51 protein-coding genes and 2 pseudogenes (1 of these 53 running past the window's edge) are annotated in these 56,615 nt (G+C 59.6%); 23 read left to right on the top strand and 30 right to left on the bottom strand.

Annotated elements, in window-relative coordinates; all coding sequences use genetic code 11:
• The 5 genes in view from mutL to OKC27_RS14410 are tightly spaced (at most 23 nt apart) and all read right to left on the bottom strand, a layout consistent with a single transcriptional unit that may run on beyond the window.
• On the bottom strand, positions 1-170 hold the 5' portion of the coding sequence (mutL, locus tag OKC27_RS14430; protein WP_182939708.1) for a DNA mismatch repair endonuclease MutL. The gene continues 1,690 nt to the left of window position 1, outside the view; 170 of the gene's 1,860 nt are visible here — the first part of the coding sequence; it begins with the start codon at positions 168-170; the stop codon falls past the left edge of the window.
• Between the two features lie 3 nt (positions 171-173).
• The gene (locus tag OKC27_RS14425; RefSeq protein ID WP_042059932.1) at positions 174-353 is read right to left on the bottom strand and encodes a hypothetical protein; all 180 of its coding nucleotides are present in this window, start codon (positions 351-353) and stop codon (positions 174-176) included.
• Positions 354-369: 16 nt separating this feature from the next.
• The gene (locus OKC27_RS14420; RefSeq protein ID WP_232093610.1) at positions 370-2,061 is read right to left on the bottom strand and encodes an N-acetylmuramoyl-L-alanine amidase; all 1,692 of its coding nucleotides are present in this window, start codon (positions 2,059-2,061) and stop codon (positions 370-372) included.
• A 23-nt stretch (positions 2,062-2,084) separates the two neighbouring features.
• On the bottom strand, positions 2,085-2,558 hold the full coding sequence (tsaE, locus tag OKC27_RS14415; RefSeq protein WP_182938907.1) for a tRNA (adenosine(37)-N6)-threonylcarbamoyltransferase complex ATPase subunit type 1 TsaE: 474 nt from the start codon (positions 2,556-2,558) through the stop codon (positions 2,085-2,087).
• Between the two features lie 10 nt (positions 2,559-2,568).
• On the bottom strand, positions 2,569-4,080 hold the full coding sequence (locus tag OKC27_RS14410) for an NAD(P)H-hydrate dehydratase (protein WP_182938906.1): 1,512 nt from the start codon (positions 4,078-4,080) through the stop codon (positions 2,569-2,571).
• A gap of 60 nt (positions 4,081-4,140) precedes the next feature.
• Between OKC27_RS14410 and queG the strand changes: the two genes are divergently transcribed.
• Complete coding sequence (gene queG / locus OKC27_RS14405) at positions 4,141-5,295, top strand: tRNA epoxyqueuosine(34) reductase QueG (protein WP_182938905.1); 1,155 nt, start codon at positions 4,141-4,143, stop codon at positions 5,293-5,295.
• Between the two features lie 111 nt (positions 5,296-5,406).
• Positions 5,407-6,147, top strand: coding sequence for a polyphosphate--glucose phosphotransferase (gene ppgK / locus OKC27_RS14400; RefSeq protein WP_042059923.1), 741 nt, complete (start codon positions 5,407-5,409; stop codon positions 6,145-6,147).
• 105 nt (positions 6,148-6,252) lie between these two features.
• Here ppgK and OKC27_RS14395 read toward each other — a convergent pair whose 3' ends face one another.
• Positions 6,253-6,708 carry a hypothetical protein gene (locus tag OKC27_RS14395; protein ID WP_058053064.1) on the bottom strand — a complete coding sequence of 152 codons (456 nt, stop codon included), beginning with the start codon at positions 6,706-6,708 and terminating at the stop codon, positions 6,253-6,255.
• Positions 6,709-7,212: 504 nt separating this feature from the next.
• On the opposite strand from OKC27_RS14395, the gene metN reads away from it, so the two are divergent.
• The 4 genes from metN to rfaH all read left to right on the top strand — a co-directional run bounded on the left by metN (position 7,213) and on the right by rfaH (position 10,313).
• Positions 7,213-8,256, top strand: coding sequence for a methionine ABC transporter ATP-binding protein MetN (metN, locus tag OKC27_RS14390; protein ID WP_058053063.1), 1,044 nt, complete (start codon positions 7,213-7,215; stop codon positions 8,254-8,256).
• Complete coding sequence (locus OKC27_RS14385) at positions 8,237-8,890, top strand: methionine ABC transporter permease (protein WP_042031786.1); 654 nt, start codon at positions 8,237-8,239, stop codon at positions 8,888-8,890. Before metN ends, OKC27_RS14385 begins: the two co-directional genes overlap by 20 nt.
• A 25-nt stretch (positions 8,891-8,915) precedes the next feature.
• A complete protein-coding gene (metQ, locus tag OKC27_RS14380) occupies positions 8,916-9,716 on the top strand; it encodes a methionine ABC transporter substrate-binding lipoprotein MetQ (protein ID WP_075113702.1) in 801 nt (266 codons plus the stop codon).
• Between the two features lie 96 nt (positions 9,717-9,812).
• Positions 9,813-10,313 (top strand): transcription/translation regulatory transformer protein RfaH, encoded by a 501-nt coding sequence (gene rfaH / locus OKC27_RS14375; protein ID WP_042059913.1) that lies wholly within the window; start codon positions 9,813-9,815, stop codon positions 10,311-10,313.
• A 53-nt stretch (positions 10,314-10,366) separates the two neighbouring features.
• Here the strand turns inward: rfaH and OKC27_RS14370 are convergent, their stop codons facing one another.
• From OKC27_RS14370 to arcB, 6 genes are all read right to left on the bottom strand, one after another.
• On the bottom strand, positions 10,367-12,343 hold the full coding sequence (locus OKC27_RS14370; protein WP_270806422.1) for a HAMP domain-containing methyl-accepting chemotaxis protein: 1,977 nt from the start codon (positions 12,341-12,343) through the stop codon (positions 10,367-10,369).
• A gap of 38 nt (positions 12,344-12,381) precedes the next feature.
• Positions 12,382-13,593, bottom strand: coding sequence for an EAL domain-containing response regulator (locus OKC27_RS14365; protein ID WP_111808608.1), 1,212 nt, complete (start codon positions 13,591-13,593; stop codon positions 12,382-12,384).
• Positions 13,574-17,842, bottom strand: a complete 4,269-nt coding sequence (locus tag OKC27_RS14360) for an ATP-binding protein (protein WP_270806421.1) — start codon at positions 17,840-17,842, stop codon at positions 13,574-13,576. The genes OKC27_RS14365 and OKC27_RS14360 overlap by 20 nt, the downstream gene beginning before the upstream one ends.
• A 160-nt stretch (positions 17,843-18,002) precedes the next feature.
• Positions 18,003-18,206, bottom strand: coding sequence for a hypothetical protein (locus OKC27_RS14355; protein WP_075113699.1), 204 nt, complete (start codon positions 18,204-18,206; stop codon positions 18,003-18,005).
• A gap of 318 nt (positions 18,207-18,524) precedes the next feature.
• A complete protein-coding gene (gene dgt / locus OKC27_RS14350; protein WP_270806420.1) occupies positions 18,525-19,889 on the bottom strand; it encodes a dGTPase in 1,365 nt (454 codons plus the stop codon).
• 51 nt (positions 19,890-19,940) lie between these two features.
• Entirely contained in the window at positions 19,941-22,253 is a 2,313-nt protein-coding gene (gene arcB, locus OKC27_RS14345) for an aerobic respiration two-component sensor histidine kinase ArcB (RefSeq protein WP_058053057.1), read from the bottom strand.
• A gap of 165 nt (positions 22,254-22,418) precedes the next feature.
• Between arcB and OKC27_RS14340 the strand changes: the two genes are divergently transcribed.
• Complete coding sequence (locus OKC27_RS14340; RefSeq protein WP_270806419.1) at positions 22,419-23,417, top strand: DUF2860 family protein; 999 nt, start codon at positions 22,419-22,421, stop codon at positions 23,415-23,417.
• A gap of 65 nt (positions 23,418-23,482) precedes the next feature.
• Here the strand turns inward: OKC27_RS14340 and OKC27_RS14335 are convergent, their stop codons facing one another.
• From OKC27_RS14335 to OKC27_RS14320, 4 genes are all read right to left on the bottom strand, one after another.
• Positions 23,483-24,181, bottom strand: a complete 699-nt coding sequence (locus tag OKC27_RS14335) for a DUF3334 family protein (RefSeq protein WP_042656806.1) — start codon at positions 24,179-24,181, stop codon at positions 23,483-23,485.
• 89 nt (positions 24,182-24,270) lie between these two features.
• Positions 24,271-24,717, bottom strand: coding sequence for an HIT domain-containing protein (locus OKC27_RS14330; RefSeq protein ID WP_270806418.1), 447 nt, complete (start codon positions 24,715-24,717; stop codon positions 24,271-24,273).
• A 73-nt stretch (positions 24,718-24,790) separates the two neighbouring features.
• Positions 24,791-25,432, bottom strand: a complete 642-nt coding sequence (locus tag OKC27_RS14325; protein ID WP_270806417.1) for a DUF2057 domain-containing protein — start codon at positions 25,430-25,432, stop codon at positions 24,791-24,793.
• A 71-nt stretch (positions 25,433-25,503) separates the two neighbouring features.
• Positions 25,504-26,403, bottom strand: coding sequence for a LysR family transcriptional regulator (locus OKC27_RS14320; RefSeq protein ID WP_270806416.1), 900 nt, complete (start codon positions 26,401-26,403; stop codon positions 25,504-25,506).
• Positions 26,404-26,500: 97 nt separating this feature from the next.
• Between OKC27_RS14320 and OKC27_RS14315 the strand changes: the two genes are divergently transcribed.
• Positions 26,501-27,103: a short chain dehydrogenase gene (locus OKC27_RS14315; RefSeq protein WP_100646724.1), complete on the top strand. Its 603-nt coding sequence runs from the start codon at positions 26,501-26,503 to the stop codon at positions 27,101-27,103.
• 129 nt (positions 27,104-27,232) lie between these two features.
• Here OKC27_RS14315 and OKC27_RS14310 read toward each other — a convergent pair whose 3' ends face one another.
• The 3 genes from OKC27_RS14310 to dapA form a co-directional block, all read right to left on the bottom strand.
• Positions 27,233-28,336 carry a phosphoribosylaminoimidazolesuccinocarboxamide synthase gene (locus tag OKC27_RS14310; RefSeq protein WP_162626928.1) on the bottom strand — a complete coding sequence of 368 codons (1,104 nt, stop codon included), beginning with the start codon at positions 28,334-28,336 and terminating at the stop codon, positions 27,233-27,235.
• Positions 28,337-28,505: 169 nt separating this feature from the next.
• Positions 28,506-29,633 carry an outer membrane protein assembly factor BamC gene (gene bamC / locus OKC27_RS14305; protein WP_042059891.1) on the bottom strand — a complete coding sequence of 376 codons (1,128 nt, stop codon included), beginning with the start codon at positions 29,631-29,633 and terminating at the stop codon, positions 28,506-28,508.
• A complete protein-coding gene (gene dapA / locus OKC27_RS14300) occupies positions 29,626-30,513 on the bottom strand; it encodes a 4-hydroxy-tetrahydrodipicolinate synthase (protein WP_058053052.1) in 888 nt (295 codons plus the stop codon). The genes bamC and dapA overlap by 8 nt, the downstream gene beginning before the upstream one ends.
• Positions 30,514-30,718: 205 nt before the next feature.
• Between dapA and OKC27_RS14295 the strand changes: the two genes are divergently transcribed.
• The 3 genes from OKC27_RS14295 (at position 30,719) to OKC27_RS14285 (ending at position 32,395) form a co-directional block, all read left to right on the top strand.
• Entirely contained in the window at positions 30,719-31,252 is a 534-nt protein-coding gene (locus tag OKC27_RS14295) for a glycine cleavage system protein R (protein ID WP_005341119.1), read from the top strand.
• Positions 31,253-31,276: 24 nt separating this feature from the next.
• The gene (bcp, locus tag OKC27_RS14290) at positions 31,277-31,750 is read left to right on the top strand and encodes a thioredoxin-dependent thiol peroxidase (RefSeq protein ID WP_270806415.1); all 474 of its coding nucleotides are present in this window, start codon (positions 31,277-31,279) and stop codon (positions 31,748-31,750) included.
• Between the two features lie 144 nt (positions 31,751-31,894).
• On the top strand, positions 31,895-32,395 hold the full coding sequence (locus OKC27_RS14285; RefSeq protein WP_270806414.1) for a YfbU family protein: 501 nt from the start codon (positions 31,895-31,897) through the stop codon (positions 32,393-32,395).
• A 59-nt stretch (positions 32,396-32,454) separates the two neighbouring features.
• Here OKC27_RS14285 and yfbV read toward each other — a convergent pair whose 3' ends face one another.
• Positions 32,455-32,895, bottom strand: a complete 441-nt coding sequence (yfbV, locus tag OKC27_RS14280; protein ID WP_005339116.1) for a terminus macrodomain insulation protein YfbV — start codon at positions 32,893-32,895, stop codon at positions 32,455-32,457.
• A 304-nt stretch (positions 32,896-33,199) separates the two neighbouring features.
• On the opposite strand from yfbV, the gene OKC27_RS14275 reads away from it, so the two are divergent.
• The 5 genes from OKC27_RS14275 (at position 33,200) to OKC27_RS14255 (ending at position 39,958) form a co-directional block, all read left to right on the top strand.
• Complete coding sequence (locus OKC27_RS14275) at positions 33,200-34,402, top strand: acetate kinase (RefSeq protein WP_042059883.1); 1,203 nt, start codon at positions 33,200-33,202, stop codon at positions 34,400-34,402.
• A gap of 56 nt (positions 34,403-34,458) precedes the next feature.
• Positions 34,459-36,639, top strand: coding sequence for a phosphate acetyltransferase (pta, locus tag OKC27_RS14270; RefSeq protein ID WP_042059882.1), 2,181 nt, complete (start codon positions 34,459-34,461; stop codon positions 36,637-36,639).
• Between the two features lie 379 nt (positions 36,640-37,018).
• Positions 37,019-37,339, top strand: coding sequence for a ComEA family DNA-binding protein (locus tag OKC27_RS14265; protein WP_182938897.1), 321 nt, complete (start codon positions 37,019-37,021; stop codon positions 37,337-37,339).
• Positions 37,340-37,435: 96 nt separating this feature from the next.
• On the top strand, positions 37,436-38,347 hold the full coding sequence (galU, locus tag OKC27_RS14260) for a UTP--glucose-1-phosphate uridylyltransferase GalU (RefSeq protein ID WP_058053048.1): 912 nt from the start codon (positions 37,436-37,438) through the stop codon (positions 38,345-38,347).
• 213 nt (positions 38,348-38,560) lie between these two features.
• On the top strand, positions 38,561-39,958 hold the full coding sequence (locus OKC27_RS14255) for a peptide MFS transporter (RefSeq protein ID WP_058053047.1): 1,398 nt from the start codon (positions 38,561-38,563) through the stop codon (positions 39,956-39,958).
• A 74-nt stretch (positions 39,959-40,032) separates the two neighbouring features.
• Here OKC27_RS14255 and OKC27_RS14250 read toward each other — a convergent pair whose 3' ends face one another.
• Positions 40,033-41,004, bottom strand: coding sequence for a response regulator (locus tag OKC27_RS14250; protein ID WP_042059874.1), 972 nt, complete (start codon positions 41,002-41,004; stop codon positions 40,033-40,035).
• 298 nt (positions 41,005-41,302) lie between these two features.
• Between OKC27_RS14250 and OKC27_RS14245 the strand changes: the two genes are divergently transcribed.
• The 3 genes from OKC27_RS14245 (at position 41,303) to OKC27_RS14235 (ending at position 43,696) form a co-directional block, all read left to right on the top strand.
• Entirely contained in the window at positions 41,303-42,001 is a 699-nt protein-coding gene (locus tag OKC27_RS14245; RefSeq protein WP_042060132.1) for a DnaT-like ssDNA-binding domain-containing protein, read from the top strand.
• Between the two features lie 71 nt (positions 42,002-42,072).
• Complete coding sequence (locus OKC27_RS14240) at positions 42,073-42,927, top strand: DnaA ATPase domain-containing protein (protein WP_042059872.1); 855 nt, start codon at positions 42,073-42,075, stop codon at positions 42,925-42,927.
• A gap of 133 nt (positions 42,928-43,060) precedes the next feature.
• Positions 43,061-43,696, top strand: a complete 636-nt coding sequence (locus OKC27_RS14235) for an NAD(P)-dependent oxidoreductase (protein ID WP_182938894.1) — start codon at positions 43,061-43,063, stop codon at positions 43,694-43,696.
• 117 nt (positions 43,697-43,813) lie between these two features.
• Here the strand turns inward: OKC27_RS14235 and OKC27_RS14230 are convergent, their stop codons facing one another.
• The 4 genes from OKC27_RS14230 to OKC27_RS14215 all read right to left on the bottom strand — a co-directional run bounded on the left by OKC27_RS14230 (position 43,814) and on the right by OKC27_RS14215 (position 48,657).
• Positions 43,814-45,010, bottom strand: a complete 1,197-nt coding sequence (locus OKC27_RS14230; protein WP_182938893.1) for an ABC transporter permease — start codon at positions 45,008-45,010, stop codon at positions 43,814-43,816.
• Entirely contained in the window at positions 45,010-46,164 is a 1,155-nt protein-coding gene (locus OKC27_RS14225) for an ABC transporter permease (protein WP_182938892.1), read from the bottom strand. The genes OKC27_RS14230 and OKC27_RS14225 overlap by 1 nt, the downstream gene beginning before the upstream one ends.
• Positions 46,164-47,168 carry an HlyD family secretion protein gene (locus OKC27_RS14220; protein WP_082040709.1) on the bottom strand — a complete coding sequence of 335 codons (1,005 nt, stop codon included), beginning with the start codon at positions 47,166-47,168 and terminating at the stop codon, positions 46,164-46,166. Before OKC27_RS14220 ends, OKC27_RS14225 begins: the two co-directional genes overlap by 1 nt.
• A 73-nt stretch (positions 47,169-47,241) precedes the next feature.
• Positions 47,242-48,657 (bottom strand): TolC family protein, encoded by a 1,416-nt coding sequence (locus OKC27_RS14215; protein WP_182938891.1) that lies wholly within the window; start codon positions 48,655-48,657, stop codon positions 47,242-47,244.
• A gap of 292 nt (positions 48,658-48,949) precedes the next feature.
• Between OKC27_RS14215 and dusB the strand changes: the two genes are divergently transcribed.
• From dusB to OKC27_RS14200, 3 genes are all read left to right on the top strand, one after another.
• Positions 48,950-49,915, top strand: a complete 966-nt coding sequence (dusB, locus tag OKC27_RS14210; protein ID WP_033135778.1) for a tRNA dihydrouridine synthase DusB — start codon at positions 48,950-48,952, stop codon at positions 49,913-49,915.
• Positions 49,916-49,941: 26 nt separating this feature from the next.
• Positions 49,942-50,238, top strand: a complete 297-nt coding sequence (gene fis, locus OKC27_RS14205) for a DNA-binding transcriptional regulator Fis (RefSeq protein ID WP_005309538.1) — start codon at positions 49,942-49,944, stop codon at positions 50,236-50,238.
• A 569-nt stretch (positions 50,239-50,807) separates the two neighbouring features.
• Positions 50,808-52,232, top strand: a complete 1,425-nt coding sequence (locus OKC27_RS14200) for a hypothetical protein (protein ID WP_042649080.1) — start codon at positions 50,808-50,810, stop codon at positions 52,230-52,232.
• A 198-nt stretch (positions 52,233-52,430) separates the two neighbouring features.
• Here the strand turns inward: OKC27_RS14200 and OKC27_RS14195 are convergent, their stop codons facing one another.
• The 3 genes from OKC27_RS14195 to OKC27_RS14185 form a co-directional block, all read right to left on the bottom strand.
• Complete coding sequence (locus OKC27_RS14195) at positions 52,431-53,627, bottom strand: J domain-containing protein (RefSeq protein ID WP_042649079.1); 1,197 nt, start codon at positions 53,625-53,627, stop codon at positions 52,431-52,433.
• A gap of 158 nt (positions 53,628-53,785) precedes the next feature.
• Positions 53,786-54,436, bottom strand: a complete 651-nt coding sequence (locus OKC27_RS14190; RefSeq protein ID WP_042649078.1) for a hypothetical protein — start codon at positions 54,434-54,436, stop codon at positions 53,786-53,788.
• Entirely contained in the window at positions 54,420-55,751 is a 1,332-nt protein-coding gene (locus OKC27_RS14185; RefSeq protein ID WP_201973401.1) for an AAA family ATPase, read from the bottom strand. The genes OKC27_RS14190 and OKC27_RS14185 overlap by 17 nt, the downstream gene beginning before the upstream one ends.
• Before the next feature lie 287 nt (positions 55,752-56,038).
• Between OKC27_RS14185 and OKC27_RS14180 the strand changes: the two genes are divergently transcribed.
• Positions 56,039-56,254: a hypothetical protein gene (locus tag OKC27_RS14180; RefSeq protein WP_042649076.1), complete on the top strand. Its 216-nt coding sequence runs from the start codon at positions 56,039-56,041 to the stop codon at positions 56,252-56,254.
• Here OKC27_RS14180 and OKC27_RS14175 read toward each other — a convergent pair.
• Together OKC27_RS14175 and OKC27_RS14170 are read right to left on the bottom strand one after the other, a co-directional pair.
• Positions 56,255-56,449 (bottom strand): annotated as a pseudogene (locus OKC27_RS14175) (IS1595 family transposase); the annotation flags it as partial.
• Between the two features lie 81 nt (positions 56,450-56,530).
• A pseudogene (locus OKC27_RS14170) lies at positions 56,531-56,615 on the bottom strand (ATP-binding protein); the annotation flags it as partial.

Raw genomic sequence — 56,615 nt, 5'->3', positions numbered from 1 at the left:
CGGATACGGATCAGCTTGGCGCCCCCCTTGTCGATATCGATTTCGACCCGGTCGGCGCCCGCATCCAGACTGTTTTCCACCAACTCCTTGACCACGGAGGAGGGCCGCTCCACCACCTCTCCGGCGGCAATCTGGTTGGCCAGAATAGGTGGCAAAATACGGATCGGCATCATTTACTCCTGAATTTCTATCTTGCGGATGGTCAGTCCCTTAACGATCCAGGAGGACCGCTCCACCACATTACCACCGGCTGCGATCTGGTTGGCCAGAATCGGGGGCAATATACGGATCGGCATCACTTGCTCCTGAATTTCAATCTTGCTGATGGTATTCGCTAACAGCGGGAGCGGCATCGCCCGCTCCCGCGCATCAGTTTTGCGGAATGTAGAGCACCTGCCCCACCTGAATATCCCGCGACTTGAGCTTGTTGATCTCCACCAGCCGCGCCTGACTCACCCCATGCTTCTCGGCAAGGCGGGAGAGGCTCTCGCCCCGCTTGACCACATGGCGGATCATCTGCGACTTGTCGTCACTGCGAACGGGAGCGGCACTGCGGCTCTGCCCCTGTTGGGGGATATAGATGGTCTGACCAATCTGAATATCCCGGCTGCGCAGCTGGTTGATCTCCACCAAAGTGGACTGACTCACCCCATGCTTCTCGGCAAGGCGGGAGAGGCTCTCGCCCCGTTGGACCACATGGCGGAGCATCCGCGATTTGTCATAGTCGCCCACGCTGCTGACCGGCGCTCCGGTCTCTTGCGCTGCTGCCGAATAAGGCTTGATCACCCCGGCACCAGAGCCGGTCGCCGCACCGCCGTCGCGGGCAGTGGCGGGCATCTTGTTACTCACCACCGGCTGCAACTGTACCTGTCTGGGCTGGCTCACCGGCTGCTGGGCGACCGGCGCAGACCGAGTGGTCGCGGCAGGTCGGCTCGCCTGCCCCTTGCCAGTCAGCATGGCCCCCTTGGTCGGGTGGGCACGGTAGTAGTTGCGGATCCCCTCGAAGATGGCGCGGGCCAGCTGGTCCTGATAGCTGGCGGTGGCCAGCAGCTTCTCTTCCGCATGGTTGGAGATAAACCCGGTCTCCACCAGCACAGAGGGAATATCCGGCGCTTTCAGCACTGCCAGACTGGCGTGTTCCGGCGCCTTCTTGTGCAGTCGGGCAACCTTGCCCATGGAGCGCAGGATCTGGCGGCTGACGTCATATCCTTCGGCACGGGACTTGTCCATGGAGAGGTCGAGGAAGGTCTGCGCCAGATAGGGGTTGGGATCGGATTCCGCCAACACCTTGCCGACACCGCCCAGCAACTCGCCCTGCTTCTCCTGCTTCTCCAGCCAGCTGCCCATCTCGCGGTTGGCGCGGTTGGTCGACAAGACCCAGACCGAGGCACCACGGGGAGTGGAGTTATGGAAGCTGTCCGCATGCACAGATACCAGCAGATCGGCCTTGGCCTTGCGGGCAATCTCGGAGCGCTTGTTGAGGTCAACGAAGTAGTCGCCACGACGGGTCAGCACGGCGCGCATCCCCGGCTCGCGGTCGATCAGCGCCGCCAGCTTCTGGGAGACCGCCAGCGTGACCCGCTTCTCGTAGGTACGGCGCGGGCCGATGGAGCCCGGATCTTCCCCGCCATGGCCCGGGTCGATGGCAATCACCACCCCCTTGCCCTTGCCACCGACAGGCGTGGATTGCACCGCAGCCGCCGAGCGCTTCTCTTCATAAGGCAGGTCGATGACCAGACGGTGGCCATAAGGCCCGGCTGGCGCCAGCGGAAAGACCACCGGCTTGATGGCGGAGCTGAGATCCATCACCAGCCGCAGACCGCCCTTCTCCAGCGGCGTGCTCTGGCGGATCTTGCGCACCAGTTCGCTGTTGTTCTCGATCCGCGCCAGATTGGCGGCGTTGCTCGCCCCTTTCAGGTCGATCACCAGCCGATCCGGGCCGGTGAGGGTGAAATAGTTGAAGTTGGGGGCGCTGCTCATGTCGAGCACCACCCGGGTATTATCCGGTGATGGCCAGATTCGTACGCTCTTGAGCTGATTCGCCCAGGAGGGTAACGCCATCAAAGAGAGAGCAATAACAAGGATCAAGCGCACGTAGATGACAACCGTTCCAGAATGGCTTCGCCAATAGCAGTGCGGGCCTCTATCAGAACCTCGCGCTGCTCGCCTACATAAGTGAGGGTAATTTCCAGGTCGGGAGCCGGTAACCAGCCCTCGCCCTTCTCGGACCACTCCACCAGACAGAGAGTGTTGGCGGCAAAATAGTCCCGAATGCCCATGAATTCCAGCTCTTCCGGATCAGCCAGGCGATAGAGATCGAAATGGTAGACTTGCCAGCCATCGAGCTCGTAGGGCTCGACCAGGGTGTAAGTCGGGCTTTTTACCTTGCCCTGATGGCCAAGGCCCTGTACCCAGCCGCGGGTCAGGGTGGTTTTACCGGCGCCAAGCGTGCCATGCAAAAACACTGTGGTCGCCTGCTGGCAAGCCTGTGCCAGACGGCCACCCAGTGCCACGGTTGCTGCCTCGTTCGGCAGTGTCATCATCAACTGTTTTGCCATGTTCTTCTTTTTAACTTGTTATGGTGTCGGGATTAACCAGTCTGCGGATCAGCGGCAGCAGATCTGACGCCAGCATGCCCCGCTCGCCGTCGGCGGCGGCCTGATCTGCGGCCTCGCCGTGGATCACGGCGCCCAGCCAGCTTGCCATGGTGGCAGACCAGCCCTGGGCCAAAAGGGCGGCGATTATACCAGATAACAGATCACCCATGCCGCCACTTGCCATGCCGGGATTGCCTTCACAACAGAGAGCGACCCGCTCGCCGTCATAAATAAGTGTTCCCGCCCCTTTTAACAACACCACACCGCCATAGCGCCGCTGCAACGCCTGCACGGCGGCAAACCGGTCGGTTTCAATCTCGGCAATGGTGCATCCCAGCAGTCGCGCCGCTTCGCCGGGATGGGGCGTGAGCACCCAATTATCCTGATGGCGGGGAGATTGCGCCAGCCAATTCAATCCATCGGCGTCCAAAACCAGTGGCAGCCGATCGGTGAGATAACGGGCGATTTGCCCCCTTCCCCACTCATCCTGACCGAGGCCGGGGCCAATGACCTGCACCGACGCCCACCCCTCGTCATCTGTGGTGATAAGGCTCATCAGCTCGGGTTGATAGAGGCTAACCGGCGGATGCTCCGGATGTTGGCACACCCGCACCAGCCCGGCCCCCGCCCGCAGGCAGGCGCGGGCTGCCAGCACGATGGCCCCCTGCATGCCGCGATTGCCCCCCACCAGCAGCACCTTGCCATAAGAGCCCTTGTGGGAAGCGCGCTGGCGCGGGGTCAGTTGCGTGCTTAGCAGTGGATAATCGATGCGCCAGGCGGCGGGCGAAATAGCATCATCTGGCGTGACGCCAAGGGGATCACAGTCGAGCAGGCCGACGCAATCCACCCCGTCGCCGGTGAGCATCCCCTGCTTGATCCCGATAAAGGTGAGGGTGCGAGTGGCCTGCACCACGGCCCCCATGGCACGGCCGGTATCGCCGTTGAGGCCGGAGGGGAGATCCACCGCCAGCACGGGCACAGCCAAGCCATTGATTGTTGCGACGATCTTTGTCAGTAGCGGCGAGAGGGGGGTGTTGACGCCGGTGCCAAGCAGGGCATCGACCACCAGATCCGGGGCAGGCTGCTGGGCACCATCAAACTGCTCGGCCAGCCAGACCCGGCCACCGGCCGCCAGCCACTCATCGGCGGCCCGTCTGGCATCCCCCTTCAGCTGGTCGGGTGCTCTGGCGGCAATCACCACCACCTCGATGCCGATCTGGCGGGCAAGGCGGGCCAGCACATAGCCATCACCGCCGTTATTACCGGGGCCGACGAAAATCCACCAGCAACGACTCTCGGGCCAATGCAGGGTGGCATAGGTGCGCAGTGCAGCACCGGCTCGCTCCATCAGGGCATAGAGAGGTTGCCCCTCACGCGCGGCCCAGTTGCGCTCCAGTGTGCGGATCTGTTCAGTCTGCCACAGCCCCTGTGGTAAACTGCCCCCCTCTTTTGTGCCCAACGCGCCCCTGATGATCTCTACCATGACGGCTCCCGCCTCTTATCAATCGACCCACGCCAGCCAACTCCGGCCAGGCCAAGCCGCATGAGCGCACCTGACTTCCACCAGCTGGCCCACGATATCAAGCTCTGGGCACGGGAGCTAGGATTTGACCAGGCGGGCATCACCGACACCGATCTGCGTATCGAAGAGCCGCGATTGCAGGCCTGGCTGGATGCGGGCTATCACGGCAGCATGGATTACATGGCGCGCCACGGCATGATGCGCGCACGCCCCCACGAGCTGCTGCCGGGCACGGTGCGGGTGTTGTCAGTGCGGATGAACTACCTGCCATTCGAGGCGGGCTTTGCCGCCACCCTGCGCGATCCGACCCTCGGCTATATCAGTCGCTACGCCCTCGGCCGCGACTACCACAAGGTACTGCGCAACCGGCTCAAACAGCTGGGTGATCGCATCGAAGCGCGCTGTGCCGAGCTGTTTCAAGGCACTGAAGAGACCTTGGGTGAGTGGCGCCCCTTCGTTGACTCCGCCCCCATCCTCGAGCGGCCGCTGGCAGCCAAGGCGGGCCTCGGCTGGGTTGGCAAACACTCACTGCTGCTCAACGAATCGGCCGGCTCCTTCTTCTTTCTCGGTGAGCTGTTGCTCAACCTGCCGCTGCCGCTCGACCAGCCGGTAGCGAAGGAGCTGTGCGGCAAGTGCGTCGCCTGCATCAACATCTGTCCGACTGGCGCCATTGTCGCCCCCTATGTGGTGGATGGCCGCCGCTGCATCTCCTATCTCACCATCGAGAACGATGGCCCTATTCCGGAAGAGTTCAGGCCCTTGATGGGCAACCGCATCTACGGCTGTGACGACTGCCAGCTTATCTGCCCCTGGAATCGCTATGCCGATGCCAGCCCGGAACCCGACTTCAGCCCGCGTTCCAGCCTGCACCGCCCGCCCCTGCTGGCGCTGTGGCACTGGAGCGAGAGTGATTTTCTCAAGCAGACCGAAGGGAGCCCGATCCGCCGCATCGGTTACCAGCGCTGGCGCCGCAATCTGGCGGTCGCCCTCGGCAATGGCCCGGCAACCCCCGAGGTCATCGCCGCCCTGCAACTGGGGCTGACCAACGCCGAGCCCATGGTAGCCGAACATATCGAATGGGCGCTGGCCACTCTTACCCGGCGTCAGGATGAAGAGAACAAGAAAACCCGTTTGCTGATCCGCTGCATCGAAAAAGGTCTGCCGGATCACGCATAAGTGATCTGCCCCTTGCCGGATTGCTGTACTTTTTTCATGCTCTGCCGACCCGCAGTGACCAGAACACCGTAATCAGTATCAGCTGGTCGGCACACAACAAGGACAACACAGATGCATATGTTGGGAGTGGATATTGGAGGCTCTGGGATCAAGGGCTGTCTGGTGGATACCAAAACCGGCGAACTGATCGGCGAGCGCCATCGCATTGCCACGCCGCAACCGGCCACCCCGGCCGCCATCGCCCATACCCTCAAGGCGCTGGTCGAACACTTTGACTGGAAAGGGCCGGTGGGTTGCGGCTTTCCCGCCACCATTCACAACGGCATTGCCAAGAGTGCGGCCAATATCGACAAGAGCTGGATTGAGACCGATGCCGAGCATCTGTTTGCCGATGTCACCGGCAAGCCCTGCTATGTGCTGAATGATGCCGATGCCGCCGGTCTGGCCGAGATGCGCTTTGGCGCCGGTAAAGATCGCAAGGGGGTCATCATCCTCATCACGGTCGGCACCGGCATCGGCACCGCCATCTTCGTCAACGGCCACCTGCTGCCCAACACCGAGCTGGGTCACCTGATGCTGGAAGGGATGGTGGCCGAGCACTACTGCTCCGATGCGGTGCGCAAACGGGAAGATCTCTCCTGGAACCGCTGGGGCAAGCGCTTCAACAAGTATCTGGCGCGCCTCGAGTTTCTCTTCTCCCCCGACCTCTTCATTCTGGGGGGCGGCAGCGCCGCCAAGCTGGATAAATTTGTCGATCGCATCGAGACCCGGGCACCGCTCATTCCAGCGGCCAGCCTCAATCAGGCGGGCATTATCGGGGCCGCCCTCTACGCGGCCGAGCGGCAGGGCTGATCGACGCTCACCGCCAATCAGCAGAGAGCAAATGGAAAGGGCCCGGCACTGCTGCCGGGCCCTTTTGCTTGACCGCTATCTTGCGTGTTTGGCGCTTATCACCCGTTACATGTCATCGAGTCGGTGTACCCCGTGCACCAGTCGGGTCAGGCGGGTCTGCTCCAGCCCGGCCAGATTCTCGAGCAGGGTGGTGGTGGCCGGTGTCGGGCACTCCCGGGCCAGATGGCCCAGCTCGCCCACCAGCTGCTCTTCCCAGCGGCACACCTGAGTGACGATATCCTGGGTCTGGGCCGAGGCCGGCAGCTCGAAGCGGGTGATGGCGGGCACCATATCCTCGCTGAAACTCTGGTTCAACCAGGTCTCCCTCACCGCCTCTCCCAGCTGGGCGGCATATTCGTGCAGATGGGCACTGGCCGCATCCTCACGCCCTTGCAGATAGACCAGCAACATCCGGCTACGTTCGCTGTCCACCTGACTGGTCAATCGCCCGTAGCAGAGCCCGAGCTGGTGATGAACCTGTTCAAGATAGTGCAGCAACTCTTTGATCTGTTGGAATCTCATCGCACTGCCCTCCATGCTGTCGGTATCATCAGTATAAAAAACAAGCGCCACCGACCCAATCCCTATCCGAGCCCCCCTTGCGCTGCATCAAGGTTGATGCCGACAAAGGGGCGGACAGGTGATCCGGTCGCGAATAGGGAACGATTTGTGCAGCTATTTGTGCAACTATGGTGGCGTTTCAGGCTCGACACCTGACATGAGTGACATCGGGCTGACACACTAATAAAACCAGCGTTTACCCGATATAAACCATCTTTAATTCGGCCATATACCAAACTGGCGAAACAGGATCTGGATGCGAGACATATCCACCCAGATCGTTATCCACCAGACAGATATCCTTATCACTTTTTTAGACGTCTAGACGTAAAAACATGCGTTGACACGGCCATCCAGACATCTTAGCATCATCCTCCATGATGGCAGAGTAACCCAGTGGAACCTCTGCCCAATTTCCCCGCCTGTAGCGCCCTGTGCTGTAAGGCTGTTAGCACGGAAGAATCCATGATTAAGTTGAAAGGTCTCAACAAAGTCTACGGTACAGGCAGTGACGCCGTGCACGCCCTGCGTGATGTGAGTCTGCATGTACCCCAAGGCAAAATTTTCGGGGTGATCGGTGCCTCCGGTGCCGGCAAGAGTACCCTCATTCGTTGTGTCAACCTGCTGGAGCGCCCGACAGAGGGCCAGGTGATTGTCGATGGCCAGGATCTGGTAGCCCTGAGCGAACGGGATCTGACCCAGGCTCGCCGCCAGATCGGGATGATTTTCCAGCACTTCAACCTGCTCGCTTCCCGCACCGTGTTTGCCAACATCGCCTTTCCGCTGGAGCTGGCAGGCTGGAGCAAAGAGCAGATCCAGCAACGGGTTGCCGAGCTGCTGGCGCTGGTCGGGCTGGAAGCCCGTGCCCATGCCTATCCGTCCGAGCTTTCCGGCGGTCAGAAGCAGCGTGTTGCCATTGCCCGCGCACTGGCACCGGCCCCCAAGGTGCTGCTCTGTGACGAGGCCACCTCGGCCCTCGACCCGCAGACCACCCGCTCGATCCTGACCCTGCTCAAGGAGATCAACGTCAAGCTGGGGCTCACCATCCTGCTCATCACCCACGAGATGGATGTGGTGAAAGGGATCTGTGACGAAGTGGCCATCATCAGCGACGGCCGTCTAATCGAGCAGGGCGAAGTGGCCTGGTTCTTCAGCAACGCCAAGACCCAGCTGGCCCGTGACTTCATCCACTCCACCATCCATCTGGAGGTACCGCAGGAGTATCAGGATCGGATGAGCAGCGAGCGGGTGCCAGGCAGCTATCCGCTGGTGAAGCTCGGCTTTACCGGCAGTACGGTCGATACGCCGCTGATCTCCGAGGCGAGCCGCCGTTTCAATATCGACATCAGCATTCTGAGCGCAGACATCGAGTACGCCGGTGGCGTCAAATTCGGTTTCCTGCTGGCCGAGCTGTTCGGGGATGAAGCCCAGTGCGAGGCAACCCAGCAGTTCCTCATCGACAACCACATTCAGCTGGAGGTAATGGGTTATGTCCGAAGCCATGATTAATCTGCTCATCACGGCCCTGGGCGACACCCTGATCATGGTGTTTGCCTCCGCCCTGTTCGGCTGCCTGCTGGGCCTGCCGCTTGGCGTGGCACTGCACGTCACCAAGGCGGGCCAGATCCTGGCCAACCCCTTGCTCAACCGTACTCTGGGCATGGTGGTCAACGTGGGTCGCTCGGTGCCCTTTATCATCCTGCTGGTCGCCATCATTCCGCTGACCCGGCTGATTGTCGGCACCAGTATCGGCACCATCGCCGCCATCGTGCCGCTGACCGTGGGTTGCATCCCCTTCATCGCCCGTCTGGTGGAAGGAGCCCTGATGGAGGTGCCGGATGGCCTGCTGGAAGCGGCCAAGGCGATGGGCGCCAAGCCGCTGCAAATCATCACCAAGGTGCTGCTGCCCGAGGCTCTGCCCGGCATCCTCAACAGCGTCACCATTACCCTCGTCACGCTGGTGAACTACTCGGCCATGGCCGGGGCCATCGGTGGCGGCGGTCTGGGGGATGTGGGTATTCGTTATGGTTATCAGCGCTTTGACCCGACCGTCATGCTGGTGACCGTGGTTATCCTGGTAGTACTGGTTCAACTTATCCAGAGCGCGGGTGAGCGCCTGGTCCACAAATGTGATCATCGTTAATCGTCGATTTCTGACAGGAGGTTTTATGAAATTTGGCATCAAATCCGTTGCGGCTGCGCTGCTGGCTGGTCTGGTTCTGGCCGGTTGCGGTCAAAAAGAAGAGAGCAAGGTTCTGAAAGTGGGCGCCATTGCTGGCCCCGAGACCGAACTGGTTGAAGTGGCGGCCAAGGTCGCCAAAGAGAAATACGGTCTGACCGTCGAGATCGTCAACTTCTCCGACTACGTCACCCCGAACGTGGCGCTGAACGATGGCAGCATCGACGTCAACGCCTTCCAGCACAAACCCTATCTGGATGCGCAAGTGCGTGATCGCGACTTCAAGCTGGTGCCGGTTGGCAACACCTTCGTCTACCCGATCGCCGGTTACTCCAAGAAGATCAAGGCGCTGAGCGAACTGAAAGATGGCGCCCAGATCGCGGTACCGAACGATCCGACCAACCTGGGTCGCTCGCTGATCCTGCTGGCCAAACAGGGTCTGATCACCCTGAAGGATGGCGCCGGTCTGGAAGCCACCGTGCTGGATATCGCCAGCAACCCGCGCAACTTCAAGATTGTCGAACTGGAAGCTGCCCAGCTGCCCCGTTCACTGGAAGATGTGGATCTCTCCATCATCAACAACACCTTCGCCGGTCAGATTGGTCTGACCCCGACCGAAAACGGCCTGTTTGTTGAAGACAAGGAGTCCCCCTACGTCAACCTGATCGTCGCTCGCGACAACAACAAGGATGACGAGAAGGTCAAACAGTTTGTCCAGTCCTATCAGACCGACGAGGTCTACAAGAAAGGTCTCGAGCTGTTCAAAGGCGGCCTGGTAAAAGGTTGGTAATTGCTCACTTGGCAAAAAAGGCCACGCAATGCGTGGCCTTTTTTATTGGCGCCGCTATCATATCCGCGAGCACGGCAACACGAACATACTCATAACATGAAAAAATGGTATCTGGCCTACTGCAAGCCAAAAGAAGAGGCCCGCGCCCGCGCCCACCTCGATGCCCAGGGTATCGAATCCTATTACCCCATGGTGGAGATCGAGAAGCTGCGCCGGGGCAAGCGAGTTCCGGTACGGGAACCCATGTTCCCCAACTATCTGTTTATCTTCGTCGATCTGGAAGAGGTGACACCGGTCACCCTGAAATCGACCCGTGGCATCAGCCGGATCATCCACTTTGGCAGTGAATGGACCCCGATCAGCAGCAAGCTGGTCTATCAGCTGATGAGTCGTGATGACAGCGACGAGGCACGAGCCTGCTACGCCAACCTGCCCTGCTCGGGCGACAAGGTGCTGATTGAAGAGGGGCCACTGGCTGGCTTCGAAGCCATCTATATGGAACCGGATGGGGACAAACGGGCGATTTTGCTGGTCAGCCTGCTCAATCGCGAGACCACCAGCAGCTTCGACAACCACGCCTTCAGACGGCTGGACTAAACCAACAGTCCAAACGGCCGGATAAATCGCAGTGGCGGGATGATCCCGCCATTTCACGCGTCAAGATCAAAGCGGGCGATCACTGCCGTCAGCTTGCCGGTATCGCCAGCCAGTCTGGCTACGATCTCCTCCCCCTGCTGACTGCGTTGGCAGGATTGCCGACTGAGCGCGGCAATGTCATCGACCGTCCCTGCCACCTCGGCTGCCACCCGCGACTGCTGCTCGGTCGCCACCGAAATGGCTTCCAGCTGACCGGACAGCGACTGCACCAGCTGGTTCATGGCACTCAGGGTATCGGTCACCAGGCCGACTGCATCCCTCCCCTGCTCGACCAACCCGGTACCGCTGCTGACGGTACTCACCGTCTGGCGAGTCTGCTGGGAGATGGCCGCAATGGTCTGGCTGATCTCGGCGGTTGATTGATGGGTGCGGGTCGCCAGCTGGCGTACCTCGTCGGCCACCACCGCAAAACCGCGTCCCTGCTCGCCTGCTCGCGCCGCCTCGATCGCCGCATTGAGGGCCAGCAAGTTGGTCTGCTCCGCGATCGTGGCGATCACCTCGGTGATCTGCCCGACCTGTTCGCTCTGATGTGCCAGCAGCCCCATGGCCTCATTGGCCTGCCCAATCATGGCGGCAATCTGCTGCATGGCGTCGGTCATCCGCGCCAGCGCGGCCTGCCCCTGTCGGGTCTGCTGCTGCACCTGCTGGGCACCACCTGCCGCGGCGGTGATATTGCCAGCCACATCCCGGGCGCTGACCGACATCTGATCGATAGCGGCCGCCACCGCATCGACCCGCTGATCCTGCACCGTCAAATCCACTACGATGGCCCGCGTGGTGCTGCCCACCTCACCACAGGCTTCTTCTACCTGCCCCACCGCCCCCTGCAGTTCCCCCACCAACTGGCGCAGTTGGACAGACATCCGGTTGATGGAGCCAGTCAATTCTCCCAACTCATCCTGCCCCGTTATCGGCAAGGGCCGGGCTGCCAGTCGGCCATCGGCAACCTGCCCCGCCCGGGTCACCAGGCTGGCAATGTCACGGGTCAGACGGCGGCTAAAGAGCCATGCGACCAGCATGCCAAGCACGATGGCACTGCCGGTAGCCAGCAGCAGGGTCTGGTTGATGGCGCTCCCGGCACGGGTCATCTGCGCCGCGATCTGCGCCACCTCGGCGCGGGTTTTGCCCACCTGCTGGACCAGCTGCTCGCTGAGAGTGGACTGCATCGGCTCGATATCGGTGGCCATCAGGTAGTTGGCCTGATCCCAATCCGGCGCCTGGCGCTTCTCGATCACCTGCCCCACCAGCTCGGAGAAGGGAGTCGCCATCTCTTCAAACAGCTGCCAGAGGCTCTGCTGGGTGTCGGTAAAGAGCGCGGCTTGCTGCTTCACCTCTGCCACCCGCTGCTGGTGAAACTGGTAGTAATCCTGATATTTGCTGCGGTATTCGGGATCGCCTGAGATAAGAAAATCCCGCAGGGCGGAGAGGGCGTTGGCGAGGCTGTTGTAGGCATCCCCCACCTGCTTGAGCAGCATGCGGCGATCGCCGGAGAGTTGATCCTGCGCAGTGCCAACCTCCTCATTGGCAAAGGATTGCAACTGATCGAGTGCCGCCTCCGCCAGCGGCCCCGCCTCCTGCAGCATCAGGGTGTGGGCAGGCAGATTCTCTTCGCTCTGGGCGATGGCCCACACCTTCTCCTGATGGCTTTTGAAGGTCTCGAGAGACTGGGCGAGCGCCGGGCTGAATGTCTGATGGGCGATGGCCTGCCAGGCTGACTCCCACTCCTGCTTGAGGCGGGAGGCCTGAGCCGGATCCTTGCCGAGGATCAGGTAGCCACGCAAGGCAGAGACGGTGGCCACCAGCGCCTTCTGGCTCGCCTCATCCCGCTGCAGAGCGGGCAGCGCCTGCTCCAGCAGGGTGTATTGGGCCTGATTGATCTGGGTAAGCCGGTAATAGACCAGGGTGGAGGAGAGCAGCATCAGCAGGTTGATAAAACCGAAGCTGAGCAACAGCTTGCTTGAGATTTTCATGAACATCCTTGTTCAAACGGAGGAGCCAGCCAACAGAATCAGATAGATATCAGTGTAGGCAATCTATCTTGCCAAGTCCGGTGCCAACTTGCCAACTCACTGTGCGGCATCGGGCGGGCGGAGAAAAAGCCCTGGCAGAGGTCACAGCCGAGCCTGGCCAGCAGGTGCCAGGTCGCCGCGTCCTCCACCCCTTCTGCCACCGTTTTGAGCCCGAGCTTGCGGGCCAGCTCGATACTGGACTCGATAATGGCCAGGTGCGCCGGATCGGCATGGCAGCGATCGACGAAGGAGCGATCCAGCTTCAGCTCGGTAAAGGGCAGCAGCGCCAGCTGCTGCATCGAGGAGTAGCCGGTGCCAAAGTCATCGATGGAGAGGCCAAAACCGTGCATCCGCAGCCGGGTCAGCACCTCCAGCATGGCACCGATGTCACGAATGAAAGCACTCTCGGTCACCTCCAGGGTGATAAGGGCCGGATCCACGCTCCAGTGCCGACACTGGTCAATCAGGGTCTGGCACAGACTGCCGTCATTGAGGGAGCTGGCACACAGATTCATCGACAGATTGATCGACAATCCGGTTTCCCCCCACAGGTGGGCATCACTCAACGACTTGCCAATGATGATCTCGGTCAGGGGCGCAATCAGGTCGTGCTCTTCCGCCATCGGGATAAAGAGTCCCGGCGAGATGAGTCCATATTCGGGATGCTGCCAGCGAGCCAGCGCCTCCATCCCGGCCCACTGACCCGTGGCGAAGCTCACCTTCGGCTGATACCAGGGCAAGATCTGCTGCTGCTCGATGCCGCGTTTGAGCTGATCGAGATCGATCCTGTGCCCCTCCTCCTGACGGGAGGGCTCCCGGGCGGGAGACCATGACTGAATCAGCTGTGCGAGTTGCCCCGGCCGGGCGGGCTTGTCGAGCCGCCCCAGCACATGCAAGCCATAGGCGGCACTCATGCGCAGCACCGCCTCGACCACATCCCCCTCCAGCGCGCTGGAGAGGATGATGCCGCCGCGAAAGCCTGCCTGCGAGAGACGGCGCAGCAAACCCATGCCATCCATGCCGGGCATCCGCAGGTCACAGAGCAGGATATCGACTCTCTGCTGCTGGCAGAGCGCCAGCGCCTCCACCCCGTCCCGCGCCTCCAGCAGTTGCCGATAGCCCAGGCCACGGATCTGATGCAACAGCGCCTTGCGTTGAAAGGTGTGATCCTCAGCCACCATGATGACCACTTCATGCTCGCGCTTGTTCATTCAGCCATAATCCTGTCTCGTAGGTAACCCGGTTGATCAGCAGATCAACCTCCTGCCCCAGCACGGCAAACTCATCCAGCTGCTTGAGCCGTGCGGCACTCTCCAGCAGTTCGGCCTGTTCGGCCAGGGCACACTCCCCCACCATGCGGGCGGCCCCTTTTATGCGGTGAGCGATCTCCAGCAACGCGTCCCCGTTGCGGACCGCCAGCGCCGCCATCATCTCTTCGCGATCCAGCAGATTGGAGGCCAGATATTCGCTGGCCATGGCTCTGGCATCCTCTTCATCGCCAAACAGCGCCATCCAGCGGGCAGCCAGCGCCGACGCGCCGGTGAGCGGCTCCGGAGTCACGGCTGCGCAGGCTGGCAGCCACTGCACCAGCGTCTGGCGCAGCGCTTCCAGCATATAAGGCTTGATCAGCATGCCGTTCATGCCGGCGGCGACCATGCGGGCCGACGCCTCCTCCGAGGTATCGGCCGTCACCCCTATGATGGGGGCCTGATCGCCGTTGGCGCGCAGGGTGTTGGTCAGGGTATAGCCATCCATCACCGGCATATGGCAGTCGGTCAGCAACAGCGAGAAGGGCTCTGCCTGCCAGGCCTGCAGCGCCTGCTCGCCGTTCTCGACTACCACGCACTCGACCCCCAGGATCCCCAGCTGGCGCTCCAGCAGGGCCCGGTTGACCGGATGGTCATCCGCCACCAGTACCCGACCGTTCAACTTGTCGGCATGCGTAGCCATCACCGGATTGACGACCCCGCAGAGCAGCTCGCGGCCACTCTCCAGCAGCAGGTCCGGATAGAGAGGAGAGAGTCCCAGTCGCCACCAGCGCGCCGGGCCCAGTCGGGTTCGCAGCACCTCGTCAGGGGAGAAGACGATCCCCTTGAGCCCGGGCTGCTGCACCCGCTCCAACCAGTTGTGGCCGAGATCGCGCGCCAGCCAGCGCTCGTCGGCCAGCAGCAGGCCATTGACCCCCCGAGCCAGCCGGTTGGCATCGATAGGGTGCAATTTGGCCCCCAACCGCGTCATCGTCTGTTCCAGCAGGTGGTCGTCACCGAAATACCACCACTCGCTGCCTGTCAGCGCCGGGAGATCCCAGTGGGGGTTGCTCAGCGGAATGGTGAAGCAGAAACTGGCCCCCTCACCGGCCCGGCTATTGAGGCTCAGCGAGCCCCCCATCTTGCGCACCAGTTGATCGCAAATGGCCAATCCCAGCCCGGTGCCGCCATAACGACGATTGATATCGGAGTCGAGCTGCTCGAACGGGGTGAACAGCAGCGCCTGCTTCTCCTCGGCGATCCCGATGCCGGAGTCGGCTACCGTGATGGCGAGCTGCTGCTCCCGATACCTGACGCGAATGGCAATCACCCCGCGCTCGGTAAACTTGACCGCATTGTTCAGCAGGTTGGAGACCACCTGCGCCACCCGGATGGCATCGATATCCGCCCGATCCGGCACCTCGCTCTCCCAGCTGAACTCGACTTGCAACCCCTTGCCATGGGCCTGGGCGGCATGACCACGAACCGCATCGCAAATCACCGACTGCAACGGGCTCGACTGATAATCCAGATGAAGCTGGCCCGCCTCGATCTTGGAGAAATCGAGGATATCGTTGACCAGATAGAGCAGGTTGTTGGTCGAGGTGACCACGTTGCGCAGCAGATAGCGCTGATCATCGTCCACGTCGCTCATCCGCAGCAGCTCCAGCATGCCGTGCATCCCCGAAATCGGCGTGCGAAGCTCATGGCTCATGGTGGCCAGAAAGCGACTGCGGGCCTGCATGGCCTGTTCGGCGCTGGCGCGCGCCTCATGCAACTCATACTGCTGCTGTTTGAGGGCCGTGATGTCCTGCACCATGCCGTTGAGCAGCAGGGTATCCGGCCCTTGCTCCACGAAGCTGCCCCGCACCTGCAGATAGCGTTCGCCACCGTAGTGGGGCACCTTGACCTCCCAGTCGATCGGCGTCCGGGTCGGCGCATTGGCGGCAACCCGACTGAAGAACGCCTGCAACACCTCTTCACTGACGCCAAATGTCTTCCACTCGGATCTGGCGGACATCAGGGCCTGGGAAGGCACCCCCAGCGTCTCCCCCGCCCCTTGCGAGACATAGAGAAAACGTCCCTGATCCGAGCGATGCCACAGATACTGATAGACCACGCCGGGCATGCTGTCCGTCATGTCCCGCAGCATGGCTTCCACTTCGCGCACCTTGTCCTCGGCGGCTTTCAGGGCGCTGACATCGGTCAGCACGGTCAATACCCCCTGGATCTCGCCATCTGCCGCCCGGTAGGGCAACTTGACATAGACCACATGGAACTGGGATTCGTCAATCCGCCGGGTATAGCCAGCGCCCTCCAGCCTGACGCCGGTCGCCCAGACGCTCTGCTCTTCACGCAGCATCTGCTCCCGCTCCTCGGTATGCATATAACTCCAGCCATCCCCGCCGGATTCGGCGCCGATAAAGGCCTCCCGGTACGCCTTGTTGCAGAGGGTCAGGTTCTGTTGGCGATCTCGCAGTGCCACCATGCTCGGCAAGGAGTCGAGCAGCGTCTGGACAAACGCCAGCTGCTCGTTGAGCTGCTTTTGGGCCTGTTTTCGCTGATCATTTTGCCGCTGCAGCGTCTGGTTCCAGTGCCAGAAGATGGTAAAGAACACCAGCGCCCCCCCCGCGCAGACCAGAAACCACAGCACCACGGTGCGGGTATCCAGGCCGGTCTGCAGCCGCATCGTCAACCAACGGGATTCAAGCTTGTCAATTTCGTGCTGGGGGATGGCATAGAGGATCTTGGTCAGGATCTGCTGCAACATGGGGTCGGCGGGGGATACCCCCATGGCGCCGGGAAGACGCAAGTTTTGCCCGGAGTAGACCACCCGATAGCGATCTTCAAAGCCTCGCCCCAGGGCGGCCGGCAGGGTGGTCATGGTAAGCAGCACATAATCGGCCCGCCCCTCATCGAGCAGACGCAGCAGGCGGCTGTCATCCTTCACCTCCACCGGAATGGCCCCCAGCGAGGCCAACAGCTCCTCGTCAATGGACGCATCCACAATGCCGACCCGCGTGCCTCGCACCAATTCGATGTCGGAGAGATTTTTGCTCTCTCTCCCCCCCACGATGACGCGGTCAACGAACATGTAGTTGGGGGTGTAAATCCCCAGATGCTCGCGCTCTGCCGACGGGCTCATCACCGGAATAAAGTCAATCAGGTGGCTTTTGAGCAAATTCTGGGTCTCTCGCCAGGATTCGGTACGCACCAGCGAGAACTCCAGCCCGGAGTAGCGGCGCAGCAGGGCCACCATATCGGGTACGTAGCCCACCAGCTTGCCACGATAATTGAACTCGCTCATCGAGACCCAGTTAGGCGAGATGCCGTAGCGCAAGATCGGATGCGTGCGCAGCCACGCCTGCTCCTCGGGGGTAAATTTGACCGTGGTGATCTCCCCCGATGCCGTAGCCTGTCCCCCATTGATGGCTTCAAGGATCGGACGCATGTCCGTCACTGGCAGCTCGGGCATGACGCGGTTTATCAGACTGGTGAGCCCGGGGTTGTTGCGCAGAATATTGACGGACAGGGAGGAGACCGGCGCCCACTGCGGTTTGACAATCGAGAAACCGGCATTGGGGTTTTGTGCCCGCTCCGACAATAGCGATGGCATATCCGCCAGATAGGCATCCGCCAGCTGTTGCTTGAGCATGAAGGTGGCTTCGCTGCGCCGCTCCACCGCCTTGACCGGCACCAGACCGAGCGCCTCGAGCTGGCCACAGGAGTCGGTCCCGACCATGCAGACCCATTTAAGCTTGCGAGCCTCGTCAAGAGAGAGCCGGGTGAGCGTGCGATTCAGCAGCACCCCCTGCGGAATAAAAAACGGGAAGGGCACCGAGGCTATCTGGTTTTCCCACTGCTCTCCGGGCTGAAAATTGATGATGATATGCACCTTGCCCGCCTGCAACGAGCTCAGCGCCTCGTCATAGGAGGTGAACTCCTTGTAGTGCAGGGGCAAACCGAGCGCTCTGGCGATCAGTAGCGCCATCTCGGGCACCGGGCCGTTGAACCCCTGTACCGCATCCTTGTAGCTATAAGGGGGCGAGCCCATCATCGGCATACCGATGATCAGCTCGTGATGGGCCGCGCTCCACTGACGTTCGGCCTCTGTAAGCGCCAATGGATTAAGCCCCGCTTCAGATTCGCTCAACCCCAGCACACACCATAGCAGCAGGAATATAAACTGAAATAAACGGCGAATGCGGCTCATAACCTGAATCCAAAGAAAAGTCGGCCGCAAATAATAGAGATTTTCGCAAAATTCGCGAATGGATATTCGCGTTTTAACTTAACCACAGCTTAATAAAATGAAAATGGCAGACCGGGGTCTGCCATCAATGCCAAGAAAGGGGCCATACAGGCCCCTTACATCAGGTTATTCGATTCCCGAGTCGGAAGCCGGTTTGATACTCCCGCTCGCGAACGAGGGAGACCTGACCCTGATACCCTTCCAGCCCGATATCCCTGAGCAGGGCGGGTGACAGATTGACCTGCACGAGACGACGCTCGACCCGGGCAATCCTTCTCTGGACCAGGGATTCAACACTGCGCAATAAAACCAGTTCGATAGACATGACATTCTCCAGTAGAACAGGCGGTTCTCCCGGAGAAAGTGGATATCACCCTGCGGGACGAACCGCGGGTGATAAAAAGACAGGGGTTACCTGTTTACGCCACGCGGTAAAAGAGCACGAGATTTCACGCCGCACGCAGTGCCGCGAGAGAATGCAATATTGAGCATCAGATGTTGCATATTCGTCTCCTTACCGTGTAAAAGTTGAACAGGTTGCAGAAGTCTAAAAAATATCCGAATTTAAAACAAGCCTCCTGCGACTCCTTTTTAAACGTTTTCCTGGCATTTTATGCTGCCTGACCAGGGGCAACCCCGGGCATCAGATCCCGGAGAGCAGCCGGTACTCCTCCAGCACATAGGTATCTGTCATGCCGCTGACGTAATCGAGCAGCAACCGCACCCGGTAATACCACTCCTGCTCATGCTGGCAGGCAAAGCGTGAGTCCGGGGTGGCGATCGCCAGCCGGTAGGCCTTGAGGTGACGGGCCGAGAGGCGGTGATAGAGGCGGCGGGCGAAGAAGAGATCCTGACTCCCCTCCCCGGCCAGCAGGCGGGCAAATTGCCGCGCCGGCAGCGCCAACAGGCAGGCATAACTGGTCAGCACCCCGCGCAGCGCCGCATACCCTTCCAGCTCGAGCGCTTCCACCTCGGGGCGCATAAAGACCAGCTCGCGGGCCACCTGTTTGAGGATATCGAGCACCCGCGCCGCCGGCGCCTGACCGTGCAGCAGTGCCTGCGGATAGGAGCCCTGCAAAATGGCCTGATGTTCGCTGACATAGCTCTGCGCCGCCAGTGCCACCAGATCACGGGTCAATTGCTGGCGAAAATGGGGGAAAAAGCCCCGGCCAGAGGCCAATGCCTCATCCAGCAACGCCGCCAGATAGTCGCTTCCATCAGCACGGCGCAACGCCACCAGCAGCTCTGACAGTGTCAGGATCCGCCGATCCACCGCATCTTCCAGATCGGCGATGCAGTAGGAGATGTCGTCTGCCGCCTCCATGATGTAGACCAGCGGATGGCGACAGCCGGGGGCCAGCCCCAGACTCTGGCCGAGGGCGCGGTAGAGCGGCTGCTCGCTGAAGAAGATGCCGCGCTTGCTGCTCCAGCCATGATGCTGGCCGTAACTCACGCCGGGTTGCGGCTGCTGCGGGTATTTGCACAGCGCCGCCAGCTGCCCGAGCGTCAGGTTGAGTTCGTGCAGGCTATGCACCAGCCGCAGGCTCTGGGCGTTGCCATCAAACAGCTGCAGATCCTGACGCAATTCCGCCCACTGGGCCGAGGGGGGCTGCGCCAGCGCCTGCTGATAGAGGGGATCGAGCATCTCGCCGAGCCACTGGCTCATCACCTGCTCGCCAAAGTGGCCAAACGGCGGGTTGCCCACGTCATGGAGCAGGCAGGACATCTCCACCAGATTGATAAAGGCCCCCTCGCACACCACGCCTGCAGGCAAGGCGGCCAGAATGCGGCGACTGATCTGGCGACCGGTCTCCTGCACCTCCAGCGAATGGGTGAGGCGGCTGCGCACCGAGGCCTTCACATCGAGCGGAAAGACCTGGGTCTTCTGCTGCAAACGGCGCACCGGCGCGGCCTGCACGATGCGGGCGCGATCCTGCTCGGTCGCCTCCAGCAGATCTTCGTCACCCCTGGAGTGGATGCGCGCGGGGGTAATCAAACGGCTATACATCTTGCAGCTCCTTGCCAGCAACGTCCCTCAGACTCAAGACAACCACCCGCCTCAAGACAACAACCAGCGCCGCAGACGGGCGATATCGCCGGGATATTCGCGGCGCAGCGTCTCAATCCAGTCTTCCACGTTTTCCCACCAGGCGGGGTGATCCGGGCTCTGGATCAGCTGGGCCGTCTGCTGCAGACGGCGCAGGCCGATGGAACCTGCCGCCCCTTTTATCTTGTGGGCCTCCTCCACCACCCCCGCCTGATCCTTGGCAATCATGTTGGAGTCGAGCACCGCCATGTAGTCCGGCATCATCTTCTCGAACAGATCGACACTGGAGAGCAGCACCGGCTTGCCCACGGTATCGGCGTAATCGGTGAGGAAGGGCAAGTCCAGCAGCGCATCCTGATTGCCCGCATCCGCCTGCTCGTCCGCTTCATCCTCGGCCAGACCGGCAAACAGGTGGCCAATCACCTCCCGCACCGCTTTGGAGCCGAGCGGCTTGTTGATCACATCCTGCATGCCGTGATCCCGGTAGTACTGGCGATCGCCGGTGGAGTTGGCGGTGAGCGCCACCATGGGCGGCAGGCTGTCGCCATAACGCGCCAGCAGTTGTTCCGCCACATCGAAGCCGGTCATGTCCGGCAGCTGGATATCGAGCAAAATGAGGTCAAAATCATCCGGGTTGGCCATCGCCAGCGCCTGGGTGCCGTCCCGTGCCACCTGCACCTGATGACCCAGCTTGTTGAGCAACGCGCAAGCCACCGTCACGTTGAGCTCCACATCCTCCACCAGCAGGATATCGAGGGAGGGCATCTCCTCTTCCGGCTCGACCAGCACCGGCTCGGCGCAGGCCACTTCCAGTTCGGCGGTGAAGCAGGAGCCCTCGCCCGGATCACTGTCCACGTAGAGCTGGCCACCCATCGCCTGCACCAGCTGACGGGAGACCGCGAGGCCAATGCCGGTACCGGTGGCGTGCTTCTTGCCCTGCACCTGATAGTACATGGCGAAGATCTTCTCCTGCTGGGCGCGCGGGATGCCGACGCCGGTATCCTCCACCTCGAAGTGCAGCGCCAGCTTGCCCGGCTCGTCGGCAGGATGGGCGAGGCAGCGCACGGTGACGCCCCCCTCATCGGTAAACTTGACCGCGTTGCCCACCAGATTCCACAACACCTGACGCAGGCGGGTGCCATCGGCCATCACGAATTGCGGCATGTCGCCGTCGCGGTCGAAATGCAGGTAGAGCCCCTTCTGCTCCGCCTGAATGCGCGACAGGGTCTCCAGCTCGTCGAGGAAGGCAGGCAGGTCGATACGGGTTGGCGCAATTTCGAGGCGACGGCGATCCAGTTTGTCGAGATCGATGATGTCGTTGAAAATATTGCCCAGAGTCACCGCACTCAGGTGAATGGTCTTGAGCTGCTGATGCTGCTTGGGATCGAGGGGAGTATCCATCAGCATCCGGCTTAAGCCCACGATGCCGTTGAGCGGGGTGCGCAGTTCGTGGCTGATGGTGGAGATAAAGGTGGTCTTGTCGCGACTCGCCTTCTCCAGCTTGTCCTGATACTGCTTGCGCTCGGTGATGTCGCGGCCAAAGCCGAGCAGACCGAGCCGCTTGCCGAAGCGATCGAAGAAGGGCACCTTGCGCAGCTCGAAATAGGCCTTGCGGCCATCGGGATACTCCAGCCACTGCTCGTAAGTGAGCGGCTCGTTACTGGCGAAGACCTGCCGGTCAGTCTCGACGATCTTGTTGGCGATCTCCTGCTTGTAGACATCGAACGGGGTCAGGCCGATCAGCTCCGCCTCCACCTTGCCGGTCAGCTCCTCCATGGCGCGGTTGCAGCCGGAGAACTGCTCATCCTCGTTGCGGTAGTAGACCAGATCGGGAGAACAGTCGATAAAGGAGCGCAGCAGGGCGGTGCGCTCCCCCAGATGGAGCTGGGCTTTTTCGCGCTGGAACACCTCGTTCTCCAAATCCTCGATGGCCTGCAGACGCAGGCTCTCGGCCCGGTTGGTCTCGGCAATCTGGGCGTTGAGGCGACTGATGTTCTCCTGCAACTGGGTATTGAGCTCCAGATCCCGCTCGCGCATATCCTGCAGCTTGCGCACCATGCGCGTCAGCCGCTGGCGGGAGTCCTCCAGCTGATCCACCACGATGGAGAGAAAATAGACGGCCCAGGGGGTCACCAGCAGGCCGAAGAAGACCGAGCGAACGAAGTCGATCACATCGATATTGCCGCGCAGGAACAGGGTCACCCCCATCTGGATGGCGACCGCCAGCACGATAATGCCCGCCGCCAGAAACATGCTGAAACGCACCAGCCCCAGCTTGGTCATCAGATCGACGTAATATTGCGCCCAGGATTTAATCTGTTTCATCTTGTTGTTTTCCCCCGATATTCGCGGTACAGAATACCAGCACAACAGGGGGAACTCTTCTTTATCTCATCCCGTTGCGTCACGATTCTGTGAGCTGGCTGACGAATGTCGGCAACTTGAACCTCATCTTTTCATCCCGAACGATCAGATCAGGAGAACACTTCGATGCGTCACATCTCTCTGCTGGGCCTTGGCCTGCTTGTCGCCAACAGCGCCCATGCCGATTTGGGGAGCATTCCCAAAGAGTCCGGCTGGTCCGGTTTTCTGCTGGGCGGCATCAATGTCGTCAACTATGAATCCAACTTCTACAGCGGCGATGATGACCACAACACCCTCTCCGGTCTGGGCAGCCCGCAGAGCAGTTCGGCCGTCACGCCGCTGATCAATGCCGACATCCGCTACACCTTTGCCGACACCCGCACCCAGCTTTTTCTCGGCAACCTGATCCAGGATGCCATTCGCTTCGACTTCACCCAGCAACTGGGGCTGCGGCAGGAGCTGGGGGACAAGGGGATTGTCGGTGGCTCGCTGGTGTTCAGCGCCATGCCAACCGAGCAGTGGAGCGATCCGTTTGCCGTGGGGGTGGCCCGCAGCTCGACCGACATCAACTCGACCGGCGTGCGGGCAAGCTGGGACAATATCTGGGGCAGCAACTTCAACGGTAGCCTGACCACCCGCAACATCGACGTGGATGAAGAGCGCAGCGGCCAGCAATACGACGCCATCCACCATACCAACTACGCCTCGGCCCTCGATCGCAACGGCAAGATCCACGCCCTCGAACTCTCCTATCAGTGGCGCTTTAGCGGCGGCCACGTGATTGAGCCCGCGCTGATCTATCGCGATGCGGATCTCGACGGGCGCGCCCAGCGCTACAAGCAGAGCGGCATGCAGCTGACCTATGCCAAGCGGGGCGCCCAGTGGTCATTTGTCAGCAACCTCTACCTCGGCCAGAGCAACTACGACGAGGCCAACCCCCTCTTCGGCCAGTACGCCGATGCCGACGAGTTTGCGGCGAACGCCATCTTCTTCTGGCACAACCTGTTTGGCGTCAGCGCCCTCTCGGCGACCGCCAGCGCGGCGTATGGCAAATCCAGCTCGGATATCAGCTTCTACGATTCACAAGCCACCCGCTTCAGCACCGGCCTGCTCTACAACTTCTGACCCCTGGTACAGCGCAAAAACACAAGGCCACTCGAAAGTGGCCTTGATGTCGTCTGGCTTGCGTCTCAAATCCCGAGGGAGTCGAGCAGATCGTCGTGATCGTTGGCGACCGGCGCCGCAGCCTGAACCGGCTTGGCAGCATCCAGCTTGGTCTGGGCGATCAGCGCATCGGGATCCAGCTCCTCATGCTCCATCCCCTCATTGTGGATGCGGATGAACTCGGTTTTGTCCATCGCCAGCTCCAGATAGAAGATGTTGTTGCGGGCGGTGAAGAAGGTGACGCGGCGGGACTCCGGGCTGTCGAGATTGGTATCGACGCTCAGCATCACCTGCTTGTTGAGGGCCAGCATCTTCGGCTGGTTCTGGGTGATGTGGGTCTGCAGATCCCGGCCCACCTTGACGGTAAAGCTGCCGACGATCTGGTTCATCAGCTCGCCCATCACGTTGCTCACCTCGTCCGAGGTGTGGGAGATGGCGAGATCCTCCTTGGAGAGCCCCATGCTGAGCATGTAGCTCTCGTACAGCTCCATGGCGGCGGCGGCGGAGAAGTTGATCACCACCAGACCGGAAAAACCACCATCGAACAGCACGAAACAGCCGATATCCGGCTTGAGGCAGGTCTTGCTGATCCGCTGCACCATGCCGGAAAAACGCACCTGACTCATGGTCGCGGCACTCAAAACGTCCGTCACCGAGTTGCACAGGCTGAGCAGCACATCCTCTGTGGTCAATACGGCATCGTCATCGGATCTTGTCACTATCATGGGACCTTCCTGAACATCGAAAATGGGCTTATCTATACCATAACTCTAACAGATGGCGCGGCCCGGAGACTGAAATAGCGACACGCCTCTCAGTTGACTCCGTTATCAGCAGCCACTGGGGTGAAGCCACTCAGCTTGGCGAGCCGGACACGCCATGTATCGGTCTGCTGCGCCAAAACTTGTGGCTCGTAAGGCACGGCCGGATGAGCTCCCCAGATGGGGCCGGGCCAGGCACGATCCGTCGCAAAGCGGGCGACATGGTGAAGGTGGAGTTGCGGCACCAGATTGCCCAACGCCCCTATGTTGATCTTGTCCGGGCTGAGGGCCTGTTCCATCAGGGCGGCGACGGCGCAGGACTCCTGCATCAGCTGTTGCTGCTGCTCCGGCGCCAGATGGTGAATTTCCCGCAAATCGGCCACTCGCGGCACCAGGATCAGCCAAGGATACTGGCTGTCTTTGGCCAGCAAGACACGGCAGAGGGGCAGATCCCCGAGCCACCGGGTATCTGCCTGCAGGCGTGAATGCAATTCAAACATGAAAACCTCGTTGAGTTCGATGAACAGAGCGCCTGAAAAAGGAGTGTCCACGTTACTGCAACGGGCGGAAAACTTAAAGCTGCGGCACGGCCCAACCGATAAAGCGCTTGCGCAGGGCCGGATCGGCCTGCAGGAACAGCTGCTGCAACTGCCCTTCCAGCTCGCTGGCTGCCACAACGGGTTGCGCCCCGCTGGCGAGCGTAGCCGTTGGCTGCGCAGCAACGGCGACGGCCGTCAGCGCCGCCTTGCCGCCGCTGCGGTTGTATTCAGCCAGTTTGCCGTTCCAATCCACCCCAAGCAGCATGCCGCTGGTCACCAGCGCATCCTGCTGGATGGCAAGCGCCCGGCCATTCTCCTGCAACGCTACCACTGGTGCCTTGGCATACGCCTGCATGCCCCGCTCGTCTCCCGGTACGCTGGCAGTCAGCTGCAAATGTTGATTGCTGCCCTGATAGCGCACCACCTGCGGCTCGGAGCGCACCTGCCGGTCATTCTCGCTGCTGCTGCGACTGGGGATCACCCCTTCGAAGCGCACCAGCAGTTGCTGCTCGCCATCCGCCAGGGTGGCATGCTGCTCATCCTGCAGGGTGCCGTTGCTCACCGCGAGGATGCGGAAATTCTCCGGCACCTTCACTTCCACCATGGCCTGTACACTGCCGGCCCCCAAGACTGCATAGAGCAGTACAAAACCGGTCAACCCTCTATTACTCTTCATTCCCACTGATCTTCCTGATGCCGATGATGGGCGCAGGGTAGCAGCCGAAGATGACAGAAAAATAACGCCGCTCAGAGCAGGTAGTTGGGCCGCTCGGCAAACCACTGGGCAAGCACCTGCTTGAACAGCCGGATCTTGCGCGGTACCCGCCGCTGCTGGGCATGCAGCACATGGAGCTGATGCAGGCCGCTCTGCCACTCGTCGAGCACGGTTACCAGCTCCCCCGCCATCAGCAGCGATTCCACCAGCATCAGCGGGCACTTGGCATAGCCCATACCAGCGCGCGCCAGTTGCAACACGGTACTGTAATGGTTGGCCCGCACCTTGCCCTGCACCAGAATATGGGCCTCTTCGCCCTTGCGGCTGAAGTGCCACTGCTCCCAGGCCGGATTGTGCCCCTGCAACAGGCAGCTGCGCCCGCTCAGCTCATAGGGAGTGGCAGGACGCCCCTCTCGCGCCACCAGTGCGGGGCTCACCACCACCACATCCTTGAGCCGACCGAGCGGCAGGGCCACCAGATTGTCCGGCACCTCGTTCATTGCGCGCAGGGCGATATCGTTCTCCCCCTGACTCATGTCGACCATCTGGTTGGTGAAGTTAAGCTCCACCTCCACTCCCGGGCAGAGCGCGGCAAAACTGGTCAGCAGATCGCTCACCATGCGATCGCCGGTGCTGACCGGGCAGGTAAAGCGCAGTCGTCCGCTATCCTCTTCGGTCAGCGCCTGAATATCCTGCTCCGCCTGCCGTGCCAGCGCGAAGATCTCCCCCGCCTGCTGGTAGAGGGTCTTGCCCGCCTCGGTCAGGCTGAGGCGGCGGGTGGTGCGCTGCAACAGTTGCGCATTGAGTGAGGTCTCCAGCGCACTGACATGGCGGCTCAGCATCCCCTTGCTCACTCCCAGCGTATCAGCAGCGGCCGAGAAACTGCCGCGCAGCACCACTTCGTAAAAGCTGGCCAGATGGGCGATATCCATCATTAGCTCCAATATGGAAACAATGGGTTTATTTTACGCGCTTTTTCGCATTTTCTGTTGCGCTAAAATCGATACATCCCAACCAGGAGTGATGCAGATGAAAATTGTGATTGTGGGTGCCTCCGGCACCGTCGGCTCCGCGGTCAGTGAACTGCTTGCCAAAGATCATCAGGTGATCCGGGTCGGCCACAGCCGTGGTGATGCCACGGTCGACATGCGCGATCCCGCCTCCATCAAGGCGCTGTTCGCCAAGCTGGGCCAGTTTGATGCACTGGTTGTCGCCAGCGGCAGCGTGGCCTTCAACGGCCTGACCGAAATGACCGACGAGCAGTGGCAGGTGGGACTGGAGAGCAAGCTGATGGGCCAGATCAACCTGACCCGCGCCGCCATCCCCTATCTGACTGACAAGGGCTCCATCACCCTGATCAGCGGCATCCTGAGCGAGGAGCCAATCAACTGGGGCGTGAGCGCCAGCACCGTCAACGGCGCCATCGATCACTTTGTGAAAGCGGCCGCCTGCGAGCTGCCACGGGGCCTGCGCATCAACGTGGTGAGCCCCACCGTGCTGGAGGAGTCGATGGACAAATACGCCGACTTCTTCCCGGGCTTCGTGCCGGTGCCCGCCGCCAAGGTGGCGCAGGCTTACAAGAAGTCGGTGCTGGGTATCCAGACCGGTCAGGTGTTCAGGGTCAACGGCTGATCGCCGCTCGCTTACCGCCAGACCAGCCATAAAAACGGGCCCCGCAGCGGGGCCCGTCTGTTTCTCTGCCTATCTCCCTCACCACCAGCAAACGTTTGTTTGTTGACGACGAAAAAAAGAGAGCAACCCTTAGTCGATCAGCCCGTACTGCTCGCGCAGCACCTCGATGATCTCCTGCTTGGGATTGGCAGAGCGCACCAGCTTGTGGCCGATAATCTTCTCGGCGATCCCGACGTAGGTGTTGGAGATATCCATCATCACTTCGGTCGGCAGCTTGTTGTCGCGAGCCAGGGCGAAACGTTCCGGCATGCGGTTCTTGTTGAGCAGGATGTCCGGATCCGGGAAATGGTTCAGCAGCCACTGACGGAAACCCTCTTTGGACTTCTCGACAATCTGACCATCGCGCAGGGCCGCGCCATCCCAGATACGGGAGCTGTCGGGAGTACCCACTTCGTCCATGTAGATCAGCTTCTCGTTGCCTGCCGCATCGTGGACATAGCCAAACTCGAACTTGGTATCGACGAAGATCTGATCCAGCCCGGCCAGCGCGTCGCTGATGACGTTGAAGCCCTCTTTGAGCAGCACTTCGTAGCGGTCGATGTCGGCCGGTTTGCTGAAGTTGAAGCCTTTGTAGTGGCGCTCGATATCGGCACGGGAGACGTTGACGTCATCGGCTTCCGGCACGCCATCCAGCCCTTTCAGCACACCCTTGGTGGACGGAGTGATGAGGATCTCCGGCAGCTTCTGATCCTTTTTGAGCCCTTCCGGCAGGGTGATGCCGCAGAACTCGCGCTCTCCATCCTTGTAGGCACGCCACATGGAACCAGTGATGTACTGGCGGGCAATCGCCTCGATCATCACCGGACGGGCTTTTTGCACGATCCAGACGAAGGGGTGCGGAATATCCAGAATATGGCTGTCGGCCAGTCCCTTCTCCTTGAACAGCTTGAACCAGTGGCTGGAGATGGCGTTGAGCGCCGCCCCTTTGCCCGGTACGCCGTTCAGGCCATCCACACCTTGCCAGATGCAATCGAAGGCCGAGATGCGATCGCTGATCACCATGAGGGCGAGGGGCGCATCGGCCGGCACATCATAGCCTTTCTCTTTTATGAGCCGGGCACTGTCTTCGGGGGTCAACCAGTAGACGCTGCGCACTTTGCCGGAATGGACAGGTTTATCGGTACGGATCGGCAAATCGTCATTCACCGCCAATACTTGATCTGCAAGACTCATGGCTAATAACACTTCCTGTTTGTGGGGGGTAAACATCGCGAGTCCCTCACCTGCGAGCTCTGTTTGCAGCATGCTGGCAAGGGGGCTCACCTCATCGAAAACCGGTCACAATCCCCCCTCGTGTTCAGGGGAATTCTGATAACAAAACAGGGGCACAAGGCCCCTGTATTTATTCTGCTTTTGCTGCTGCCTGATCGGCCAGCCCCTTGGCGAACGCCTCGGACAGGCTGATATACATCTGGGAGATAACCCCGGACGACACCGGCTTCTTGTCCTTGTCGAACAGGGTGATGGAGGTCTTGCCTCCCGCCATTTCGCCAAGCTGGAAGCGGTATTTCTCCTCCTCCAGTTTGAACGGCTCGCTCCCTTTCGCCTTCCAGAACTCGGCACCCGGCTCTTCGTACTCGACGTCGATCCAACCCAGTGACTGCTGGGTGTCCTTGATAATGAAACCGTAAGCGGGCAGTACCTGGTTGAGGCGACGCCACACCTGATCAAAGGAGCCTTCGGCAATCCAGGCGCTCAGTTCGTTGTTGTCCAGACCCAGCTGCAGGCCCATACCATCGTTGAACTTGTGCTGTTCGCGGGCTTTCAGCTGGCTGTCGTAATAGAGAGAGAACTGGTTCAGCACCCGCGCGGCATAGCGCTGGGCATCGGCAGGGGTCAGCTTGTTGCTGGTCTCGCCGTCGATGGTCTCTTCGTGATCCAGCACCCGGACCGACATGTTGACGGCGTGGCGCTGGGCATCGTTACGCACGGTGAACTGGTAACGCTGACGGATTTTGAAGTCTTCGTCATCTTCACCCCAGCCATCGAGGGCGACCGTGTTGTCAAACCAGCCGGTCTGCAATACGCCATCCTGCTGATCCAGCTTCTCGGTGGTGACCTTGTGTTTGGCCAGGAAGTTCATCAGGAACGACCAGGTATCGCGCTCCACGCTCTGGCTGGTGCTCAGGGCATAGAAGGCAACGGTCGGTTCGGCTGCGGCCTGCACCACCTGACTGCCCGGTACCACGGTCAGCAGCTGGGCGGGCGGGCGCACGTCGATCTGGGCGCCGAGGGCACCTTCACGGCTGCTCTCGGGCAGCGGCGGAATATCATACTGGCTGTTGAAGGTGGGGGCGCTCAATCCTGCGGGGATCAAGAACGCGCGGCCCTCAAGGCGGGCATCTTCATAATCGAAGTCGCGGTTGGCCATTTTGCGATCCTGGGGGGTACTGCAACCGGCCAAGACGGCCAGGGTCGCAACGCTCAGCACCAGACGGGCTCTATTTCCCTTTCCATTAGATTTAAACACTCGCCATCAACTCCGCTGTGGTCAGTGCTCGCGCCATCAGCTGCTCGCCCTCGGGGGTGAGGTCAACCAGCGGCAGGCGCAAGGTGGCTGTTGCAATCAACCCCAGTTGGGCACAGGCCCATTTCACCGGGGTAGGGCTCGGTTCGCAGAACAGAGTCTTGTGCAACGGCATCAAAAGATTGTTGATGTCATGCGCCCGCCCGGCATCACCGGCCAGCGCAGCACGACACATGTCGGCCATCTGGGCCGCTGCAATATTGGTGGTGACCGAAATCACGCCATCGCCACCTTGCAGCATAAAATCACAACCAGTGGCATCATCGCCACTGTAGAGAGCAAACTCCGGCCCGCACAGTTCGCGCAGCAGCGGGGTGCGGCTCAAATCACCGGTTGCCTCTTTCAAACCGATAATGCCGGGAACCTTGGCCAGACGGGCCACGGTCTCCGGTTTGAGATCGCAGCAGGTTCGACCGGGCACATTATAAAGAATTTGGGGCAGACCACTAGCCTCGGCGATCGCACAATAGTGACGATAGAGACCTTCCTGAGTGGGTTTGTTGTAATAAGGGGTCACCGAGAGGCCCGCCACCACGCCGGTTTTGGCCAGTCGTCTGGTCAATTCAATGGCATGGGCGGTATTGTTGGAGCCGCAACCGGCAATGACGGGAATGCGTCCGGCAGCATACTCAACGGTCTTTTCAACGACGGCGATATGCTCCTGCTCGCTCAGGGTCACCGATTCCCCCGTGGTACCCACCGCAACAATGGCGCTGGTCCCGGCGCTGACATGATAGTCGACCAGTTTGGCCAGACTGGCCCAATCGACTTCACCTGAAGCCAGCATGGGGGTAACGAGCGCAACAATACTACCGCGTAACATGGACTTTTCTCCCGATTTTCAGGGGCGTAATGGTAAAGCTGCCCCCTTTGAAAAACAAGGGAGAGAGGGGGCAAGCCGTGATACCATCCGGCACAAAAAGCAATGGACGAAAGTCGGCAGCGCCCCTCAGGGAGTGGTCATCAGGGCCGGAGGGTTGGCTTGCCAGCGCGGCTTTCGCAACGAAATAACGGACGAGAGAAGATTTATGACTCACTACCTGGTCGTAACGGCCATCGGCACGGACAGGCCTGGCATCGTCAATGAAGTGACCCGCCACGTCAGTGGCTGTGGTTGCAACATTGTGGACAGCCGCCTTGGCATCTTCGGCAATGAATTTACCTTTATCATGCTGCTCTCGGGCGACTGGAACAGCTTGATGCAACTCGAAATCAGCCTACCCCTGCGTAGTCAGGAGTGGGATCTCATCACCATGATGAAACGCACCGAACGCCACCAGTCTCTGCAGTATGACGTCCGCGCCAGTGCCGATCTGTTGATCCGCGACGAGCCCGGCATCGTAAGTCAGTGCACCCAGTTCTTCAGCGAACATGGCTGGAACATCCAGGCGATGCAATCCATGACTCTGGAGCAGCAGCCGTTCAACCTGCTGAAGATCAGTTTTCAGCTCAATCTGGCCAGAGAGGGTGAAGTGGAAGGTTCGCAAACCGCCTTCGCCGAATTCTGTCGTCAACTGGGTGCCGAATCGTTCGAGTTTATCGTCAATCGCAAACACGCCTGAGGGCGTTTTACCCGAGGAGACCCCATGCAACCACTACAAGCTGGCAGCCCCGCCCCCGATTTCTCCCTGCCCGACCAGAATGGCAATCAGGTCAGCCTCGCTGGCCTGCGCGGCAAAAAAGTGCTGGTCTACTTCTATCCCAAGGCGATGACCCCCGGCTGCACCACCCAGGCCTGCAGCCTGCGCGATGTGAACGCCGAGCTGGCCGCCCTCAATGTGGTGGTACTTGGCATCAGCCCGGATCCGGCCAAACGGCTGAAAAAGTTCGAAGAGCGGGACCAGCTCAACTTCACCCTGCTGGCCGATGAAGACCACGCCGTGGCCGATGCTTTTGGCGTCTGGGGCCCGAAGAAGTTCATGGGCAAGGAGTATGACGGCATTCACCGTCAGAGCTTCCTGATCGATGAAGAGGGCAAGATTGCCCACCACTTCGACAAGTTCAAAACCAGCGATCACCATCAGGTGGTACTAAGGGGTAACCCTCCCCTGCGTCATTGAAAGGCCTGCCATGCAGGCCTTTTTTGTCTGGTCAGTAGCCCCTTGCCAGCGGATTTTTCTCACCAACTCCCCCGCCCAGATCAAAAAATTCATTTTATATATGGGTTAACGTGACCCCAGAATCATCTTCCAGCGAGATATCCCATGAACATGAGCAACACTGAGCGTTTGATCCTGAGCAACCAGTACGAAATTCTGGCGAAACTCAACCCGGAGAAGGCGGACGTCTACCAGCGCGCCAGCACCATCATCGAGCGCGGCTACTGCCTGCAGATCCTCGAGCTGGAGAAGAGCTTCGGCCATCTGGATCTGGCGACCTGCCAGGAGGTGATCGACACCCTGGAGCTGCACCACGCACTGGCCATCTCATGGGGCAATCTGGATGCCGCCGATCAGGGCGAGATCAATGCCAGCCGTCTGGAGTTCAACGGCTACAGCCGCAGTCAGGAGCGGGAGCTGGCCGACTACGTCTGCTTCCTGCTGGAAGTGGACAAGCGCTTCCCCGAGCTCAAGTGCCCGTGCGACGAGCTCTCCAGCGACATCGCCATGCGCGACAAGTACCAGCGGATGCTGCAGGTGTGGCGTCAGTGCCCGCGTCAGTACAAGCTCTCCATCCAGGAGATCCACAAGGTACTGGCGGCCTGATCCGCACACCGACCGCAACAAAAAAGGCGCCACTGGCGCCTTTTTGCATCTGAATCGGGTTATTCGTAGAGAAAGGATTTATCGAGCTGCTGGAAGGCGGCCTTGAGGGTATCGGCCAGCTCTTCGTAGCGCGGTTGTGACACCAGCTGACGACGGCCGCCCTGCTCGTTCATCTTGCCGTTAATCTCCCGATACCAGCTCGCCAGCGAAGGGGGCAAACGGGTGTCGGCCCGCTGACCGAGCCAGTAGTAGCCCTGCAGCGGCAAACTGAGCAGAAACAGCACGGAAGTGATGACGGAGGGCCAGTAGTGCAGCTCGCCAAACTGGAACTGCAGCATCACGCTCAGCACCGCCAGCGCGGGGATCACCTTGAGGGCGAACTCGGTCGCCTTGATCACCCGATTTTCAGGAAACATCGAATTGAGCTCGGGACGGCGCGGCCAAAGCGTCATATAATGGCGCCCTTGCTGTAACTTAGTTCCAAAAATGTTCATGCTCATACTACCTCCGAGCGCTTTTTGAACGTACCAACGGCAAAACCTCGACAAAATTTGATGCAAAGTAACAAAGGTTGAGGATGACTTTGTTATTTTTCAACAATCGGGTTATCCTTTGTACGCCCATTTTTGCGTCAAAAGCGTCTTGCTATTGACCTGTCAGGGACGTCTGGATTTCGGGTCTTGTATCACTATACAAGGGGCAAGCAACAGATTGCCAACCCTCATAAGGATAAGTTGAAAGTTTTTGGCCGCACCGCGTCCAACGCATCCGCCTACACAACCCAATCTGCGATAGGATTTATTCATGAGTAAGCTGGTTCTTGTTCTTAACTGTGGCAGCTCTTCCCTGAAGTTTGCTGTCATTGACGCAACCACCGGTGATGACCTGCTGTCCGGCCTGGCCGAGTGCTTCAACCTCGACGACGCCCGCATCAAGTGGAAACTGCATGGCGAGAAAGGCAGTGCCGATCTGGGCGCGGGTGCCGCTCACCAGGAAGCACTGGACTTCATCGTCAACAAGATCCTGCCGCTCAATCCGGAACTGGCCAAGAACCTGATCGCCATCGGTCACCGTGTTGTTCACGGTGGCGAGCGCTTCACCTCTTCCGTTGTCATCTGCGAAGACGTGATTGCCGGTATCGAAGCCGCTGTGCCGTACGCTCCGCTGCACAACCCGGCTCACCTGATCGGTATCCGTGAAGCGCGCCGCGTATTCCCGGCGCTGGCTGACAAGAACGTGGCCGTATTCGATACCGCGTTCCACCAGTCCATGCCGGAAGAAGCCTTCCTGTACGCCCTGCCGTACAAGCTCTACAAAGAGAACGGCATCCGTCGCTACGGCGCACACGGTACCAGCCACTACTACATCAGCCTGGAAGCTGCCAAGCAGCTGAACAAGCCGGTTGAAGAGCTGAACATCATCAACTGCCACCTGGGCAACGGCGGTTCCGTCTGCGCCATCAAGAACGGCAAGTCTGTCGATACTTCCATGGGTCTGACCCCGCTGGAAGGCCTGGTCATGGGTACCCGCTCCGGCGATCTGGACCCGGCCATCATCTTCTTCCTGCACGACAAGCTGGGCATGAGCGTTGCCGATATCAACACCATGCTGACCAAAGAGTCCGGCCTGCTGGGTCTGACCGAAGTCACCTCCGACTGCCGTTTCGTTGAAGACAACTACGACAGCAAAGAAGAAGCCAAGCGTGCCATGGACGTTTACTGCTACCGCCTGGCCAAGTACATCGGTGCCTACGCCGCCGCCATGGATGGTCGTCTGGACGCCGTCGTCTTCACCGGTGGTATCGGTGAAAACTCCGCACCTATCCGTGAAATCACCCTGAACAAGCTGGGTCTGCTGGGCTTTGACGTCGATCACGACGCCAACCTGAAGGCTCGTTTTGGCAAGGGCGGCGAGATCACCAAGGCCGGTTCTACCAAGGCCCTGGTTATCCCGACCAATGAAGAGTGGGTGATTGCCCACGACGCGCTGGAACTGGTCGGCGCTTAATTGACGCAGTAACCTCGAGGCCGCCCACCAGGGCGGCCTTTTCCTGATCCCAAAAAATGAACAAGGGGTATAAAGTGGCACGCACTATTATGCTTATCCCGGTCGGCACTGGTGTCGGCGTAACTTCCGTGAGTCTTGGCGTTGTTCGCGCTATGGAACGTCACGGTGTCAATGTCAGCTTCTTCAAACCGGTTGCCCAGCCGCGTCCGGGTGAAACCGGTACCGAGCGCTCTACCGCCGTTATCCGCGCTGCTGCCAACATCAATCCGCCCGAGCCGTTCGCCCTCTCCTACGCCGAGAACATGATCAGCGCCAGCAACACCGACATCCTGCTGGAAGAGATCGTGGCCCGCTTCGAAGAGCACGTGAAAACCAGCGGTGCCGAAGTGCTGGTTGTCGAAGGTATGGTGCCGACCGACAAGCAGCCCTTTGCCAACAAGCTGAACTACGACGTAGCCAAGGCGCTGGACGCTGACATGGTATTCGTGACCCACCCGGGCCATGACTCCAGCCAGAAGCTGAAAGAGCGCATCGAGCTGGCCTGCTCCAACTTCGGTGGTGTCAACAACCCCCGTATCGTAGGTTGCGTGATCAACAAGGTGGGTGCACCGGTTGACGAGCACGGCGTAACCCGCCCTGATCTGACCGAGATGTTCGAGGCGCATCACCATGCGTCTGACGCCGCCCACAACCTGGAAGTGCTGCAAGTGTTCGGCAAGAGCCCGCTGCGCATCCTGGGCTGCATCCCGTGGAACACCCAGCTGATCGCCCCGCGCGCCAAAGATCTCGCCAAGCATCTGGCGGCCAAGATCCTGAACAAGGGCGAGCTGGACAGCCGTCGCCTGCAGACCGTCACCTTCTGTGCCCGCTCTATCCACAACATGATCGAGCACTTCCGTCCGGGCAGCCTGCTGGTGACCTCTGGCGACCGTTCCGACGTCATCGTCTCCGCCTGCCTGGCCGCCATGAACGGCGTCAAGCTGGGTGCGCTGCTGCTGACCGGTAACTACCATCCGGAACCGCAAGTGATGGCCCTGTGCCAACAGGCGATGGCTACCGGCCTGCCGATCATGATCACCGGCACCAACACCTGGCAGACCGCCGTCAGCCTGCAGAACTTCAACGTCGATATCCCGGAAGATGACCGCGAGCGTATCGAACTGGTGCAGGACTATGTAGCTGGCCACATCGACAAACACTGGATCGAGTCGCTGACTGTCAGCTCTACCCGTTCCCGTCGTCTGAGCCCGCCGGCGTTCCGTTATCAGCTGACCGAGCTGGCCCGCCATGCCAACAAGCGTGTCGTGCTGCCGGAAGGCGATGAGCCGCGCACCATCAAGGCTGCCGCCATCTGCGCCGAGCGTGGCATCGCCCGTCCGGTGCTGCTGGGTAACCCGGAAGAGATTCGTCGTGTTGCAGAGCAGCAGGGTGTGGTACTGACCGATCGCGTCGAGATCATCGATCCGGTTGTGGTACGCGAGCGCTATGTGCCGCGTCTGGTCGAGCTGCGCAAGAACAAGGGCATGACCGAAGTGGTTGCCCGCGAGCAGCTGGAAGACAACGTGGTACTGGGTACCATGATGCTGGAGCGCAATGAAGTTGACGGCCTGGTATCCGGCGCGGTGCACACCACTGCCAACACCATCCGTCCGCCGATGCAGATCATCAAGACCGCTCCGGGCTCTTCCCTGATCTCCTCCATCTTCTTCATGCTGCTGCCTGACCAGGTTCTGGTCTACGGTGACTGCGCGATCAACCCGGATCCGACTGCCGAGCAGCTGGCCGAGATCGCCATCCAGTCCGCCGACTCCGCCGCCGCGTTCGGCATCGAGCCGCGCGTCGCCATGATCTCCTACTCTACCGGTACCTCTGGCGCCGGTGCCGATGTAGAGAAAGTGCGTGAAGCGACCGAGCTGGCCAAGGCCAAGCGCCCCGACCTCATCATCGACGGTCCGCTGCAGTACGACGCGGCCATCATGGAGAACGTGGCCAAGTCCAAGGCACCGAACTCACCGGTTGCCGGTAAAGCCACCGTGTTCGTGTTCCCTGACCTGAACACCGGTAACACCACTTACAAGGCGGTACAGCGTTCTGCTGATCTGGTCTCCATCGGCCCGATGCTGCAAGGCATGCGCAAGCCGGTCAACGACCTGTCCCGTGGCGCTCTGGTTGACGACATCGTCTACACCATCGCTCTGACCGGTATCCAGGCAGCTCAGGCTGACGAACAAGCTTAATCAGCTCTAGCCTGAAAAAACCGATCACAAAGGCTGCTCACCCCAGGTGAGCAGCCTTTTTTATTAGTTCTCTTTTGAAGACCAGTGAAACATGCCATCCACACCGTGTTGCGCAGAATAATGCCATCCGGCACGTCAACAAGGGTTTGAGCAGAGCGTCTCGGGGACGTGTGCTCGCCAAATCAAAGATGCATCTGAAATACATTCCAGATCATAAGGTTGGCTATACGGAGGCATTCATGGCGGAGCGCTTATAGCAAATCTTCCACCATCGGCATGAGAATTTGACCTGTCAGAAGTTGCAGTGAAAAAGACCCTTTCGATACGCTATTTCTCAATGTGCCCACTCGGCAAAATCCAACATCATGGAGGAATGGAAATGCTGATGAAGAAGCTCTCTGCAGTCATGCTGCTGGCCTGCTTGCCCCTGTTCAGCCAACCCGTGCTGGCCGCAGATAAGGTAGCGCTCAAGCAAACAACCACGGCCGCGGTCGCCAAGGAGGACGGCAAACTGAATATCAATACCGCCACCCTTGCCGAACTCACCAGCCTCAAAGGAATTGGCGACAAGAAGGCACAAGCCATCGTCGACTATCGGGAAAAACAGGGAAAGTTCACCTCGGTCGATCAGCTGGCGGATGTCAATGGCATTGGCCCGGCCACGCTGGAAGCCAATCGTGACATGATCATCGTCAAATAACGTCCGAGCCCTGCATATACAAATGGGGCAGCCGGTGGCTGCCCCATTTTTCTTGGAGTATCATGGCCGCACTTTCATCTCTCTGGATAGTTTTCCATGAAAAAGACCCCTCTGATCGTTCGCAAGGCCGTGCTCCCGGTAGCCGGTCTGGGTACCCGTATGTTGCCAGCCACCAAGGCCATCCCGAAAGAGATGCTGCCGGTGGTCGACAAACCGCTGATCCAGTATGTGGTGCGCGAAGCGATCGCCGCCGGGATCAAGGAGATCATTCTGGTCACCCACTCCAGTAAGAACTCCATCGAAAACCACTTCGACAAGAGCTTCGAGCTGGAAGCGACCCTCGAGAAGCGCGTCAAGCGTCAGCTGCTGGAAGAGGTGCAACAGATCTGCCCGAAAGACGTCACCATCATGCACGTCCGCCAGGGCGAGGCCAAAGGGCTGGGTCATGCGGTCCTGTGCGCCCGTCCGCTGATCGGTGACAACCCCTTCGCCGTGCTGCTGCCGGATGTGCTGATCGACGAGGTTGCCAGCAACCTCAAGCAGGACAACCTGGCCGAGATGGTGCACATGTTCGAAGAGAACCAGATCAGCCAGATCATGGTGGAAGCGGTGCCCGAGAGCGAAGTGGACAAGTACGGCATCGCCGATATCAAGGGTGAAGCCCTGAGCGAGGGGATGTCCCTGCCGATGCAGGCTATTGTCGAGAAGCCGCCCCGTGACGAAGCCCCCTCCAATCTGGCGGTGGTGGGTCGTTACGTTCTCTCCTCCAATATCTGGCCGCTGCTGGAGAAGACCCCGGCCGGTGCCGGTGACGAGATCCAGCTGACCGACGCCATCGCCATGCTGATGGAACAGGAACAGGTCAACGCCTACTTCATGAAGGGCAAGAGCCACGATTGCGGCAGCAAGCTCGGCTACATGAAAGCCAATGTGGAATATGCCGTGCGCCATCAGGAGCTGAACGGTGAATTCATCGGCTGGCTGAAGCAGTTCGTCAAGCAGTTGTAATCGCTGATAAATCGGTTTTTTATAGAGGTATTCAAGGAGCATCAAATGATGCTCCTTTTTCATTTGCGCAACAAAAAATCAATCAATAGTAAATAAACTCTCAGCAAATCATAATGTTGTAATTTATTCACGCATGCTCTATAAGGATTGAGGCGTGTTTCTCGCCCTTGCATAAAAAACTCAAAAAAATATAAGACACAGGTGGAAGTTCCAATGAATAACCCGTCAAAAGGGACCTTTTTAGGTCACCCTAAAGGGCTTTTTTTGCTCTTTAGTACCGAACTGTGGGAGAGATTCTCCTATTACGGCATGCGTGCCGTGCTGGTGCTCTATCTGACCGACCTGACTGCCAACGGCGGTCTGGGCTGGAGTCAGGCAGATGCCCTCAAACTCTACGGTATCTATACCGGTCTGGTTTATATCACTCCGCTGATCGGCGGCTGGCTGGCTGACACCTTCCTGGGTCAACGTCGCGCCATCCTGATCGGTGCCGTGCTGATGGCCGCAGGTCAGTTCACCCTGGCACTGCCCCACGCCATGTTCCCGGATATGGTCAACACCATGTTCTACGCCGGCCTCGCGCTGCTGATCGTGGGTAACGGCCTGTTCAAACCGAACATCTCCACCATGGTGGGTGACCTCTATGAAGAGGGCGATCACCGCCGTGATGGTGCCTTCACCATCTTCTATATGGGCATCAACCTGGGTTCCCTGCTGGCAGGTGTGATCTGTGGTGCTGCCGCCACCGCCTACGGCTGGCAAGCGGCCTTCGTCGGCGCCGGTATCGGCATGCTGCTCTCTCTGGTGATCCAGGCCACCATGGCCCAGCGTTTCCTGGGTAACATCGGTCGTGTCACTGCCGCCCAGCGCGCTGCAGCCCTGCGTACTACCGAGCAGAAAGCACCGCTGACCAAGCAGGAAGTGGATCGCATCAAGGTCATCCTGGTGTTGGGTCTGTTCACCATCATCTTCTGGGCCGGTTTCGAGCAGGCCGGTGGTCTGATGAACCTCTACACCCAGGAGTATACCGACCGCATGATCGGCAGCTTCGAAGTGCCGACTGCCTGGTTCCAGTCCCTCAACCCCTTCTTCATTATCACTCTGGCCCCGATCGTGGCAGCCATCTGGATCAAGCTCGGCAAGAAAGAGCCGAACTCTCCGGTCAAGTTCGCCATGGGTCTGCTGTTCCTGGCTGTCGGCTTCCTGTTCATGATCGGCGCCGTGCTGCAGCAAGGTGGTGACCAGACCGTCAAGACCTCCATGTTCTGGCTGGTTGGCGCTTACCTGTTCCACACCCTGGGCGAGCTCTGCCTCTCCCCGATCGGCCTCTCCATGGTGACCAAACTGGCTCCGCTGCGTCTGGCCTCCCTGATGATGGGTGCCTGGTTCGGCTTCGTTGCCCTGGCCAACTATGCAGCCGGCTTTATCGGCTCCTTCGTGGGTGAAGCGGGCCCGATCGCCATCTTCGGTGGCATCGCCCTGGCTGCGTTACTGAGCGCCCTGATCCTGCTGACCATGGCCAACCGCCTGGTTTACTGGATGCACGGTGCCGAAGGCCCGGCCAAAGAGCCGCAAGCTCAAGAGAAGAAACTGCACTCCGCCGCCGTCTAAACGGTCAGGATTGTAAAAAACAGACAGGGCGCCCATCGGGCGCCCTGTTTGCTTTGGCCTGCTGTCAGGCGGTATCAGTGATGGCGTACCTGCACATCCAGCGATCCGCCGCTGTCGCTACGAAACTGCAGGGCAAACGGTTCATGCCAACTGCGCTTGTGCAGGGCGTAATGGCTGCTGCGCATCAAACCAAGGGGCAAGCCACCGGAGCGCATCAACCAGTGGGGAGAGGTGAGCCCGGCGTTGGCAAACACCAGCCCATCGTGCTGATCAAACAGCAGCGCCGCCATGGCAAAGGAGTGACGAAGCCCGGACGCCATCAGCTGATGGTTGAGGTAGTCGAGCAACCGGTGCGGCTGGCTCAGCAGGCGGCTCTCGTTTTGCTGAAACTGGCGATAGGGGACGTTCATCAAGGAGCGCACCAAGGCCCCGCAAAATGCAGCATCCGTTCCCATGATCGGCAGCTCCATCACCAGCACCAGCAGTTTGTCCTCCACCTTGAAGGTATCGGGAATAAAGAGGTGGCCGAGCCCCTTGAACGTAACCTGCCAGGGGCCCCACTCCTGCAAGCCCGGCGGCTTGAGCCCCGCCAGCAGGCGGCTGGCCGCCTTGTCATGGGCACTGAAGTAGTCGATATGATCCATCAGCTCCAGCTGCTGCGCCCGGTTGGCGCTGCCGTTGAGACACTGTTCGATGCTGCGCTCGACCAGTGCATAATCCTCCAGCGGCTTGAGCAGATAATCCCGCGCACCGGCACGCAAGGCGCTGGCGACCGCCTCCATGGTGCTCTGGGCCGAAATGACGATAACCGGAATATGGGGATAACGCGCGGAGAGGCAGGCGATCACCTCGAGACCATCCATATTGGGCATATTGAGATCGCACAGCACTACATCGGGATGATAGAGCGCTGCCGCCGATATCCCCTCAATCCCATCCTCCGCCTGAAACACCGCTGCCCCGTCCCGTGCGAGGTAACTCACTAACGAGTGGCGAAAAACAGCTTCGTCCTCCACCACCAGGATCCGTAGCCCGGCTTTTGGCATCTTGATAAAAACCTTATTAGTCAATTGGTTATTTAAGTAATAAGACTAGACCAAATCGGCTGGAATGCAGCGATTCCTGCGTCAAAAAGAGACGGCTTACCCGGCTTTCGATTTCATCACGCGTATTGATGAGGCGATATCCAGGCGCCATCAGCCTGACCCAATCCGTTGTCAACGCCCCCCGCACCATGGCCTCTTGGCTAGGGGTCAGGATTAACCGGGTCACCACCTCCCGTGCGAATTGTGCAAGCCTGCGCCATAAGGGATAATGCCCCCACTCCAGCCCGTGAAGAAGACCATGACCCCAGCCGAATACAGCGCCCTTGCCCATCCCAGATTGTCCCATCCGGCCCGCAGTCTCTATACCCTGCAGCTGCGCAGGCTGGTGCTGGAAAATCAGCTGGCCCGGCTCAACTATCCCGAGCTGGGTCGGGCGCTGGCGGTGGTCGACCCGGGCGATCCCTGCGGCTTCTCGTTTCAGGTCAATGCCCGCCAGCTCACCGAATTGTTCGATGAACTGATGGAGGCGGGCCTGCTACAGGTCGAGGCACAGCCCGAGAGTGAGCACTACCATCAGTGCCCGTTCCAGTTGCCGCTGCTGACCCAGAAACTGCGCAGCCCGCTGCCGGAGCGCCCCTTCCAGATGCATCTGCAGTGGCGACCGGATGAGGAGCTGCCCGCCCTCGCCCGCCTGTGCGGGGTGATCGATGCCAGCTACAGCGAAGAGGATCTGGGGGAATTTATCGCCTACTGGCTGGGGCGCCCCGAGGTGTTCGACTCCCAGCATCAATGGATGCTCAAGTTCATTCGCGCCCTCAAGACCCGCCGCTACACCCGTCGCAAACCGATGGAGGTGCAGGGCTACCAGCAGGTGACCCCCGCCCCGGCAGAGGCAGGCCCCAGCAAACGGGCCCAGCAGATGATCGAAGAGGCCAAACGGCTGGCCCAACAGCAAATGCAGGAACCCGCACCGCAGCAGGAGCCGGATAATGATTGATAGCGGCCCCCGCCTGCAGGCAAAATCAACCCCCTGTCTACCCATCCCTGATCGAGCAGAAGGAGCATTCCATGACTGACCCGCAAGATCCCCTGCGCCAGGAGCTGGAAGAGATCGAAGCCAAGCGCAAAAGAATCGCCAAGGCCAAGCAGGACCATCGCGTTCACGATCCCGAGCTGAGCCAGCACGTTGGCGGCCTGCTGGAGCGCATTCGTCGCCTGCAGCAAGAGACCGGCGGCGGCCAGTATGACTACGAGACCCTGCGCAAGGAGTACGATGCCAAGGCCAACGCCGAGGTGCGCGAGCTGCAGAAGGCGGCCCGCCAGGAGCGGATCCAGAAGTTGATCGCCCAGGCCGACCTCAACCCCGACTGGGTGTTCGAGAAGATGGACGCCACTGATCCCGCACTCCAGTACCCCATCGAAACGGCCCGCTACTTTATCAGCGGATTCGAGCACTGGGAGAAGAGCGGCGGCGGCTGCATGCTGATTTACGGCGACTACGGCACCGGCAAATCGACCCTGGCAGGCGCAGTAGCACACGAGCTGATCGCCCTTCACCAGAAGTCGGTGATCTTCCAGCAGTGGGCCTCCATCGTCGATCGCCTGTTCTTCAACGTGATCCCCGATCAGGATGAGCGCAACCAATACCGCCGTGCGCTGGAAGAGGTGGATCTGCTGATCATCGATGAGGTATCGGCCAACCGCGCCAAGATGGCGGAGAGTCAGTCCAGCTTCCTCGGCCACCTGCTGCGCCGTCGTCGCAACCTGTCAAAGAGCGTCATCATCATCACCAACCACACGCCCCAGAGCCTGCATCAGGCGATCGGTGATTTCAGCTATGAGGCGATCAAGGCGTTCAATCCGGTGGATATCCACCTGAGCGGCCCCAGCCGTCGCCCCAGTATCGGCAACTACAACGGCTGACCCCCTCGATGCGAGTGCGAGTCCTGGCGGCTCGCACTCTCTCCTCTCTGCTTGCTCACAAATAGAAACAACTCTCATTTACAGCAAGCGCACAAGCCACTAGGCTAGCCCCTTTTGCCAAGGGAGCTCAGCTATGCCAACCACACTGATTTTCGGAGCCAGCCGCGGGCTGGGCCGCGCCTTTACTCACCACGCCCTGCGCGAGGGTCACCGGGTCGTAGCGCTGGTGCGAAGCCCCGAAATGGCAGCCGAATCACGCGAGCTGGGAGTAGACGTCATCGAAGGGGATGCGCTGGATCCGGCTGCGGTGCAGCAGGCCTGCCTTGTGGCAGGGCAAGATGCACAGGTCGTCTCCACCCTCGGCAGCTTCCGTCAGACGGCGCCGGTGGACTATCAAGGCAACCGTCATGTGATCGATGCCATGGAGCAAGCCGGCCTGAAACGACTTCTGCTGGTCACCTCCCTCGGCTGTGGTGACAGCTGGCAATATCTGCCTGAGCGTGCCCGTACCGCCTTCGGCCACGAAGTGCGCCTCAAGAGTCTGGCGGAGAGCTGGCTGCAGACCAGCACCCTCGCGTGGACCATTCTGCGCCCGGCGGGCCTGCAGGATGGCGACGCCACCGGCCGTGCCGAGCTGAGTCAGGGCAAGGAGGTTCACGGACTGGTTCGCCGCGCCGATGTGGCCGCCCAAGGCTTGCGCCTGCTGGCGGATGAGACGGCGGTGGGGCAGATCTACGCCATCGGCGATCCCGCGCTCCAGCGCGGCTAAATCAACGCATCGCCATCCTTTTCATAGATCCAGCGGATACAAAAACGGTCAGCCCAAAGGCTGACCGTTTTTCGCTTTACTGCACGCTTAATGTCGCGCGCGCTTGCACTATCCCGCTTAACCGGCGGTCGTTTCACTCTGTACGACCGGCTGACTGGCCACTGGCAACGACTGCTGCCGCTGGCGCAGCAGCAGGCAGGCCAGCGCGCCGTAGAGCAGCGCCAGTCCCCATAGCTGCCACCAGTAACGGGAAACCTGCGCAAAGTCGGCCCCCATCTGGTTGAGGCGCAGAAAACCCTCGATGGCCGGGATAGTGGGCACCCACTGAGCCAGCCAGTTGAGGGGCGCCGGGATCAGCTCCAGCGGCCAGATAAAGCCCGCCAGAAAGACCAGCGGCAGGGAGGAGATCAACACCACCTGAGTCGGCAGATCCCGCCGGGTAAAGATCGCCCCCAGCACAATCCCGAACCAGCAGGTCGCCAGCAGGAACGGCAGAGCGAACAACCACAGCTCCAGCGGATCGGCATGACGGGCGATGTTGTAGTGATCGAAGCAGAAGCCGAGGAAGTAGCTCACCGGCAGCAGGAACAGCCCGGCCAGCACCAGGGTTCTGGCCAGCAGCAGCGGCAGTACCGGCGCGCTTTGCCAGTAACCGTGCTCGCCGCGACAGCTGCGCTGGTTCTGGGTCGCCCCCAGGATCCCCGCCCCCATCAGCAACACCTGATGCAGGATCAGCACAAACACCGCCGGCACCACGTAGTTGACGTAGCCCATGGTGGGATTGAACACCGGCACCACGTTGAGGGCCACCGCATTCCAGCCCATGGCCGCTTGCGGCAGTGCCTCGCCGTGGCTCAGCAGCCTCGCCACCTTCACCTGCGCGGCAAGGGTACCACCGGCCTGTGCCAGCCCTTCGGCAATGGTGCCGTAGACCAGGAAGTAGGAGGCATCACCGGCATAGCTCAGGGTGACGCTCTTACCCTGCATCAGATCCCGATAGAAGTGGTTGGGAATGTGCAGAATCCCGCTCGCTTCCCCGGCCATCATCAGCTGTCGCGCCTCGGCCAGCGAATTGGCCCGCGCCACCAGCTTCACCTGCGGCGTGGCATCGGCCATAAACTCCAGCTGACGCGACAGCTGGCTGCCATCCTCGTTGACCACCACCACCGCCTCTTCCCGCGGCAACTGATGCAGATAGGGCTGGGGATAGAGAAACGAGTAGAAGATCACCCCGCCAAACAGGGTGAGCATGATGGCGCGATCCGCCAGCAGGGTGCGCAGCTCAAGGCGCAACAGATCGACAAATCCCAACATCACTCAGGCTCCTTCTCTGCTACTACAGCTGCGGCTGATTGACGGGCAAGCTCCGCCTGCTGCTTATAACGGCGTACCACCAACAGCAGGGGGAGCATGAACAGCAGCAGCGCCCCCAATTGCGGCAACGCCGATGCGAGGGGCAGACCATAGTTGCTCTGGCCAATCTGCAGCTCCACATAATGAGAAACCGGCAACAAGCTGCGCCAGAAGCGGGCGAAATCCCCCATGGCGCTCACCGGAAAAGTGACCCCCATAAAGGCGAAACCAGGCGCCGTGTAAGCCCCCGCCAGCGACAGGGCGCGGGCCGGATCCCGAATGATGCCGTAAAAGAACGCCCCCATAGTAACGCAAGCGGCCGAGGCGAGCCCCAGCCCCACCGTCAGCACCAGCCAGCTGCCGTGCATGGGATAGGCCAATCCCTTGAACAACAGCAGCGTCCAGACGATCCCCCAGCCCCAGCCAATCAGCACATGGGGCAGCAGGGTACGCCAGAGGCCGAACCAGACACCGCGGGTGGTCCAGTCCAGTCCCAGCCGATCGGTGCGAGCCAGCGCATTGAGGCCGAACAGCACCACCAGGATCTGCCACACCGCGGGCAGAATCGCGCTCAGCAGAAACTGGGCATAGCTGGAGTTGAGGTTGTAGAGCGCCGTGACCTGACTGCTGATGGGCACCGACTGCCCAATCGCACCGGGCAGCGCCTTGCCATCGGCCATCGCCTCCAGCACACCGACCTGACCGTTGAGAGTGCCCACCACCTGCGCCAGCGCCGAGTTGACCAGCTTGGCGATGAGGATGAACTGGCCATTGTTGAACACCGTCACCTGCGGCTGGGTACCCCGGCGGGCATCCCGCTCCAGATGGTTGGGGATCACCACCAGCGCATAGATGTCGCCACCGCGCAGGGCGCGCGCGCCCGCATCGATGGAGTCAAACTGATTGGCCACCTTGAGCCCGGCCGAGCCATCCAGCGAGAAGGCGAGCTGGCGCGACAGCACGCTTCGGTCGAGATCCACCAGCCCCACCTTGAGGTCGCGGGCCAGCCCTGCCGAGAAGATCCAGCAGAGGATCCCCATCAGCAGCAGCGGTACCCAGCTCATCAGGGCACGGCTGAACGGATCCTGCCACAGCAGCCGAAATTCACGTCCCATCAGAGTTCAACCAGCACACTCATGCCAACCCGCAGCCCCTCAACCGGTTGCAGCGGGCGAGCCTCCACCTGGAAGCTCTTCATGTCGAAACCCTGACGGGTATCGGTGGCACGCCAGGTGGCAAAATCCCCCATCACGGCGACATGGGTCACCTTGAAGCGCACCATCTGGTCGCCAAGGCCCGGGATGCGGGCATCGAACTCGGTATCCACGGTGAAACGGGGCAACAGATCTTCGCGGATGTGGAACTGGGCCCAGGCATCGCTCATGTCGAGCAGCGTCACCACCGGGAAGCCTTGCGGCGCCAGCTCGCCGCTACGCAGCAGCACCTGACTCACTTCACCATTGTGGGGACTGGTGATGCGGGTGTCGGCCAGATAGGCCTCTACCTCGGCCACCGAACCCGCCGCCATCTTGGCCTTCTCGCGGGCGGCGATCTTGGTCTCTTCCCGCGCCCCTTCCAGCGCCATCTGGTACTGCTGCCACGCCATTCCTTCGCTGTAGCGAGCGGCTTGCCAGGCAGTCCAGGCTTCATCGCGTTTTTGCAGCGGCATCACGCCATCGCGGTGCAGGCTGGCGACTCGCTCATAAGTCTTGCCACGCAGCTGGGCGGCGGCCTTGGCTTTTTGCCACTGATCCTTGGCGGCGGCGATCTGCTGGGCACGGGCCCCCTTCTCTGCCTCTTGCGCCAGTGCGCCCGCGGCCGCTTCACCGGCCTTGGCCTGGCTCAGCTTGGCTTCAATCTCGGGGCTCGCCAGGGTAAAGACCAGCTGATCCCTGGTCAGTTGATCGCCCTTTTTCACCAGCACCTCGTCGATGCGACCCGGCACCTTGGAGGAGACCGAGTACTGCTGCGCCTCAATTTGCCCTTGCAGATGCACCGGCTCCGGCTGATAGGCGAGCCAGAAGCGCCAGCCGAGCCAGACCACCAGGATCACCAGTGCCAGCGGCAACAACAGCGGTTTACCCTGGCTCATCTTCTTTTTGATGGGGGGATGGCTCATCACTTCACCTCGACAAACGGGCGACCCTTGGCGGTCGAAACAGACATGAAAAAAGGAACAGACAGGGCCGGGATCATGAGTTCACCTCGATCACCTGACCATACTGATATTGATTGAAACTGTTCATCTGGCCGGAGAGCGCCAGCAGACGGGCCAGCGACACCACATATTGATAGGCCGCCGCCGCGCGCTGGGTCTTGACCCCCGCCAGCTGGTTCTGGGCATCCACCACATCCAGCGAAGTAGAGAGCCCCTGACCGAAGGCTTTGTCACGCAGCAGCACGTTCTCCTCTGCCAGCGCCTGGGTTGACGAGAGGGATTGATACTCCTCCAGCCCCTGCGCCGCTTCGCGCCAGGTCTTCTCTACCAGCAACTCCAGATCCTGGCGGGTCTTGGCTTGCAGCAGATTGACCTGCAGCTCGGCACTCTTGGCGGCCTGCACCGTCTCGGAGCGGCCATCGCGGCTCACCAGCGGCATGCTGACACCCACCCCCACCAGCCAGTCCGGCGCGGTCTTGGCGGCCAGTGAATCATCTTCATAGAGGTTGTAGTTGCCGAACAGGAATACTTCGGGGGCATATTTGCCCTTCTCCATCCGGATCATCCCCTTGGCCTGCTCTTTCTTGGCGCTGAGCAGCTTGAGGCCGGGGTGCACCTCCAGGGTCTGGCTCACCAGCCCCTCGAGGCGCGGCAGCTCCTGGTTGACGAACAGGCCGCTGTCGGGCTCGGCGCGGGACAGCTTGAGCATATGGCCGAGGGCCAGCTCGGCGATCTCGAGGCCACGGCGGGACTTCTGGGTATCGATGCGGGCCCGATCATAGGCCGACTGGGCGGAGAGCCGCTCCACCCTGGCGATCTGGCCCTGAGCTTCAAGCTTCTTGGCGTGATCCAGATGGTGGGCCAACCCCTCTTCGATCTCCTGCTTGGTCTGCACCACCTGAGCAGCCAGCACGACGCCGAAATAGGTCTGTGAGAGGCTCTCGAAAGTGGCTTGCTGTTTGAGCACCAGCAGCTGCTGCGCCTCGCTCACCTGCGCCTGGCGGATATCCTGCGCCGCATCGATGCGGCCACCGGCAAACAGCGGCCAGAGCATCTTGACCGAGCTGGTCACCACGTTCTGTTTGGTCAGCGGGGTAACGAAATCATCGGGCGAGAAATGCGGGATCGGCAGCCCACCCAGGATATGCTGCAGCGCTTTGACCATATCCGGATGGTTGGCGATGGGGTTGAGATCCATCAGATCAAGTTCCATCGGCTGATCGAGGTGGGTATAGCTGGCCCCCAGATCCACCTTGGGCAGATACATGGCCTTGGCCGCCTCGCGCAGTTGTTTGGCCCGATCGACCCCGGCCTGCTCGGCCGCCAGCCCCTCATCCTGCTGGATGACCCTGGTCCAGGCTTCGCCGAAACTGATGGTCTGCGCCTGTGCCGACCCCAGCACGGCCCCCAGCAGACACGGCCAGAGTGATGTAATGAACCTTGACGTCATAGATCCCCAATCCGCTTTTGTTGCATAAATGTTTGGAGCATTTGCTCGACTTAAGCCCGATATCATAACGCAAAGCAGGCCGGCAAGTGGACTGACAATTATGCAGACAACCGACATAGGTAGTACAGCCATCCCTCACGAGCAATCTGGCCGTTTTTCAATAACTCCAGAATTTGCAAGCCTTGGCGCGACGTTTTTTTCAGAAAAAAATGGCTGACGCTCAAATACTAACCTTTTCTCCTGCCTAAAAAATGCGTAATATACGCCGCCCTAAGCCGATGGTAACCGTGGAATGCAGATAGGTCCCCACACGCTTGAAACTCCCTTGATTGTGGCTCCCATGGCCGGTGTAACTGACCGACCATTTCGCGAACTTTGTTTGCGACTGGGGGCTGGCATGGCCGTTTCCGAGATGCTGCTGGCCAACCCGGATGTCTGGGATACCCAGAAAACCCGGATGAGGATGGATCACTCTGCAGAAGGCGGATTGCGATCGGTCCAGATTGCCGGGGCCGACCCCGAGATGATGGCGTTTGCTGCCCGCTACAACGTGGAGCAGGGCGCACAGATCGTCGACATCAACATGGGATGTCCGGCAAAAAAAGTGAATAAGAAGTTGGCAGGTTCCGCCCTGCTGCGTGCCCCCGATCAGGTCAAAGCAATTTGCCGGGCCGTGGTGGATGCAGTGGAGGTGCCTGTCACCTTGAAGATCCGCACAGGATGGGATCCGGATAACCGCAATGGCGTGGAGATCGCCCGAATCGCCGAAGATTGCGGTATCGCGGCCCTCGCCGTGCATGGTCGTACCCGTGCCTGCCTCTACCGGGGCGAAGCGGAGTACGACACGATCAGGGCGATTAAGCAGGCCGTATCGATTCCTGTTGTCGCCAATGGTGACATCAACAGCCCGGAGAAAGCCCGGTATGTCCTCGACTATACCGGTGTCGACGCCGTGATGATCGGCCGAGCTGCGCAAGGACGACCCTGGATTTTCCGGGAAATCCGTCATTTTCTTGAGACGGGCACCAAGCTGCCGCCTCCCGAGAGGGAAGAGGTTCGCACCCTGATGAACGAGCATGTAACCAACCTGCACCGGTTTTATGGTGCGTATCTGGGAGCGCGCATAGCCCGTAAACACGTGGGCTGGTATCTGGATGAAGAAGAGACGGGCCGAGAATTCCGTAAGCACTTCAATGCCCTGGATTGCGCAGACGCGCAACTTGAGGCACTCGAAGCGTATTTCGATGGATTAGGTTAACAAGATAACTAAAGAGCCGACCGAATATGTTCGAACAAACCCTGACTTCTGATGCATTGGTAACAACTACTCACAATCACGCTGCCGAGCCAACCCAGCGCCCCCTGCGTGACTCTGTGCAACAGGCCCTGCGTAACTACCTGGCCCAGTTGAACGGTCAGGAAGTGATTGATCTGTACGATATGGTTCTCTCCGAAGTCGAAGCGCCGATGCTGGACGTGATCATGCAGTACACCCGTGGTAACCAGACTCGCGCTGCCGTGATGATGGGTATCAACCGTGGCACCCTGCGCAAGAAGCTCAAGCGTTACGGCATGAACTAAGCCATAACAGCTAAGCTATTGAAAATAAAGGCACCATCATTTTATTGATAGTGCCTTTTTCGTTTTGAACCCACATTTGAACCCACATTTGAACCCACACCTACAAGACTAGTTATCATTGTCGACGACTCAACTCGGACTAGCCTGATGAACAGCGTTGACCACATAACTGTACCTATCCTCCCCATGTTGCCTAATGCAAGAGAGGGCCAATGGCCCTCTCTTGCTATCTATGTTGTTGGTCAGTGCAAACAGCACTGCTTGTACTTCTAGCCGCAGCCAAAGGGACACGGCTCGTTGCGGCCAATCTTGATGGGTACCACCACTGGTGTTCGCTACGTTGTGCCAGAAAGTGGGCATGAAGGATACGAGCAGCAAATCGGGCCTTGGTGGCTTGCTCTTGCAGGTGTTCATTGCTGAGCGCCTCCAGCGACGTAGACATGGTTTCTTAACCATGTGTTCTTTATGGTCTCTGTCATCCGGGGGATGTCGCTCCAATGGATAGGCATCTATATCGGTCTCAGGCACAATGTTCGATTAGATAGACCTGATAATGGGTAGTTCAGCTGATGGCACGAATATTAACCAAAGCGCAATTGAGTAAACTGGAAAGCAAAAGCCAAGCCGAGCTGTTGGCTATCGTGCTTGACCTGGCAACGCATCTTCCCCTCGCAAAAAAGCACCTGATTAACCAGTACCTTACTGCTGAGGATGCCTTATTGGCATTGGCAAAAAAAGAGTATAGCAAGCTCACTCGTCGCCCCCCTTCCTGGGATTATAAGGAGGTGGATGCCTTCTTCGATACCTTGCAAAATCAGTTTATTCCGTTGCTGGCCAAGGGGATCGTCGCCTCTCCAAGGGAGGGAGAACTCTTCGCCCTCGAGTTGCTGGCGAATGCCAGAGCCTTGTATGAAAAGATGGATACATCCAGTGGCAGCTGGGAGGACTACCATCTTGCGCTGGTCGAACAGTGGTTGATGGCGATCGCTGCTCAACGAGAGTCTGTCCCCCCAGAGGTGCTGGCTCGTCGATTACGTGACGGATTGTCAGACATTGATCCATCGATCAGCATTACTTGCCTGTTTGATTACCGTGATGTGCTCGGCTCCCCAGTGATGCGAGCCTTGCGCGATAACTATGCGGCGGCAGGTCTATTGCCAGAGGCGTTGGGGTTGAGCTTTGAGTTGCGTGATATTGCATTCTTTGACTCGGTGCAACAGGCTGGTCTCTTTAGCCACCCCCGTCAGCAGATTGACTATGCCAGACTGCTGACCGACGAATTACGCGCCGATCAAGCCATCGCGGTATTAGAGGCAATGGACTCGGCTCTGTTGCAGCGCCACCGCCAATTGAACCTGTGGCATCAAGTGTTGATCCGGGCCTATCTGGAAGAGGGACGCCGAGCTGACGCTCATGCTCAGGCATTACGCGCGTTTGCTAGCACACGGGCAAACTCGTTTTTTGCGAGTTATTGCCAAAGTGGAGATGAGCCTAGAGAAGTAGCATTAGGCCAGTTTGTTGCCATTGCCGAATCATGGGGGCTACGCGAGGTCTTGTTGCTGTTGGAGGAGGTTGATGCATGGCCACAACTGGCACAACGGCTTGAGCAATGTACAGATGCAGACTTGCAGGAGGATCTCTCACTCCTTGCTGGTTCAACCGTACGAACCTGGTCGAGCCGCCTCTATCAGCAGGGATTTATCGTGGTGGCAGTGCGGCTACGTCGTCAATTGGTGGCCAATGTCGTTAATCAGGGCAAGAGCACCTACTACACGGGGGCAGCCTCGGATCTGAAAAAGAGCCTGGATTATCAGGCGGCCTTAAAGGTAGAACAAGAGGATGGAGAGAGACCTCTCTGTTCGCCACAGGAGTATCTGAATCAGCTTTATCAGCAGCACAAACGCAAGAGCAGCTTTTGGGAGGCGGTTCGTCAAAAGCTACCGGCCATTACCATGTCGGCGAGCGGTGTGCAGTATCAGGCCGAGAATAAATAAGGCGCTAACACCTTTCACTCGGTCAGTCAGCTTGTGCTGGTGTTCCATGCGCCCTTGGCTGTCCAGCGCCTCGATAGCACTCATCTGGATGTCTCATTGCAACGACATCCTTCAAGCTACCCAAAACAAGAGAGAGCCATTGGCTCTCTCTTGTTTTCGAAATAGGTGTTTTCAAAAAATGTGTTTTCGAAAAAAGTGTTATCGAAAGAAGATCTCATCAAAGTCCGGCTCTTCATCCCAGATGGCGTGCTGACGTGCGTCCCAGCGCTCGGCCAGATAGGGTTTGAGGGTTGCAAGGGTGGTGATGGTCGCCAGTTGTCCATGCAACTGCTTGATATCCCGCTGTAGATAGTGCTGATGCTCCTCGAACGCGAGATCGGTCTTCTTCTTCGAGCGCTGTTTAAACTTGTGCAAGATAACCCCTTGCACTCCCTCCGGGCCACTATAAAAGCAGATCTCGAGCTCACGTTTTTTCTGCCAGAGCGCCGGATTGATGGCCACCAGATTCTCTTCACTCAGCAGCTTGTCTGCCTCGGGCAGATGGGTGTGAGCCAGGTGCAACAGAGTAAACATATCCCGCGTTTCCCACGCATGGCTGAGCTCGCCCATCAGGCGGCTCTTCTCTTCACGCTTGACCGGGTCTTGCTCCCGATCCGGGTGCAGCGTCATAGCCAGCTTGCGATAGAGCTGCTTAAGGCTTGAGTTATCGAGCAGTTGCTCAACCCTGGCAACCTCATCCGGATCGGCCATGTCATGATGATCCTGCCAACGTGCGAAAGCCTCGTCATTGGCAAAGGGGTCATCGCCACAGTCCGGCGCGTCGTCGTCCCACTCATGCTCATCACCGCCCTGTTTTTGGGCCTGGGCTTGCATATAGTCGCGCAGCTTCTCGGGATTTCTGACCATCTCGCGCAGCAGCTCGATATCATCGGGGCTCTCGCCAAACGCCTCTTGCAGCATGTCAGTGATAAAATCGCAGCTCGCCTCGAGCTGATCATCATCGAGCTGGCTGACGCTGCCCGCTTGCACCGCCATATAGAGTGACTCCAGATCCAGCTCCCCCCGAAACGGGTTGGATTCAAGATACCCCATCAATTCATCAATCCAGCCATGGAGCATCTCGCGCTGCCACTGGGTAAAACTTTTGCGGGCGGTGAAACCGGCCAGCCGCTGGCAAAGCTGAAAAATCAGCCCACACTGCTCACGCTCCAGAGGCTCAATGTCGCTGACAAAGCGCTGATAGATATCCGCCCCCTCTTGCTCCTGTTTGGCCAGCTTGGCCTGCAGCTTTTCGATGGCCTGCCACTGGCGATGAAAATAGGCAAGGGCCGGACTCTCGTGGCGCGGCTCGGCTTTTTTTCGCTTGGCCGAGGTTTTACTCTTGGTCAGTGACATGAAAACTCCAAATGAAAACGGGATAGTTGGCTACCGTGGCCACGGCAGATTATCAGAGGGGAGGAGATGCGCCTATCCTCGCGGTCTGCTGCCGGAGAAAAGCGCACGAGGTGTACCGAGGTTGTGGCTCCCGAGTCACCCGGGCAGGCACGCAATCGCTAGAGCTGACTGCGCAGTATGTTCACCAGTACAGGTGCGAAGGGCTCCAGCTTGCCTTGTTTGGGCTGGCTCAGATCTTCGATCAGCATTGTCAGCAATTGTGCATCATCTTCCAGCGCCAGTGCCTGCTGATCATCGCCATAGTGGGTCCAAATCAGGCTATCCACCAGCTGTTTGCGCTTGGCAACCAGCACCTTGTTGCTTTGCTCCGTATCACCCAGATTGAGTACCCGGATCGCCTCTTTGGCTCTTTCCGTCAACCCCTCAACCCGACCACTCCATTTAAAGCGCAACTCGGTTTCGCACTCAGGCATCAGCGGGGTCAACGGCAGAGGCTGCGAGCCATGGGCGGCATCGCACTGTTTCGGTGTTTTGCAACTGGCTACCAGATTGCTGAAATCCATGGTGCGCTTAGGGGCGAGATCCCTAGCCTCAACATGCTCGTTCATGGTGTCTTCACTGGTGCCGCTGATGGCTTGGCAACAGTAGGCGCAGAGATGGAATTGCTCAGTAGTGCAAGCCTCCCGGATCTGCTGGCGAATTGCCTGACCCTCTTCATCGTTGGGTAGGTCGTGATATCGAGCATGAGGATTTTGACGTTTGAATGCCGCCAGACTTGCAGGTTCTTGTCCCTTATAAATCTTGCGCACGGCGCAGCTCCTCTTTGCGCAGCAGCAGGCTAGCCTTGGTCAGCTCCAGGTTGTTGGCTGGCAGCTCGGCTCTTAGCGCGGCCAGCAGGGCATTGGCCTTATCAAATTGCCGATCTTGAATTAAATCGAGTAAGTCATTCAGTCGGCTCGCCACCCGCTCATTGCGAATAGCGGTATCCATCACCTCCAGCAGCACCGAGTTGGCATCCTGACCATATTGGGATGGCACTTCAGTCAACTCGCCATTATCGAGCGAATAGACCAGTACATCCTTGCAATCGCTGATCACCAGGGGGGAGTGGGTGGTCAGCACAAACTGACAGTTGGGGAAGGTATCAGTGAGCCGCTGGATGATAGTACGTGCCCACTGGGGATGCAGGTGCATGTCCACCTCGTCGATCAGCACCACCCCATCGCCGTGCAGCGGATTTTCCAGCTCCGGATTCATCATTGCGAGGCGGCGGGCAATATCGCCCACCAGTGCCATCAGGGATTTCTCCCCTTGCGACAGTTGCAACACATTGAGGGTCTGACCCTCCTTGTCGATGGACATATGCAGACGCGGCTTACGGCGGACCTTCAGATTTTTAAATCCGGGCATAAAGTTGGCAATAGCTGTGCGCACCGCCGTCAACTGACGATCTCTGGCTGATGCCTGTGTCTGTTGCAACTTTTGCCAAAGATCAGGACCGAGTAAATCTTGAAGTTCATTAAGAACTTCAGTAGGGATTACCGACTCGTTTTCGCTATCTTCCCGCTCGCGAAACCACTCAAAGAAACGACGAAAATCGACTCCTTGACTCAGCGAATTGTCATAACCATCGAGTTGGCGAAATGAATGTTTCTCTTTGATCTTTAGCGGAATATCCAGCACCACCCGCTCGACTGGGTAGAAGGCGATCAGGGGTAAGCTGACATTTTCCTGCTCTGTCAATCGTGCTCGATACTCATCGGCTAGTTTGCTAGCGTCGGTCAATATGGATTGCTCGTTGCTCTTGCGACCGGCGCGAGTTTTGGTGAGAGACCAGATGTATTCCTTCAGCTGATCGTGTAGTTGAAGAGAGACCACCGCGGTATTGGCGCCATTGAGGATGACCTCTTCCGGGATGGGGCTGCCGCTGCCTTTGTCGCTGCGCAAACGGGCAACAAACCAGCTGAGTGAGGTCGCCAACGATTTGAGTACCGAGGTTTTGCCTGCACCATTGTTGCCAATCAGCACGGTCACATTCGAGTTTGCCCGCTCCGTGGGGGCAAACTCGATGGCAAGACGCTCAAAACGCCCCAGATTTTCGAGGGTGAGTTGTTTGATTTCCATGCTCTATTCCTAATTTTGCTGCCAACACGACCTTATCTCGCCTGCACTTGGCTTACAACCCGTCGAATGTTGCCGCTGACTGCACATCATACGAGCGGGTCAGGCCGTTGCGCGAGGCTTGCGGGGCCCACACTTACCTTTTTTGCCGCTGGCGGTGGCCCGCTCGGTCTGAATGCGGGCCAGCAGGGCGGCGGTTTCTCGTGCGTCCGATTACGCTTCGCTAATCGAACCTACGTCGCGGATGTTTTGGTTGCCCGTTTGCGCGGCTTGGCAGTGGCCCGCTCGGCTTGAATGCGAGCCAACAGGGCGGCGGCGCTATTGTCGCCACTGATCAGGTCCGGGTTGGCTGCGCGCCAGTCGGCGGTCAGCTCGCCACGAAATGCCTTGGCCAGAATGGCCTGGGTCAGGTTATCGACCCGCGCTTTGGCCGTCTTGGCCTGCTGCTCGATGGTATCGGCATAGGCAAAGAGTTGTTCTACGCGACGGACAATTTCGGTTCCTGATTACCCATGACCCTCAGCCAGCTTCAAGAGCCGATATGGCATCGGAGGGCTTGCCACGACTGCATGCCCCAATTCAACCAACATGCTCTTGAGGTCAAAACGATGATTAAACCGGAAGCAGTATTCCGCAAGATGCCTTGGTAAATGCTTCGCTCCGAGCGTATGGCAACTGCCCCGCAGCGAGTTTTTCACATTCTGCGTATTCCGGCGAAGTTGAACAGCCATTCCGGCCAACGTGAACACCCTGATCCTTAACGCGCTCACGTCACCCCGTTTCTAACTCGAGTGTTCAGATTGGGTCAACTCACTTCTCCTCTTTCTCATCGATTCTCCCTTCAGTGACAGCCGGTGAGCGTTGTGC

This window comes from Aeromonas sp. QDB62 (genome assembly GCF_027705695.1).
GTDB classification, from domain to species: domain Bacteria; phylum Pseudomonadota; class Gammaproteobacteria; order Enterobacterales; family Aeromonadaceae; genus Aeromonas; species Aeromonas allosaccharophila.
Note: the sequence above shows the minus strand (reverse complement) of the source record. Positions and strands in the feature narration are given on the sequence as shown.

What these genes read in the sequence shown, in the direction of transcription:
- OKC27_RS14425 (WP_042059932.1), bottom strand. Translation starts at nt 353, where the DNA reads ATGCCGCTCCCGCTGTTAGCGAATACCATCAGCAAGATTGAAATTCAG.
- OKC27_RS14420 (WP_232093610.1), bottom strand. Translation starts at nt 2,061, where the DNA reads ATGGCGTTACCCTCCTGGGCGAATCAGCTCAAGAGCGTACGAATCTGG.
- tsaE (WP_182938907.1), bottom strand. Translation starts at nt 2,558, where the DNA reads ATGGCAAAACAGTTGATGATGACACTGCCGAACGAGGCAGCAACCGTG.
- OKC27_RS14410 (WP_182938906.1), bottom strand. Translation starts at nt 4,080, where the DNA reads ATGGTAGAGATCATCAGGGGCGCGTTGGGCACAAAAGAGGGGGGCAGT.
- queG (WP_182938905.1), top strand. Translation starts at nt 4,141, where the DNA reads ATGAGCGCACCTGACTTCCACCAGCTGGCCCACGATATCAAGCTCTGG.
- ppgK (WP_042059923.1), top strand. Translation starts at nt 5,407, where the DNA reads ATGCATATGTTGGGAGTGGATATTGGAGGCTCTGGGATCAAGGGCTGT.
- OKC27_RS14395 (WP_058053064.1), bottom strand. Translation starts at nt 6,708, where the DNA reads ATGAGATTCCAACAGATCAAAGAGTTGCTGCACTATCTTGAACAGGTT.
- metN (WP_058053063.1), top strand. Translation starts at nt 7,213, where the DNA reads ATGATTAAGTTGAAAGGTCTCAACAAAGTCTACGGTACAGGCAGTGAC.
- OKC27_RS14385 (WP_042031786.1), top strand. Translation starts at nt 8,237, where the DNA reads ATGTCCGAAGCCATGATTAATCTGCTCATCACGGCCCTGGGCGACACC.
- metQ (WP_075113702.1), top strand. Translation starts at nt 8,916, where the DNA reads ATGAAATTTGGCATCAAATCCGTTGCGGCTGCGCTGCTGGCTGGTCTG.
- rfaH (WP_042059913.1), top strand. Translation starts at nt 9,813, where the DNA reads ATGAAAAAATGGTATCTGGCCTACTGCAAGCCAAAAGAAGAGGCCCGC.
- OKC27_RS14370 (WP_270806422.1), bottom strand. Translation starts at nt 12,343, where the DNA reads ATGAAAATCTCAAGCAAGCTGTTGCTCAGCTTCGGTTTTATCAACCTG.
- OKC27_RS14365 (WP_111808608.1), bottom strand. Translation starts at nt 13,593, where the DNA reads ATGAACAAGCGCGAGCATGAAGTGGTCATCATGGTGGCTGAGGATCAC.
- OKC27_RS14360 (WP_270806421.1), bottom strand. Translation starts at nt 17,842, where the DNA reads ATGAGCCGCATTCGCCGTTTATTTCAGTTTATATTCCTGCTGCTATGG.
- OKC27_RS14355 (WP_075113699.1), bottom strand. Translation starts at nt 18,206, where the DNA reads ATGTCTATCGAACTGGTTTTATTGCGCAGTGTTGAATCCCTGGTCCAG.
- dgt (WP_270806420.1), bottom strand. Translation starts at nt 19,889, where the DNA reads ATGTATAGCCGTTTGATTACCCCCGCGCGCATCCACTCCAGGGGTGAC.
- arcB (WP_058053057.1), bottom strand. Translation starts at nt 22,253, where the DNA reads ATGAAACAGATTAAATCCTGGGCGCAATATTACGTCGATCTGATGACC.
- OKC27_RS14340 (WP_270806419.1), top strand. Translation starts at nt 22,419, where the DNA reads ATGCGTCACATCTCTCTGCTGGGCCTTGGCCTGCTTGTCGCCAACAGC.
- OKC27_RS14335 (WP_042656806.1), bottom strand. Translation starts at nt 24,181, where the DNA reads ATGATAGTGACAAGATCCGATGACGATGCCGTATTGACCACAGAGGAT.
- OKC27_RS14330 (WP_270806418.1), bottom strand. Translation starts at nt 24,717, where the DNA reads ATGTTTGAATTGCATTCACGCCTGCAGGCAGATACCCGGTGGCTCGGG.
- OKC27_RS14325 (WP_270806417.1), bottom strand. Translation starts at nt 25,432, where the DNA reads ATGAAGAGTAATAGAGGGTTGACCGGTTTTGTACTGCTCTATGCAGTC.
- OKC27_RS14320 (WP_270806416.1), bottom strand. Translation starts at nt 26,403, where the DNA reads ATGGATATCGCCCATCTGGCCAGCTTTTACGAAGTGGTGCTGCGCGGC.
- OKC27_RS14315 (WP_100646724.1), top strand. Translation starts at nt 26,501, where the DNA reads ATGAAAATTGTGATTGTGGGTGCCTCCGGCACCGTCGGCTCCGCGGTC.
- OKC27_RS14310 (WP_162626928.1), bottom strand. Translation starts at nt 28,336, where the DNA reads ATGAGTCTTGCAGATCAAGTATTGGCGGTGAATGACGATTTGCCGATC.
- dapA (WP_058053052.1), bottom strand. Translation starts at nt 30,513, where the DNA reads ATGTTACGCGGTAGTATTGTTGCGCTCGTTACCCCCATGCTGGCTTCA.
- OKC27_RS14295 (WP_005341119.1), top strand. Translation starts at nt 30,719, where the DNA reads ATGACTCACTACCTGGTCGTAACGGCCATCGGCACGGACAGGCCTGGC.
- bcp (WP_270806415.1), top strand. Translation starts at nt 31,277, where the DNA reads ATGCAACCACTACAAGCTGGCAGCCCCGCCCCCGATTTCTCCCTGCCC.
- OKC27_RS14285 (WP_270806414.1), top strand. Translation starts at nt 31,895, where the DNA reads ATGAACATGAGCAACACTGAGCGTTTGATCCTGAGCAACCAGTACGAA.
- yfbV (WP_005339116.1), bottom strand. Translation starts at nt 32,895, where the DNA reads ATGAGCATGAACATTTTTGGAACTAAGTTACAGCAAGGGCGCCATTAT.
- OKC27_RS14275 (WP_042059883.1), top strand. Translation starts at nt 33,200, where the DNA reads ATGAGTAAGCTGGTTCTTGTTCTTAACTGTGGCAGCTCTTCCCTGAAG.
- pta (WP_042059882.1), top strand. Translation starts at nt 34,459, where the DNA reads ATGAACAAGGGGTATAAAGTGGCACGCACTATTATGCTTATCCCGGTC.
- OKC27_RS14265 (WP_182938897.1), top strand. Translation starts at nt 37,019, where the DNA reads ATGCTGATGAAGAAGCTCTCTGCAGTCATGCTGCTGGCCTGCTTGCCC.
- galU (WP_058053048.1), top strand. Translation starts at nt 37,436, where the DNA reads ATGAAAAAGACCCCTCTGATCGTTCGCAAGGCCGTGCTCCCGGTAGCC.
- OKC27_RS14255 (WP_058053047.1), top strand. Translation starts at nt 38,561, where the DNA reads ATGAATAACCCGTCAAAAGGGACCTTTTTAGGTCACCCTAAAGGGCTT.
- OKC27_RS14250 (WP_042059874.1), bottom strand. Translation starts at nt 41,004, where the DNA reads ATGCCAAAAGCCGGGCTACGGATCCTGGTGGTGGAGGACGAAGCTGTT.
- OKC27_RS14245 (WP_042060132.1), top strand. Translation starts at nt 41,303, where the DNA reads ATGACCCCAGCCGAATACAGCGCCCTTGCCCATCCCAGATTGTCCCAT.
- OKC27_RS14240 (WP_042059872.1), top strand. Translation starts at nt 42,073, where the DNA reads ATGACTGACCCGCAAGATCCCCTGCGCCAGGAGCTGGAAGAGATCGAA.
- OKC27_RS14235 (WP_182938894.1), top strand. Translation starts at nt 43,061, where the DNA reads ATGCCAACCACACTGATTTTCGGAGCCAGCCGCGGGCTGGGCCGCGCC.
- OKC27_RS14230 (WP_182938893.1), bottom strand. Translation starts at nt 45,010, where the DNA reads ATGTTGGGATTTGTCGATCTGTTGCGCCTTGAGCTGCGCACCCTGCTG.
- OKC27_RS14225 (WP_182938892.1), bottom strand. Translation starts at nt 46,164, where the DNA reads ATGGGACGTGAATTTCGGCTGCTGTGGCAGGATCCGTTCAGCCGTGCC.
- OKC27_RS14220 (WP_082040709.1), bottom strand. Translation starts at nt 47,168, where the DNA reads ATGAGCCATCCCCCCATCAAAAAGAAGATGAGCCAGGGTAAACCGCTG.
- OKC27_RS14215 (WP_182938891.1), bottom strand. Translation starts at nt 48,657, where the DNA reads ATGACGTCAAGGTTCATTACATCACTCTGGCCGTGTCTGCTGGGGGCC.
- dusB (WP_033135778.1), top strand. Translation starts at nt 48,950, where the DNA reads ATGCAGATAGGTCCCCACACGCTTGAAACTCCCTTGATTGTGGCTCCC.
- fis (WP_005309538.1), top strand. Translation starts at nt 49,942, where the DNA reads ATGTTCGAACAAACCCTGACTTCTGATGCATTGGTAACAACTACTCAC.
- OKC27_RS14200 (WP_042649080.1), top strand. Translation starts at nt 50,808, where the DNA reads ATGGCACGAATATTAACCAAAGCGCAATTGAGTAAACTGGAAAGCAAA.
- OKC27_RS14195 (WP_042649079.1), bottom strand. Translation starts at nt 53,627, where the DNA reads ATGTCACTGACCAAGAGTAAAACCTCGGCCAAGCGAAAAAAAGCCGAG.
- OKC27_RS14185 (WP_201973401.1), bottom strand. Translation starts at nt 55,751, where the DNA reads ATGGAAATCAAACAACTCACCCTCGAAAATCTGGGGCGTTTTGAGCGT.